This is a genomic window from Mesorhizobium sp. M1A.F.Ca.IN.020.04.1.1, from assembly GCF_003997315.1.
Taxonomy (GTDB): Bacteria; Pseudomonadota; Alphaproteobacteria; order Rhizobiales; family Rhizobiaceae; genus Mesorhizobium.
This window is the reverse complement of sequence record NZ_RZSN01000014.1, coordinates 1-56,833: the sequence shown is the minus strand read 5'-3', so window position 1 is coordinate 56,833 and position 56,833 is coordinate 1. Positions and strand designations below refer to the sequence as shown.

Sequence of the window (56,833 nt, the reverse complement as noted above, 5' to 3'; positions counted from 1 at the left end):
CGAGGGAGCGATGCGGCGTCAGCAGGGCCTGGAAGAATGGCTTGTCGGCTTCGAACGAGGCGTTTGTGTCGCTCATAGGGAAATATTATAGGAAGGGAATGGCGCCGCCCAAGTCCAAAAAATCCTTCCCCGTCAAAAAGCCGTCGGCCTCCGCCTCAGGCGGCAGTGCAAAAGCAAAGACGCCCTCCCGGAAGGGCGGGCTGCGCTCGCTTTACACGCCCGCCGAGGTGCATGAGATCTTCCGGCGTTTTTCCGTGCAGCGGCCCGAGCCGAAGGGCGAGCTCGACTATGTCAATCCCTTCACGCTGCTGATCGCGGTGGTGCTGTCGGCGCAGGCGACCGATGCCGGCGTCAACAAGGCAACGAAGCCGCTGTTTTCGGTCGCCGATACACCGCAGAAGATGCTGGCGCTCGGTGAGGCCAAGGTCGGCGACTACATCCGCACCATAGGCCTGTGGCGCAACAAGGCAAAGAACGTGGTCGCGCTCTCGAAGGCACTGATCGACGACTATGCCGGCAACGTGCCCGAAGATCGGGACGAGCTGGTCAAGCTGCCGGGCGTGGGACGCAAGACCGCCAATGTCGTGCTCAACGTCGCCTTCGGCCAGCACACGATGGCGGTGGACACGCATATCTTTCGCATCGGCAATCGTATTGGATTGGCGCCCGGCAAAACGCCCGAACAGGTTGAGCAGGGGCTCTTAAAAGTCATCCCCGCCGAATACATGCGGCACGCCCATCACTGGCTGATCCTGCATGGCCGCTATGTCTGCAAGGCGCGCAAGCCCGACTGCCCGGTCTGTGTCATCGCCGATATCTGCAAGTCAAAGGAAAAGACCACCGACCTGCCGGCGCCGCTGATCGAGCTCGCGCCGCTCGACGAAACTGAGGACCGAGCTATTGGTGTCAGCTAGGCAGAGTGTAGCGGATAGCGCCAGCCGACGGCGCCTCGGCCCAAACGCCGAATTAGTTCTCCTCCACAAACACCTCTTCACGCTTCTTCTTGACCGCGGGCAGGAAGACGATGACGAGCACGGCGAGCGCGATGAAGAGCAGGCTGGCGCTGATCGGTCTCGTCACGAAGGTGCTCGGGTCGCCGCGCGACAGAATCATGGCGCGACGCAAGTTTTCCTCAAGCAACGGGCCGAGCACGAAGCCGAGCAGCAGTGGCGCGGGTTCGCAGCGCAGCTTGGTCAGGAGGTAGCCGAGCAATCCAAAGAAGGCGACGGCGTAGAGGTCGTAAACATTGGTGTTGACGCTGTAGACGCCGATCGAGCAGAACGCCATGATGATCGGAAACAGCACGTAATAGGGGATCGTAAGGAGCTTCACCCAAAGCCCTATCAGCGGCAGGTTGAGGATGATCAGCATCAGGTTGCCGATCCACATTGAGGCGATGATGCCCCAAAACAGCTCCGGCTGTTCGGTCGCGACATTGGGGCCGGGCACGATGCCCTGGATGATCATCGCGCCGATCATCAGCGCCATTACCGGATTGGCCGGAATGCCAAGCGTCAGCATGGGAATGAAGGAGGTCTGCGCGCCGGCATTGTTGGCCGATTCCGGCCCGGCGACCCCTTCGATGGCGCCCTTGCCGAACTCCCCCGGGTTTTTCGATACGCGCTTTTCGACCGTGTAGGAGGCAAAGGCTGCAAGGATCGCGCCGCCTCCCGGCAGGATGCCGAGCGCCGAACCAATGATCGTTCCGCGCATGATAGGCGCGGCCATGCGCCGAAAATCCTCGCCGGTGGGCATGAGGCCGGAGACTCTTCGGATCAGCACGGAGCGCTCATGCTCGTTCTCGAGGTTGCGCAGGATCTCGGCGACGCCGAAGACGCCGACCGCTACCGCGACGAAATTCAGCCCGTCGGCATATTGCGTGATGCCGAGCGTGAAGCGCGGCGTGCCGGTATAGATGTCGGTTCCGACAATGCCGAGCAGCAGGCCGAGCACAACCATGGCTAGCGCCTTGACTATCGAGCCGTGGGCGAGCGCGACGGACGAGACGAGGCCGACGACCATCAGCGAAAAGTACTCGGCCGCGCCGAATTCCAGCGCCATCGCCGTCAGCGGCGGAGCAAAGATGGCGACCAGGAAGGTCGACACCGTGCCGGCAAAGAACGAGCCTATCGCCGCGATCGCGAGTGCCGCCCCGGCGCGGCCGTTCTTGGCCATCTGGTAGCCGTCGATTGCGGTGACGGCTGACGAGGATTCGCCGGGCATATTGATGAGAATGGCGGTGGTGGAGCCGCCATATTGCGCGCCGTAATAGATGCCGGCGAGCATGATGAGAGAGGAAACCGGGTCGCCTATCTGGAACGTAATCGGCAAGAGCATGGCGATGGTTGCGGTGGCGCCGATGCCGGGCAGGACGCCGATCAGCGTGCCGAGAAGGACGCCGATCAGACAGAAACCGAGATTTGTCAGCGATGTCGCCGTCGAAAAGCCGAGCACCAAGTTGGCGAGGAGCTCCATGGTCGTCTCCTCACAATGGCAGCCACGGGCCAAAGCGTCGGAACGGCAGGCCGAGTGCGTAGCTGAAGACGAGTGAGGCAAACAGCGTCAGGCCGGCCGATAACACGAGCGCGGTCAGCGGTTTCATGCGGGCGCTGGCAAAGGATGCGATCAGCGCCGTCAGGAAGATCGACGGGATGAAGCCGAGGCCGCGCACCGTCAGGCCGAAGAAGATCGGAGCGGGGAGGATGAGCAGCATGCCGCGCCACGCAATGTGGCCGATCGCCTCGCTCTCGAAGCGCACTGCCTGGACGAGGATGATAACGCCGAGCAGGAGCAGCACAATCGCCAGGACCAGCGGGAAATAGCCCGGTCCCATGCGGAAGGCGGTGCCGATTTCGAGGCCGAGCGACTGCAGCGCGAAAAATGCGCCGAAGGCGATGAACAGCGCGGCGCATATGCCGTTGGTCGTGTCGATTGCGAAGGGCTTCATCACGTTCCTCTCAGGTGCGCACCCCGGGCGCGCCGTTGCAACGCAAAACGGGCCGAAGCAAAAACGGGGCGCCGATCGCGCCCCGTCCAAAACCTCAGTCGGCGTACTGGCCGGCGGCTTCGATGATCGGCTTCCAGCGCCCGATCTCGCTTTCAAGCTTGGCCTTCAGCGCCGCCGGTGTCGCGTCGGCTTCGGGCGACGGCTTGGTGCCGAGTTCGGCGAAGCGGGCGGCGACGTTCTGATCCTTCAGCGCGACCTGCAGCGATTTCGACAGGCGTCCGGTGATCTCGGCCGGCGTACCCTTTGGTGCGTAGAGGCCGTGCCAGATGCTGACCTGCACCTCGGGAAGGCCGCCTTCCGTCGTCGTCGGGACGTCCGGCAGCACATCGAGGCGTTCCGGCGAGGTGACGGCATAGGCCTTGATCGTGCCGCCCTGGATCTGCTTGGTGGTGTTGGTCGTCTGGTCGCACATCATGTCGACCTGGCCGCCAAGAAGATCGGTCATGGCCGGGCCGGTGCCCTTGTAGGGCACGGTGACCAGCGGCGTACCGATGGCGCTCATGAACAGCATGCCGCACAAATGCGAGGCCGCACCGATCCCGGCATTGGCGACGGTGACAGTGTCCTTGTTGGCCTTGGCGTACTCGACCAGTCCCTTCAGATCGGTCGGCTCAAGGTCCTTGCGGCCGACGACGGTCATTGGCACCTCGGTGACGAGGCCGACATATTCGAAGGCGTTGAGCGTGTCGTATGCGAGCTTTCTGTACAGCGTCGCGCTGGTCGCCATGCCGATGTGGTGGAGGAGCAGCGTATAACCGTCCGGGTCAGCCTTCGCGACGCGCCCCGCGCCCAGTGTGCCGCCGGCACCGCCGACATTTTCGACGATGACCTGCTGGCCGAGATCCTTCGACATGGCTTCGGCGATGAGGCGTGTGACCGTGTCGGTCGGGCCGCCGGCCGCAAACGGCACCACAACGGTGATGGTGCGTTCCGGATAGGTCTGCGCGCCCGCGGCGAACGGATAAAGCGTGACGGCCGCTGCGGCAGCCAGAGCGGCAACAAATTTTCTCATTGTGACTTCCTCCCAGAGTATGAACCTCCAGCCACCGCGCGAAATTCCTCTCGGCGACGGCTGTGGATGCAATAGCAACTAGTGCAGGCTAGCAGATTGCAATCGGACTCAAACGGCAAACCGCGATTATCTACAAATCACCCGCAAGATGGATGGAAAAGATCTGGGTCGGATGATGGATCGCGGGATGTCGACATCTGACGACGGTACGTTGGCGGATGCCGGTTGCTGCCCGATCCCTGCTCTTCCTCGGTTCTATTCTAATAACCGTAGCCGCGCGCCATCGCCGCCGCAAAGACCGGGATGAGCAGGAAGATGAAGCCCTCGGCGCGGACATAGTTCTTCACCGAGGCGAGCTCCGCCGCCGGAACCGAGAAGGATGGATTGCCGCTCGCCTGCCTGCTCCAGGAGATGAAGCGCACGGTCGGGATGATCGACAGCAGGCCGATGATGATGAAGGCCATCATCTTTGCCCAGAACACCCAGTTGAAGACGTAGAACTCCCAGCCTTTCAGGCCGAAGAACACCCGGCAGATGCCGATGATGACGATCAGCGCGGCGATGATGCCGTAGTGGCGGTCGATGCCGACAACGCGCTTGAGCGTCGTCGCCCCCAACTCGCCGCGCACCAGCACGAACTCGGCGCCAATGATGCCGGCCAGCGAGAACACCAGAAGATGATGGGCGATCGCCAGCAGAAGGTCGGTGGTGTCCATTATCTTTCCTCGTTTTCAGACGGCGCCGCGATATCGCTGAATCAGCTTCGTCCCAAGACTAGCATCGCCTGTCGAGAATCCCACACGCCGAAATGTCAGCCGGTCAATGACCGCGCTCATCTACTTGCGTCGCTGGAGGATGCCCCGGGCGATCCTGGCCCTTGTTCGAACGTGCAGGTTTGCTAAGCGCTGCCGCTCAAAGGAGAGGACTGCGATGAGCGTTGCAAGGGAAGCCGGGGTGCCGATCCTCGAGACGGCGCGGACCATCCTGCGGCCGCACCGGCTCGACGATTTCGAGACCTATGTCGCGATGTGGGCGGACCCGGGGGTCACCCGCTTCATCGGCGGCAAGCCGCGCACCCGCGAGGAAAGCTGGATGCGTTTCCTGCGCCATGCCGGGCTGTGGTCGCTGCTTGGCTATGGGTTCTGGGCGATCGAGGACAAGGCGACTGGCCGCTTCCTCGGCGAGGCCGGCTTCCATGATCTGAAGCGCGAGATCGAGCCCTCGATCGAAGGCGTGCCGGAAGCCGGCTGGGCTTTAGCTTCGGGTGCGCATGGCCAGGGGCTTGCAAGCGAAGTCGTCGGGCGCATCGTCGCCTGGGGTGACGAGGCGTTCGGGCGAGCCAGAACCGTCTGCATCATCGATCCCGAAAATGGCGCCTCGCTCAAGGTCGCAGATAAGAACGGCTATCGCGAAATCCTGCGGACCACCTATCACGACAAGCCGACGATCCTGCTGGAGCGGTGGGCCGGAGAGGCAACAGCCTAGAGGGCAATGCCGGGTTCGTCCGCCTCCGGTGCTGACGCGCTTCTGGGATCAGCGTTTGGCCTTGGACCTGTTCAGGGCCACCGCTGCTCGCACGAGAGCCTTGAACGCTTCCTGGTCGATCTCCTCGCCTTCGCGAAAATCGATGGCGCGCCTTGTGTTGCCTTCGAGGCTGGAGTTGAAGAGACGTGAGGGATCCGGCAGCGCCGCGCCCTTGGGGAAGGTCAGCTTGACGACGGCCTTGTAGGTCTCGCCGGTACAGATCATTCCGGCGTCCTCCCAGACCGGCACGCCGCGCCACTTCCATTCCTCGGTGACGTCCGGATCGGCATCCCTAATCAGGGCGCGCAGCCGGCCGAGCATTTCGCCCCGCCAATCGCCCAATTCCGCGATACGGCCATCGATCAGCTCGGAAGGAGACTTGCTTTCCTGCACGCCGATTTTCTCCATATGTGTCCTCCTTCAACACCCGCTAGACGGATCGCCATGATGCCTCGTCGGGCGGACCGTGAGTGACCGATAATGCGCTTACATTCGTTCGCCAGGCAATTGACTTGCCTGTTTCACCCAGGAGACGAATTGCGCTTCGTCGAGCTGGTCGTCCTCATGGATGTGAAAATAGCGCGTGTCCTTGCTCTTGGATTCGCCGGGCGGCACCGGCTTCAGCGACATGCCGCGAAAGAAGGCCACTTTGACGTATCTGGTGAAACAGTGAATGCCGAGAAACCAGCCTTCGCCGTCCATGCCGTAAAACGGCGAGTTCCATTTGACGGCCTTCTGCACGTCGGGGACGGCATGCATGATAAGTTGGTCGAGCCGGCGGCCTACCTCGCTCTTCCAGCCCGGCATCGCCGCGATATAGGCCTGCACGGGAGCGTCACCATACCCCTTGGCGATCTGCGGGTTGCCGCCCGAAAGCAGGACGGGTTTTTCCCCCGACGGCCTGGCTGCAACCTTTGCCGATTTCGCTTTTGCCATCAGGCCGGTCCGGCGCGCTCGCGCGCCGGCCCACCGCGCCACCTTGCGGCATAGGGCAGCACGAACATGTAGAGGCCGCTGAACAACAGCAGGAAAAGCGGCAGGAGCGGCGAATAGACCACCCAGGCCGGCGCCTCGCCCAATGCCATGGCGATGAAGTTGGCGATGACGGTCACGGTAAAGATGATCGACAGCCAGCGATGCAACTGCCTGATCCACTTGCTCCAGTCCAATGCTTCCTCCTCTGAAAGATCCAATGAACGCTGGGCTTACCAGCGCGCCAGGCTGCGTCATCTGGATGAGATTGCCGCCCTCACTCGATCCGCGAAAGCACCTGCTCCAAGGCCGAAAAGAACCTCGGCCAGCCAACAGTGGCACCTCGGAAATACGGCTCCTGGTCAGTCCGGAAGCCCGTCTGCTCCATGCGCAGGCGAGTGCCGGCGCTGGTCGGGGTGAGCGTCCATGTGACGACGCTCTCTAGATCCTTGGTGTCCCATGTGTAGGAAAGCGTTTTGTTTGGCTCGACTGTCTGGACCTGGCACTCGACACCGCCCCAGTCCGCGCTCAGTTCGAAACGGTGGTCTACGACCGGCTTGAAGTTGTTCTTCATCAGCCACTCCTCGATGAGATGCGGCTGGGTCAGTGCCCGCCAGATCTTTTCCGGCGGATAGGGAATCTCGCGCTCGACGACAACGGAGCGCGTTCCGGCCGGCATATCGTTCATTGATCCATCCTCTGCAGCAGATCCTCGAGATCGTCGAACCGGCTCTCCCAGAATCCGGCCATATCGCGAGTCCAATCCATTAGCGGCGCCAGCGCGCCAAGCTGTGCGCTGTAATGGGTCTGGCGACCCTCGTGGCGGTCGCGCACCAGTCCGGCTTGCTTGAGCAGGCCGAGATGTTTCGACACCGCCGGCTGCGAGACACCGGCCTCAGCCGTCAGCGCGCCGACCGTCTGCTCGCCTTGCCGGCACAGACGCTCGAAGATGGCGCGCCTTGTCGGATCGGCAAGCGTCCGGAACAGCATATCGTGTGCGTTCGTCATCTGGATCGATAACTCAATGGCTATTGATTGACGTATAACCAGTGAGATATGTGTGAGTCAAGCAGAGCCTAGAGGGCGGAAGCTTAGGGCGGACTGGGTCACCCTATCCTTGCGGACCCGTCCCCAACATCCGCTTCCGCGTCAGCGCTTCCAGAACTCGCGGTGTGGTGCGAGCAGCTCGTCCGCGACTTCGGGAAAGGGGCCAAACACCTCGATCTTTTTCTGCCCGGAGTCGAGGACGGCGCGCGAAGAAAGGCTCATAGTCGGATTCGCCGCGTGATCGCCGGTGAGCGCGAGAAGCTTGGTCTCCTCGAAGCCGTAAACCAGCCGGCCGATATTGGCCCAGTAGACCGTTCCGGTGCACATCGCGCAGGGCTCGCCGGTTGAGACCAGGGTGCAGGTCCAGAGAAACTCCGGCGAATAGGCAGCCGCCGCGCGTCGCGCAAGTTCGGTTTCGGCGTGATGGACGGTGTCGATATTGCCTTGGCGCATGAGGATGGCGTCGTCGGGGCCGACCAGCACCGCACCGAATGGATGATGACCGTGCGCCGCCGCCTCGCGCGCCGCGGCGTCGGCGGATCGGAGGTGGGCGAGCATCTGATCGCGGGTCATGGCAAAAACCCTATCGCGCCGCCATCCACCCGATGGGCGGCCCTTTGAGCCGAGATTGGTGCCAAGGGACGCGATTGGCAAGTGCTAACCGTCGCGTGAGCGTCCACCTGCCCGAAGCTCGGCGACATTGGCCTGTTGCGTGCCGGAAACTCGAATTTGATGCTCGCCAAAACCCGGATCCGTTGTGCGCTCCGGCGGCGTGTCGAGGCTTGCCGCATCCAGCATGGATGCATCTTCGCCAAAAGCGCGGGTGGCGCGGGCGGCAGCTTCGAGGAGCGGCCGCTTCATACGGGTGAGGAAGGCCGCGTCGACCCGCGTGTTCGGACCGGCGAGCGTGAGCACGCCGAGCAGTGTCCGTCCCGGCCCGAAGACAGGGGCGGAGATGCCGGCAGTCTGCGGGTCGCGGTCACCGATTGAAATGTAACTATAGGTTTTCCGGATCGTCTCGTAAGGCTCGCCCTGCTCTCCCGAGAACGCGGCCAGCACCCGGCCGCCGGAACCAACCAGCAAGGGCAGCACGTCACCTTCCCGTATCGTGTAACGGATCGGGTGCTTCGACTCGACCCGGTAGAGACAGGTGCGCACGTCGCCCGAGCGGACATAGAAGGCGACGCTTTCCCAGCTCCGCTCGGAGAGATCGCGCATGATCGGCAACAGGATATCCATCGCCACGAGCGAGCGCTGGTAAAGCGCGCCAAGCCTGAAGGTCGCCGGTCCGATGCGATAGCGTCCGTCCTCCAGGCGCTCCAGCAATTGCCCGCGCATCAGCGAGTTGGCCAATCTGAGGATCGTGCTCTTGTAGAGACCGGTTCGGGCCGCGATTTCGGCGAGGCCGAGCGACCGGTCGGCAATGGTGAACGCGTCGAGGATGGCGATTGCCCGGTCGAGCGCGGCAACGCCGTCGGCCGGAGCCTGGCTTGGAGGGAGCTCTGTCATTGCGGTGACGATTTCATCGTGGTCGCCCATCCGGGAATGACCCTGGACATGCGGATTTAGTCCGATCCTATGCGTTCTGTCCAGCAGAATGGCATTCCCGTTGACAGAACGCGGTAACAAATGCTTGAACTCGAATGCGGGTCTTAATTCAGGCCACGTCTTGGCAGGCACCGGAGGAGGTGTCGTGATTTGGAGGAATCCCATGCTGAACAGACGCAGATTCTTGTCGACCACCGCCGCCGGCTTCGCGGCTTTGCATTTCGGACCCGCCTTTGCGCAGGACGCCCCGCAAATCCAAATTTTCGTGCCGGCGGCCCCCGGCGGCGGCTGGGACCAGACCGCGCGCACGATCGATCAGGTGCTGCGCTCCGAAAAGCTGATCTCCGGCTCGCAGATCACCAATGTCGGCGGCGCCGGCGGCACGGTCGGCCTGCCGCAATTCGTCAACCAGTGGAAGGGCAAGGGCAACGCGCTGATGGTTGCCGGCATGGTCATGGTTGGCGCCATCATCGCCAACAAGGCCGCCAACAATCTCACCGAAGTGACGCCGATCGCGCGCCTCACCGGCGAGTTCGAGGCGCTGGTGGTGCCGGCAGCCTCGCCGTTCAAGACGGCTAATGATTTCGTCGCGGCGCTGAAGGCGGATCCGACGAAGGTTCCGGTGGCCGGCGGTTCGGCCGGCGGTTCCGACCACATCCTTTTCGGCCTGATCGCCAAGACGGCCGGCGTGCCTGCCGCCAACCTGTCCTATGTGCCGTTCGCCGGCGGCGGCGAGGCGCTGTCGGCGCTGCTCGGCAACCAGGTCGCGGCCGGCATTTCCGGCTATGGCGAATTCTCCGAGCAGGTCAAGGCGGGCGCGCTCCGGTTGCTGGCGATCTCGTCGGACAAGCGCCAGGAAGGCATCGACGCGCCGACATTGAAAGAGGCCGGCATCGACGTCGAATTGTTCAACTGGCGCGGCGTCTTTGCACCCCCCGGCGTTTCCGACGAAGACAAGGCGGCGATGATCAAGATGGTCGAGACCATGGCGAAGAGCGAGGCCTGGGCGACCGAGTGCAAGAACCGCAACTGGACGCCGATTCTGCTGACCGGCGACGATTATGCCAAGTTCGTCGCCGAGGACACGACACGCATCGGCGCGATCCTCAAGGATCTCGGCCTCGCCTGATCGCCTCCTGCCTGATCTCGAAGGAGGCTGCATCGCCTTCTTCGAGACAGCGGACATGCGACGGTTCAATGAAACTGCGGCGAAGCCGGCAGTGGAAGGCCGGCTTCCGGGGAGGAGATCATGAGCACCAGCGACCAGCAGGCGTCACCGCCGCGCCTTGCCATACCCGAATTGCTGATCGGCGTCGGGCTTCTTGCCTGCGCCGGGGCCGTTGCCTGGCAGACCCTGGCGATCCCGGTTTCGCCGCTCTATTCCAAGGTCGGCCCGAAGGTCTTCCCCTACATGACCATGGCCGGCATGGTGATCCTGTCACTGCTGCTCATCGTCGCCGCCCTGCGTGGCGGCTGGCAGCCGGACGAGGAAAAGGAGACGCCGACCGACTGGAAGGCGATGGGTTTCGTAGTCGCGGGGCTCGTTGCCAATCTCGTGCTGATCCAGCCGCTCGGCTTCACAGCCGCCTCGGTGATCATGTTCGTGCTGGTCTGCTTCGGCTTCGGCAGCCGGCATCCGCTGCGCGATGCGCTGCTCGGCCTGATGTTGGCGCTGGCGGCCTATTTCGGATTCGCCAGAGCGCTCGGCGTCAACATCGGGGCCGGCCTGATCGAGAACCAGCTCAACGCGTTGATCAGCGCCTTCGTCGGCATGGGAAGGGGCTGAGGACGATGGACACGCTCGGTTATCTCGCGCACGGATTTGCGGTCGCCTTCACGCCGACCAATCTCTTGTGGTGCCTGCTCGGCACGACGCTCGGAACCGCGATCGGCGTGCTGCCCGGGCTCGGGCCGGCGCTGACCATCGCGCTGCTTTTGCCGATCACCTACCAGGTGGCGCCGGAAGCTTCCTTCATCCTGTTTGCCGGCATCTATTACGGGGCCATGTATGGCGGCTCGACGACGTCGATCCTGCTCAATACACCGGGCGAAAGCGCCACCATCGTCACCGCGCTCGAGGGCAACCGGATGGCGCGTTCGGGCCGCGGCGGCGCGGCGCTCGCGACTTCCGCGATCGGCTCGTTCGTCGCCGGGACCCTCGGCACGCTGGGCGTCGCCTTCCTGGCGCCGATCGTGGTCAAGCTGGCGCTGGCTTTCGGGCCGGCGGAATATTTCTCGCTGATGGTGCTCGCCTTCATCACCGTTTCGGCGGTGCTCGGCTCGTCCTCTGTGCGTGGACTTACCAGCCTGTTCGTCGGCTTCGTCATCGGCATGATCGGCGTCGACCTGCAGACCGGGCAGCCGCGCTTCACCTTCGGCATGGGCGAGTTGCTCGACGGCGTCGACGTCATCATCGTCGCGGTCGGCCTCTTTGCGGTCGGCGAGACTCTCTACGTGGCCTCGCGCCGCTATGCCGGGAAGGACGAGATCGTGCCGCTGAGGGGCTCGCTCTACATGACTGCTTCCGAATGGGCGCGCTCGTGGAAGCCGTGGCTCAGGGGCGCGGCAATCGGCTTCCCGATCGGCGCCCTGCCCGCCGGCGGGGCCGAGATCCCGACCTTCCTGTCCTATGCCATCGAAAAGAAGCTTTCCAAGCACAAGGAGGAGTTCGGCACGGTCGGCGCCATCGAAGGCGTCGCCGGGCCGGAGGCTGCCAACAACGCGTCGGCTGCCGGCGTGCTGGTGCCGATGCTGACGCTTGGCCTCCCGACCTCGGCAACGGCGGCGATCATGCTGTCGGCCTTCCAGAGCTACGGCATCAATCCCGGACCGCTGCTGTTGACGACGCAGGCCAATCTCGTCTGGGGCCTCATCGCCAGTCTCTTCATCGCCAACGTCATCCTCGTCATCCTCAACCTGCCGCTGATCGGCCTGTGGGTACGATTGCTCAAGATCCCGGCGCCGCAGCTCTATGCCGGCATTCTGGTGTTCGCCACCGTCGGCACCTACGGCATCTCGCAGTCGCCGATCGATCTCATCATCCTCTATCTGCTGGGCGCGGCGGGCTTCCTGATGCGCCGCTTCGATTTTCCGACGGCGCCGGTCATCATCGGCATGATCCTCGGGCCGCTCGCCGAGACGCAGTTCCGCCGGGCGATGACGATCGCCAATGGCGACTGGACGGTGTTCTACCGGCACCCGCTCTCGCTGACGCTTTTAACGCTCGCCTTCATCGGTCTGGTCGGCCCGCATATCTGGGCCTGGATCGAACGCCGGCGCACGCGCGGACCAGAGCATGTGCCGGGCGATGCCTGACCGATCTGGAGCATCATGACAGACCTGCTTTCAGGCATACGCGTCCTCGACCTCACCAATGTGCTGGCAGGTCCTTACTGCGCCTACCAGCTGGCGCTGCTCGGCGCCGACGTCATCAAGGTCGAGGCGCCGCCGGGCGGCGATCTCGCGCGCCAGCTTGGCGCCTCGCCGGAGCTCAACAAAGCCGGCATGGGTGCATCCTTCCTGGCGCAGAACGCCGGCAAACGATCGGTGGTGCTCGACCTGAAGCAGGAGGCCGACCGCGAGCGCTTCCTCGACCTGGTCGCAACGGCGGACGCATTGGTCGAGAATTTCCGGCCGGGCGTGATGGATCGGCTCGGCCTCGGCCACGAGAAGCTGAAGGAGGTTAGGCCAAGCCTCGTCTATTGCGCGATATCGGGTTTCGGCCAGACCGGCCCGATGCGTGGCAACCCAGCCTATGATCAGATCATCCAGGGGCTGTCCGGGATCATGAGCATCACCGGCACGCCGGAAACGGCGCCCCTGCGCGTCGGCTATCCGGTCGCCGACACGCTGGGCGGACTGGTCGGGGCCTTCGCCATCGCTGCGGCGCTGGTGCGGCAGAAGACCAGCGGCGAAGGCGCCTTCCTCGACGTGTCGATGCTCGAATGCACGCTGTCGGCCTTGGGATGGCCGGTGTCGAACTATCTGACGGCGGGCGTCCAGCCTCAAGCCATGGGCAACGAGAACATGACGGCCGCGCCCTCCGGCGCGTTCCGCACCGGCGAGGGCCTGCTCAACATCGCCGCCAACAAGCAGGAGCAGTTCGTGATCCTTTGCGGCTTGATCGGCCGCCCAGACTTGGCTTCGGATCCGCGCTTCGCCGAACGCGAGACGCGCAAAGGGAACCGGGCAGCGCTGAAGCCGCTCATCGAGGACGCGCTTGCCGGCGCTCCTGCGGCGGTCTGGGAAGAAAAGCTCAACCGCGCCGGCGTGCCGGCCGGGCGGGTGCTGACGATCCCGCAAGTGCTGCAGGAACGCCAGGTCATCGAGCGCCGCATGACGACGCGCTTCCAGGAGATACCGGGAATGGACAACCCGCTCACGGTGGTGCGCGGCGGCTTTATGGTCGACGGTGCGGCTCCCGTGCCAGCCGGCCCTCCGCCACGTCTTGGCGCGCATATGGACGACGTGTTCGCCAGCTTGCCGGCGCGCGGCAAGGGGAGGGCGCGGGCATGAGCGCGGACAAAAAGACCGGCCGCGACCGCGGCGAGGAGTGGTGGCGGACCGGCATCATCGAGATGCAGCCCGGCGTGATCCGGCTGCGCGGCTACCAGATCCAGGATCTGATCGGCCGGGTCAGCTTTCCGGCGATGATCTGGCTTATGCTGCGCGGCGAATTGCCGGGCGACGATCAGGCGGCGCTGCTCGGCATCGCGCTCGGGGCCGCCGTCGACCACGGCCCGCAGGCGCCGTCGATCGCGATCGCGCGCATGGCGGCGACCTGCGGCGTCGGCATCAACAACGCCATGGCCTCCGCCATCAATGTGCTGGGGGACGTGCATGGCGGGGCCGGCGAGCAGGCGCTTTCCTTCTATGGCAACATCGCCGCCGCAATCGATGGTGGCGCGAGCCTCGCCGAAGCGGTGAGTGCGCGGCTCGACCGGTTCTTCGCCGAGGAAAAGGGCTACGTGCCCGGCCTCGGGCATCGCTTCCACCCGATCGATCCGCGGGCGCCACGCCTCATCGAACTGACGCGCGACTTCGCCGGTCGCGGCGTCGTCAGCGGGCGCTTTGCCGACATTGCCAAGGCGATCGAGGCGGAGGTGGCGACACGCAAGGGCAAGACGATCCCGCTCAACATCGATGGCGCCACGGCCGTCATCTATGGCGAGCTTGGCTTCCCGCCGCCACTGACGCGCGGCCTCTTCGTGCTGTCGCGCTCGGTAGGCATACTGGCGCATGCCTGGGAGCAATCACAGGAGAGCGACCGCAACAAGGGACCTCTGCCCAAAGAATGGCTGTGGGCTTATAGCGGCACCCCGGCACGGCCGTTTCCTGGCGACTCCGATTAGAGCGTTTCACCGTTCCACGGAAAACGGCGAACCATTCCATCCATTTTGTTGTGACGGAATTCCTGACGGACAGCCGTGTCACGCTTTCGTGGAATTGCGCCAGGCCATCGTCTTACGCCGGATCGGTCGCCAAGGCCGTCAAATCCCTCAGCAGCGTGGAAAGCTCCGGCTCGTCGATCAGCAGGGCCGCATCGGCCGCCGGCAGCCAGGCCCGCTGACGGTTCACGGCCTCCCGCCAGTCGGCCATCTCCTCGCTGACCTCGAGCAGGTAGACGACCACGTCGACACGGACGAAACGGCTGGCCATGCGCTTCCAATAGGAGTAGCCGCCGGCAGGCTGCTTCAGCGCCTTGCCCAGCACGCCCGCCTCTTCCTGGGCCTCGATCGCGGCCGCCTTGCGCCCGCTCTTGCCCTTCATCGGCCAGCCCTTGGGCACAATGAAACGTTTGGTCGTGCGCGAGGTGACCAGCAAGACTTCAAGCTGGCCGTCGCCGCGTAGGCGAAAGGGGATGGCCGCCACCTGGCGGATCCGCTCTCCCTTCTTTGCCCTGCGTACTGCTTTCTTCTTGGCTGCTGCCATCCCAAAATCCGATCAAAGCGCATTCCTGCCGTACGCTATCCGCACGGCAAAACCTCGCTCCTGCAAATCCCAAAACCGCCGCCCACGCAAGCCGGACGCCGCCGACAGTAAGTCGGCTAAGTAAACCGGAAAAAGAAAAATGTCAGCGGCAGACGCGCGAAATCGTGGTGCCGATCACCTGAGACTGGCAATTCTGCTTGACGATCGGCACTTCAGGGCGAGCCTTCGGAACGATCTGCCGGTCCTGCTCGCGGTAAAGCTGCTGCTGTTGCTGGAACTGTCGTCGCTGCAGCTGGTTCCGGAGCGCCTGCAGCTCGTTATGTTGGATCAGGGCGTTGCGGTCTGTGGGGATGACGACCTGCGCGGAGGCATGTGAAGGCGCGCCCAAAAGGGCGGCAGTCGACAAAGCCGCGGCAATCAAAGCCGCCGATAGCCGAGGACGCGACATCGCTTCCTTCCCGAACGAAAACAGAAACCTTGCCGTAATATAGGGTGTTTGTGCGGATCTACCATGGTCCAAGCGACCGATCTCGCGGCACAGCCTCGATGGGTTGGATGATGCCCGCCGCTCGGATCCTTCAATCGACCTCGCGCAAACGGTAGCCGACGCCGGTCTCGGTGATGATGTAGCGCGGCTGGTCCGGTGTCTTCTCGATCTTCTGCCTCAATTGGCGGACATAGACCCTGAGATATTGCACGTCCGTCGACTCGTTCCAGATCTGCTTCAGCAGGAACTGATGGGTCAGAACCTTGCCGGCATACTGCACGAGCATGCGCAGGATATCGTATTCCTTCGGCGACAGTTTTACTTCCTTGCCCTCGACCTTGACGATGCGCTTCACCAGGTCGACCGAGAGGTCGCCGGCCTGGAACACCGGCTTCTCGCCCTGCTGCTGGAGCTTGTGGCGCAGCGCCACGCGGACGCGGGCGACGAGCTCGTTCATGCCGAAGGGTTTCGCCACATAGTCGTCGGCGCCGATCTCGAGCGCCTGGACGATGCCGGCCTCGTCGGTGCGGCTCGACAGGATGACGACCGGAATGTCGAGGCCGTCGTCACGCCATTTGCCGAGCAGTTCGAGGCCCGTCATCCCCGGGAGGCCGAGATCGAGCAGGATCAGGTCGGGCCGCTGCGCCTGCATGAGCTCGATCGCTGCCTTGGCGTTCGGTGCCTCCGATACGGCATAGCCCTGGCTGCCGAGGCCGACCCGAAGCAGCTTGCGGATCGGCGGCTCGTCGTCGACGACCAGGATGCTGACGTTCTGACCGGTCATGCGGCGTCATCCGTTTTGGCCACGGCAAGTTCCGGAATTTCCTGCGGCACCGGCATGCGGATGGTGAAGATCGCGCCGGGCCGGTCGGTGCGGTTCGTCGCCGAGATCGTGCCGCCCATGGCCTCGACGAAACCGCGGCTGATCGACAGGCCGAGACCCGTGCCGGCGCGGACCTGGTCGCGCTTGCGCACCCGATAGAAGGTGTCGAAGATCCGTTCGAGGTCGTTCGGCGGGATGCCTGGTCCCTCGTCCATGACCTGCAGGATGACGGAGCCGTTGTCGACCCAGCCTTTGAGGCGGATGGTTGAGCCGGGCGCGGAATATTTGGCGGCATTGTCGAGGAGGTTGAACAGCGCCTGCTCGAACAGCACCGGGTCGAGGCGCAGCATCGGCAAGTCCGGCGGAGTGTCGGTGTCGATGCGGTGCTCGCCGGTGATCTTGCGAGCGCGATCGAGCGCCGAGCCGACGATATCGCCGACATAATGGAGGGCGTAGTTCGGCTCCATGGCGCCGGACTCGATCTTGGTCATGTCGAGCAGATTGGCGATGAAGCGGTTGAGCCGCTCCGATTCGTCGACCACCGTCGACAGGAGTTCCGCGCGGTCCTCTTCGGGAAGGGCGGCCGCGTATTCCCGCAGCGTGCCGGCGGCACCCATGATGGCGGCCAGCGGCGTCTTCAGGTCATGCGAGATCGAGGTAAGCAGCGCCGTGCGCAGCCGGTCCGCTTCCGCCGCCAGCCTGGCGCGGTCGACATCGGCGACAAGCTGGATGCGCTCGATGGCGACCGCCGCCTGATCGGCAAGCGCGTCGAGAAGGCGCTGCTGCTCGGGGGTCAGCAAAGGGCCCTGTTTGTCGTTGTCGAGGCCGACGACGCCGACCGCTGTCCGGCCTGTTCGCAAGGGCAGATAGAGGCGCTTCGCGCCGGGCAGCGTATCGGCGCCGCGGCCGGCGGGGCGATCATGTTCCCAGGCCCAGCGGGCCGCCGCGATGTCGGCCTCGGCGAGCGTATCGTCCGGCGGATAGCCGGCCTTGACGGTGATCGTTCCATTCTCGGGCAGAAGCAGCACCACGCGCACTTTCAGCATCGAGGCGATCTGGAAGGCGGTGGCCCACAGCACGTCGTCAAGCGTGCCGGCGCCGGCGAGCTTCTTCGAGAACGAGTAGATGTCCTGCGTGGCTCGCGCGCGTGAGCGGGCGGCGACCGCCTGGCGCTGGACGCGCGCCGTCAGATTGCTGGCGATGACTGCGACAACGAGAAAGACCACGAAGGCAACGATGCTCTCCGGATCCCTGATCGTGAACGTATAGCGCGGCTCGAGAAAGAAATAGTTGAAGGCAAGCGCGCTCAGGAAACAAGCGTAGAGCGCCGGCCAGAGTCCGAACGTCACCGCAGAAGTCAGCACCGCCAGCAGCAGGACGCTGGCCAGATTGCGGACATCGAGGAACTGATCGAGAATCGAGCTGACGGCCACCGCGCCGGCGACATAGGCCGTCGAGAACAGATAGGGCCAGATCTGGAAGGGCTTCTGCTCGGACGCGGCCTTCACACGTGCCGACGGCATGTCGGCATCGCGCTCCTTGCCCGAAATGACATGGACGCTGATGTCGCCGGCATTGCGGATCAGGTCATAGGTGAGCGAGCCCTCGATCAGTTCCCGCCAGCGCGAGCGGGTCGGCCTGCCGATGACGATATGGGTGAAGTTGTTCGCCGTCGCATGGCGCACGATGTCCTGGGCGACGTTCTGGCCCGGGATGGTCGCGACCTCGGCGCCGAGCTGTTCGGCAAGGCGCAGGTTTGTCGCCAGCCGGTCCTTGTCCTCTTCGGACATGCCGGCCAGGCGAGGCGTGTCGACATGCAGCGCCGTCCATGGCGCCCGCAGGCGATCGGCGAGCCGGCGCGCGTAGCGGATACGAGCGCTCCCGTCCGGACGCGAGTCGACGCAGACAAGGACCCGCTCGCCGGCCGCCCACGGTCCCGGAATGGCGTGGGACTGCATATGGCTGAGGAGCTGTTCATCGACGCGCTGCGCGGTGCGTCGCAGCGCCAACTCGCGAAGCGCCGTCAGATTGCCAGGCGAAAAATAGTTCTCGATCGCGCGCTGAGCGGTTTGCGGGAAATAGACCTTGCCTTCATGCAGCCGCTTGATCAGGTCGTCCGGGGTGAGGTCGATGACCTCGATGTCGTCGGCCTCGTCGATGATGGAATCCGGAACGGTTTCACGCACCCTGACGCGGGTGATCTGCGCCACGACGTCATTCAGGCTTTCGACATGCTGGATGTTGAGCGTGGTGTAGACGTCGATGCCCTGCGACAGGATTTCCTGAACATCGAGATAGCGCTTGGGATGACGGCTGCCGGGCCCGTTGGTGTGCGCGAGCTCGTCGATCAGAACCAGCTCCGGCCGCCGTTTCAGGATGGCGTCGATGTCCATCTCGTCAAGGACCCGGCCCCTGTATTCGACCTCGCGGCGCGGGATCACCTCATAGCCTTCGACCAGCGCCTGGGTTTCCTTGCGGCCATGCGTTTCAACGACGCCGATCGCGACGTCGATGCCGTCGGCGCGCCGGGCGCGGCCTGCCAACAGCATCTCGTAGGTCTTGCCGACGCCGGGCGCCGCGCCAAGGAAGATGCGCAGACGGCCGCGGCCCTCCCGCTCCGCGTGCTCGAGCAGCGCGTCGGGAGAAGGTCTGTTCTCGAAGTTGGTCCTGTCGTCCGGCATCAAGTCCAATCATGGATTGCACCGGGGATCGTGTCGATCCCCGCTGCGAGTGCTGATTATTTGAGATCGTCGAGCCCCATGTTGAGGGCCAGCACATTGACCACCGGCTCACCCATGAAGCCCAGCTCGCGATCCTCGACATGGCCGTCGACAAGCGATTTCACCTTGGCTTCATCGATGCCCCTGGCCTTGGCAATCCGCGGCACCTGGAAATAGGCCGCCTCCGGGCTGATGTCGGGATCGAGGCCGCTGCCAGACGTGGTGACGAGATCCATCGGAACCGGTGCGTTCGGGTTCTCAGCCTTCAGCCTGTCGGCGTCGGCCTTGATACGTTCGATCAGCTTCGCATTGGTCGGCCCGAGATTCGAGCCGCCGGAGGAGGCGGCGTTGTAGCCGTCGCCGGCTGCCGAGGGCCGCCCGTGGAAATAGCGGTCGCTGGCGAAGGCCTGGCCGATCAGTTCGGAGCCGATAACCTTACCATCCTTTTCGATCAGGCTGCCATTGGCCTGCCTGGGAAACAGCGCCTGCGCGATGCCGGTCATGCCGATCGGATAGATAAGGCCGGTCAGCACCGTGAAGAACACGATCATGACGATCGCGGGTCTGAGTTGCTTGAACATCGGAATGGGTCCCTATGCCAGGCCAAGAGCCGTGACGATCAGGTCGATCGCCTTGATGCCGGCGAACGGCACGATGATGCCGCCAAGGCCGTAGAGGAGAAGATTGCGGGTGAGCAGCGCGCCGGCGCCGATGGCGCGGTATTTCACCCCCTTCAGCGACAGCGGGATCAGCGCGACGATGATCAGCGCGTTGAAGATGATCGCCGACAGAATGGCGCTCTGCGGCGTCGCCAAATGCATAATGTTGAGCGCCTGCAGCGGGCCTGCCGACTGGCCGGGCGCGACGTAGAACACGGCGAACATGGCCGGGATGATGGCGAAATACTTGGCGACGTCGTTGGCGATCGAGAAGGTGGTCAGCGAACCGCGCGTCATCAGCAGCGCCTTGCCGATCTCGACGATCTCGATCAGCTTGGTCGGATCGCTGTCGAGGTCGACCATGTTGCCGGCCTCGCGCGCGGCGACCGTGCCGGTGTTCATGGCGACGCCGACATCGGCCTGGGCGAGCGCCGGCGCATCGTTGGTGCCGTCGCCGCACATCGCGACAAGCTTGCCCTTGGCCTGTTCCTCGCGGATCAGCGACAGCTTGTTTTCAGGCGTCGCCTGGGCGAGGAAGTCGTCGACGCCGGCTTCGGCCGCGATGGCCGCTGCGGTCAGCGGATTGTCGCCGGTGATCATCACCGTGCGGATGCCCATCTTGCGAAGCTCGGCGAAACGCTCGCGAATGCCGCCCTTGACGATGTCCTTGAGGTGGACGACGCCGAGCAGGCGCCCGTCGCGCTCGACCGCCAGCGGCGTGCCGCCGGCCTTGGCGATCTCGTCGGCCCTGGCCTGCAGGTCGCGCATGGTGTCGCTTGTCGGACGCGTGCCATGGCTTGCCACCGTTGCTTGATTGACATGGGCTAGCACGGCATCGACCGCGCCTTTGCGCACCGACGAGCCGTCGATGTCGACGCCGCTCATCCGGGTCTGCGCGGTGAAGGGCACGAAAGTGGCATGCAAGGTCGCCATATCGCGGGCGCGGATGCCGTATTTTTCCTTCGCCAGCACCACGATCGAGCGGCCTTCCGGCGTCTCGTCAGCCAGCGAGGCCAATTGAGCAGCATCGGCCAGCTCCTGTTCGGTCACCCCCTTCACCGGATGGAACTCGGTCGCCTGGCGATTGCCGAGCGTAATGGTGCCGGTCTTGTCGAGGAGCAAGGTGTCCACGTCGCCGGCAGCCTCGACGGCGCGGCCGGACATGGCAAGCACGTTGAAACGCACCAGGCGATCCATGCCGGCAATGCCGATGGCCGAAAGCAGCGCGCCGATCGTGGTCGGGATCAGTGTCACGAACAAAGCGACGAGGATCGTTACCGGGATATAGCCGCCGGAATAAGAGGCGAAGCTCGGGATGGTCGCGGTGGCCAGGACAAAGATCAGCGTCATGCCTACAAGCAAGATGTTAAGCGCGATCTCGTTCGGGGTCTTCTGGCGCTCCGCACCTTCGACCAGCGAGATCATGCGGTCGAGGAAGGTCTGGCCGGAGGCGGCGGAAATGCGCACGCGGATCCAATCGGACAGCACCTGCGTGCCGCCGGTGACGGCCGAGCGGTCGCCGCCGGATTCGCGGATGACAGGCGCGGATTCGCCGGTGATTGCCGCCTCGTTGACGGAAGCCACGCCTTCGATCACCTCGCCGTCGGAAGGGATGATGTCGCCGGCTTCGACCAGCACGATGTCGCCGACCTTCAGGCTGGTGCCAGGCACCAACTTGAACTTGCCGCGATCCTCGGCGTTGACGAGCAGCTTGGCCTGGGTCTCGGTGCGCGCCATGCGCAGCGAGTCCGCCTGCGCCTTGCCGCGCCCCTCGGCCACGGCCTCGGCAAAGTTGGCGAACAGCACGGTGAACCACAGCCAGATGATGATCTGCAAGGTGAAGCCGAGATCGCCGCCGCCGGTGATGACATCCTTGACGAACAGCACGGTGGTGAGTGCTGAGACCATGGCAACGACGAACATCACCGGGTTCTTGATCAGCGTGCGCGGATCGAGCTTGCGGAAAGCGCCGCCAATGGCGGGCATCAGGATGCTGGCATCCAGAATGCTCGCAGATTTGGACTGGCTCATTTTAAGGCTCCAGGATCGGTGATGTTGGATGGCGCCGGGTGTTCGGTCTTCGGCAACAGATGCGGAAGGCCCGAGGCCAGCAGCCACAGCACGAACAGCACGGCCGCCATGCCGAGGAAGGTGGAGAGCGTCGGGAAAGGACGAGGTTTCTCGTCCCCTCCGTCATCGGGCGTTCCGTCACCGGATTGGTGACGATCGTGCCGAGGTAGATTGTTGAACCAAGGCATGGTCATCTCAGAAAGTCTGTCCGCGGATCATCGCCAGATGCTCGACGATCGGACCGACGGCGAGCGACGGGAAGAAGGTGAGGCCGCCGACGATGACGATCACGCCGACCAGGAGGCCGACGAACAGCATGCCGTCGGTCGGGAAGGTGCCGGCGGAAGCAGGCACGGTCTTCTTTGCGGCCAGCGAGCCGGCGATGGCCAAAGCCGGGATGATGACCAGGAAGCGGCCCATCAGCATGCCGATCGCGATGGTGATGTTGTACCAGGGCGTGTTGCCGGTCAGTCCGCCAAAGGCCGAGCCGTTGTTCGCGGCCGCCGACGTATAGGCATAGAGCACCTCGGTGAAGCCGTGCGGGCCGCCATTGGCCATCGAGGCCACCGCGCTCGGCAGGACCACGGCGATAGCCGTGAAGATCAGCATCGCCAGCGGCAGGCAGAGGATGGCAAGCATCGCCATCTTGACCTCCTTGGCCTCGATCTTCTTGCCGAGATATTCCGGTGTGCGGCCGACCATCAGGCCGGCGACGAAGACGGCGATGACGACAAACATCAGGATGCCGTAGAAGCCGGCGCCGACGCCGCCGACGATGACCTCGCCAAGCTGCATGTTGATCAGCGGGATCATGCCGCCAAGCGCGGTGAACGAATCGTGCATGGCATTCACGGCGCCGCACGAGGCGGCCGTGGTGATGACCGCGAACAGCGCCGACAACGCAATTCCGAAGCGCGTCTCCTTGCCTTCCATGTTGCCGCCGTCGATGCCGAGCGCATGCACCAGCGGACTGCCGGCGGCCTCGGCCCAGTAGCAGACGATGACGCCGACGAGAAACAGCACGCCCATCGAGGCAAGGATGGCCCAACCCTGGCGCTCACTGCCGACCATCCGCCCAAAGACGTTGGTGAGACCGGCGCCGAGCGCGAAGATCGACAGCATCTGGATCAGGTTCGAGATGGCGTCCGGATTCTCAAAAGGATGCGCGGCATTGGCGTTGAAGAAGCCGCCGCCATTGGTGCCAAGCATCTTGATGGCGACCTGAGAGGCGACTGGGCCGAGCGCGATCGTCTGCTTGGCGCCTTCCAGCGTGGTGGCGTCGACATAGGGTCCAAGCGTCTGCGGGATGCCGAGCCACACATAGACGAGCGTCAGCACGATGCAGGCCGGCAGGAGCACGTAAAGCGTGCAGCGGGTCAGGTCGACCCAGAAACTGCCGATCGATTTGCCCGAGGCACGGGCAAAGCCGCGGATCAGCGCGATCGCAATGGCAATGCCGGTGACGGCCGAAACAAAGTTCTGGACGGTGAGGCCAGCCATCTGCACGAGGTAGGACATCGTGCTTTCGCCGCCGTAGTTCTGCCAGTCAGTATTGGTGACGAAACTCGCCGCGGTGTTGAAGGCGAGCCCCGGCTCGACCGCCGCCATCCCGACGGGATTGTAGGGCAGCGCGCCCTGCAGCCGCTGCAGGGCATAAAGCACGAGGAAACCGACGAGGTTGAAAAACAGCATGCCGGTGGCGTAGGCGGCCCAGTGCTGTTCTTCCTTGTCGCTTGTCCCGGCGAGGCGATAGAGGCCGCGCTCGATCGGGACAAGCACGGGCGACAGCAACGTACGATCGCCTTTGAAGACGCGGTGCATGTAGCCGCCGAGCGGCTTCACGAGCAAAAGCAGGATCCCGCAATAGACGAGGATCTGTATCCAGCCGTTGAGTGTCATGAACTGACTTTCCGTATGCCGATCAGAAGCGCTCTGGGCGGATGAGGGCGTAGATGAGGTAGGCAAGCAGGAACAAGGTCACCGCGCCGCCGAGGACGTAGTCGAAAAGCATTGTAAGACCCTCAGATTCTGTCGCAGGCTTTGACGTACGCTAATGACAGGACGAAGAACAAAATCCCCATCCCGAGAACAACGAGGTCCATTGCAGGCATTCCTTGTTTCGGCTTGTTTTTGCACCCCGACACGGTCGAGTTCAAAATTGCACAGGACCGCCCGTCACCTTGGCGGCGATGGCGATGAAAGTGTTTTTCGAGGGGAATATGGACCCGACCGCCATAAAGGTTCGAGACGAGGCGGGGAGCAAAGAAATAGGAATCTTATAGGAAATTGACGCCACGGGATGAAGGCGGCGGCAACGTGCTGTTCCAAAGATCCGGAAGCTGGTTGGCCGGCCGCCGGTCCCTGCACGGCATCTCCTCTTCCAACTGCGTGGAGAGCGCTACATAGCGGCCCGACTGGCTGCATGCCGATCGGCACGCCGCCGGCGGACTGCCCAGCCGCGAAGCGGCTAGATGTGGGGTTGCGAGGCAGGCTGACCGGAAGCTTCAGGTCAGCTCGACGGTCCGCTTCTCCGCGATGCTCTGCTCGGCGGCTAAAACGATGCGCAGGCTGTTGACGGCGGCAGCCATTTGCTCGGTCAGATCGAGGTCCTCACGGATGGCGCGCAGGAAGAAGGCCTGCTCGCGGTCGCAAAGCTCCTGATGGCCGGGCTCGTCCTCCATGCTGACGATCTCGTCGGGCTTCGAGAAGTTCTTGTCGCCATCGACCTGCGCGTAGTGGATCTTCAGCGCGTCGGTCTTGGTGTGGCGGTCGATGTCGGCGGAATCCGATACCTCCTCGGCTTCCTTGGCGCTGCTTGCGGACTGGCCGGCGACGATCGAAACGGCGCCTTTCGGGCCGACCACATCCTTCACGAAATAGGCGGTCTCGCTCATCATCGGGCCCCAGCCGGCTTCATACCAGCCGACCGAGCCATCATCGAAAGTGACGTGCAGATGGCCATAGTTCTGCTTGTCGGCCTCGGCCCAGAGTTTGGCGCCGATGCCGTGCACGCGCACCGGCTTGGCGCCGGTCAGCTGGCACATGACGTCGACATAGTGCACGCCACAGTCGACGATCGGGATCAGCGAGTCGATCAGGTTCTTGTGCCAGTGCCAGGCGCTGCCGCTGCTCTGCTGGTTGAGGTTGAGGCGCATCACCAGGGGCTTGCCGAGCGTCTTGCCGACCTCGATGAATTTGATCCAGGACGGGTGGACGCGCAGGATGTAGCCCAGAACCAGCTTCCGGTTCTTGGCCCGCGCGGCGGCCACCACCTTCTCGGCGTCGGCGATGTTGGTGGCGAGGGGCTTTTCCATGAACACATGGCAGTTGGCGGCGATCGCCTTCAGCGCGTATTCGGCATGCGTGTTCGGCCAACTGTTGATCGAGACCGCGTCCGGCTTGGTCTCCTTCAGCGCCAAGTCGAAATCCTCATAGAGCGGATAGCCGGCGAGCTCCTTCGGGATCTTCTTGTTGCTCTTGATGGTGCGGCTCATGATGCCGACGATCTCGAAGCCGTCGGAGCGGTGATAGGCGCTCGCATGCGAAGCGCCCATATTGCCCAGACCAACCACCAGGATTTTTACTTTGTCGGCCATGTCAGCCTCCCCAATGCTCTTTGAACAGTAGCTCGGGCGGCATCAGGCGCCGCCCGATGGTCAATGCGCCCGCCTTACTTGACGGCGGAATCGAACAGGTGCGCCTTGATCTTCTCGACGTCGAGCGCGGCAAAGCCTTCCGACAGTTTCACGCCGTCGGCATCGGCCTTGACCTTCGCCTTGTCGAAGTCGTTGGCGGTCGGAATCAGGTCGTTGGTGCAGACGTCTTCGGCCTTCACCGGCGCGGTGATCTGGCCGATCTTCAGGATCTCGTCGAAAAAGCCCTGCCAGCTCGCCATGTCGTGCGAGCCCCAGCCACTGCGCTTGTCCATGTCACCGCGGAAGACGTTGATCTGCTGCAGGATCGAGGTGGTGCCGAGCTCAGGGCCAAGGTTCTTGGCCAAGGTCGGGAATTGCTCGAACACGGCTTCGACGGCCGCGCGCGGGTTCTGGTAGCCGAATTCGAGGCCCATCGCCCAGCCGCGCAGATATTTTTCGAGGAAGGCCTTCTTGTCGGGATCCTCGAGATCGGCGGCGCGCACGACGAAGGTGTTGGCCGGAAGCTTGGAATTCTGGACGCCGAGCCAATATTCGAAGTCGAGGTCCTTGGCGATCCATTCGGCGCGCAGACCTTCCCAGGAGAGTGCGGCATCGCCTTGGCCGCCGGCGAGCGCGGTGCCCCAGGTCGGCCACCCGGCCTCGACATATTTCACCTTCTTGATGTCGACACCCTGCGCGGCAAGCAGCGGATCGACGATCGCCTGCCAAGCGGCGGAGCCGAGCAGGATCGTCTTGCCTTCGAGGTCCTTCAGGTTCTTGGTGCCCTGGCCCTTGCGGAAGGCGATGCTGAAGGTGTCGCGCGCGCCCATGTGGAACACCGACTTCAGCTTCATGCCGTTCTGGATGGCGAAGGAGAAGACGCCGGGCGAGGGGAAGCCCATGTCGGCCTGGCCGACATCGACGAACTTGACCGTCGCGGTGCCGTCAGACGGACCCGGCTGCATGTCGGTGGCGAGGTCGCCGAAATAGCCGGCCTTCTTGGCCGACCAGTAGGGATAGTCGTCCAGCACTTCGAGCGTGCCGCGCGGCGAAATCCAGGTGAATTTTTCATAAGCCGCCGCGCTGGCTTTCAGACCCGATGCGCCGAGCGCGGTGGCGGTCACGACGCCGGCGGCCGTCACTTGCAGGAAGTAGCGGCGGCTGATGCCCGCTCTTGTCGCCGTACTGAATAAGCTTTCGTTGGTCATGGCATTCCCCTTTTGTTGATTGCCCTTATCGATCGCTTGCCCTTGCCTTCGCCCGTCTCCCGGGCGATCTCATCCGTCCGCGCTCATGCCTCCCAGCTCGCCCATTTCTTGCCGATCAGGAAGAAGAGCACGTAGATCAGGATGCCGAGCGTCGACAGGATCAGCACCACCGCGAAGAATTGCGGCATCTGGATCATCGACGAATACGAGGTAAGCCGGTTGCCGAGGCCGAAGCCGCCGCCGACCATCTCGGCACCTACCGCAGTGAGGAGCCCGAAGATCGCGCCGATCATCAGCCCGACCAGGATCATCGGCAGCGCCATCGGCGCGCGGATCTTCCAAAAGATCTGCAAGGTGCTCGCGCCATAGGAGCGAGCGAGCGCGATCTTGGCGCTGTCCACGCGCCGGAACCCGGTCGCGGCATTGATCATCACCATCGGTCCGGCGGCTAAAGCTACCGCGATAATGCGCGGCGTGTAGCCGAAGCCGAAGCGCAGGATGAGAAGCGGCACCAGCGCCAGCATCGGCGTGGTGACGAGGATCAAGATGTAAGGCGCGACGATCTTCTCGGCGAAGGGAAACTGCGTGATCACCGCCGCCATCACCAGCCCGACGACGGCGCCGATGGCAAAGCCGGAGAAGAGCTCGACCAACGTGTAGCCGAGATGCGGCGCGATCAGCGGGAACTCGTCGAATAAAGCGTAAACGATCGCACTCGGCGGCGGCATGATGTATTGCGGCACGTGGAAGATGCGCAGCGCCAGCTCGATGCCGCCGATGATCACCACCGCGACGACGAGAATCGCGGCCACCTCGGCGCCGGACTTGATGCCTGGGCCGCCGGCGAAGGCGGAGAGGTTGGTGAGGCTGACATCCTGGCCGTCACCGGACTTGGCTTTGGAGAATTCCGGAATGGCGTCGCCCCCGCTCACGGTCTGATCCTCACGATTTCAGCGCTCTTGTGTTGCAGCTGCTCCTGCGCCTTCGGCCGGCGCTCGCCAACGATGTCCATCTTGATGCGGTTGGTGAGGTCGAAGACCTCCTTGGTGGCCATGATCTCCAGCGAGCGCGGGCGCGGGAACGGCACGTCGTAGACCTTGGCGACGCGTCCCGGCCGCGCGGTCAGCACCACGACCCGGTCGGAGAGGAAGATCGCTTCCTCGATGCTGTGGGTAATGAAAACGATGGTCGTCTTGGTATCGAGCCAGATCTCCTCGACGAGGCGGTTCATCTCCTCGCGGGTGAAGCTGTCCAACGCACCGAAGGGCTCATCCATCAAGAGCACGGAAGGCTTCAGCGCCAGCGCGCGGACGATCGCCGCGCGCTGCTGCATGCCGCCGGAAAGCTCGCGCGGGAACTTGCCGCCGAAGCCGTCGAGCCCGACGCGATGAAGCAGATGCGCGATCCAGGCGCGATCGGGCTTCTCGCCTTTGATCTCGAACGGGAAGTTTATGTTGGCGTCGAGATTGCGCCAGGGCAGAAGGTTCGCTTCCTGGAAGACGATACCGATCTCGGGACGCGGGCCGGTGACCTCCTTGCCGTCAAGCAATATCGCGCCGCTGGTCAGACGATGCAGACCCGACATCGACCACAACAGCGTGGTCTTGCCGCAGCCGGAGGGGCCGACGATGGAGACGATCTCGTTGGCGTGCACGTCGAGGCTGCAGCGGTCTAGGGCGAGAAGATCGCCGGAGGCCGTGGTATAAACCTTGCTCGCTGCCTGCACGCCGAGCTTCGGCGTTCTTGCGCTGCCGGTATTCATGCTCCCCTCGGAGACTGCGTGATTGGGTTGCCGGAGCCCCCTCTGTCCGCGAAATCAGTCTGTAACTATCCTACTTTACTGTCAAGCGGTGGCAAAGATCTGGCGCCATCAGATTCAACTAAAGCTTATCTAAGTGTCTGATTTCGCCTGTGTTTAGACGCGCTTGCAGTGTGTGTTACTTTCCTACATACTCACTTCGGCTGATTGCCCATGGCCAGCCGGCGGATAATCGCAAATATGGTGGTCCAGAAACGGCAGAGAAGGACGGCCAATGACCGAAGCTGACAGCCAGGCGCTGCGGATTTCCGACGGGGATGACGGCCGGCATGATCATGTCAGGCGCTTCCCCGACATCATTTCGCAGGTGAAGGACAGCTACACGGACTTGCGGCCGGCGGAGCGTCGCGTCGCCGACGTCGTGCTCGACGACGTCAAATATGCCGTCGATGCATCGAATGCCGCGCTGGCGCAGCGCGCCCAGGTCAGCGAGCCGACGGTCACCCGTTTCTGCCGCGCCATCGGATGCGACGGCGTGCGCGACTTCAAGCTGAAGCTGGCGCAGAGCCTCGTCGTCGGCGCGCTCTATCTTAGCACCAAGCCGCAACCCACGAACGGCGACAGCGGCATGCCGTTCTGGAACGCCGTCTTCGGCGAAGCGCGCCGCGCGCTGCAGGAGGCCGAACGGCAGATCGATCCAGGGCAGTTGCAGAAAGCGGCGGAGCTGATCGCCAAGGCCAGGCAAGTGACGGTATTCGGACTTGGCGGCAGCTCATCGGCGCTGGCGCAAGAGACGCAGTATCGCCTGTTTCGCTATGGCATCACCATCAGCGCGCAATGCGATCCGTATCTGATGCGCATGACGGCTTCGACGCTGAAGCCGGGCGATGTGGTGATCGCGATATCGGCGACCGGCCGTACCCGAGAGGTGATCGAGGCGGTGGAGCTTGCCAAGCACTATCGCGCCGACGCGATCTGCGTGACCGCGCCGGACACGGAGCTGACACGCGTCTGCGATGTCCAGCTGACGATGGCGGTTCCCGAATATCCCGACACGCTGAAGCCGACAGCTTCGCGCTACGCCTTCCTTGCGGCCATCGACCTGCTCGCGGTCGCGTCCGCCTACAAGCTCGACGGCCCGGCGCGCGAGACGGTGCGCCGCATCAAATATAACGCCCAGATCCATCGGACGGGGAAGGAGATGGAGCCGCTCGGCGACTGAGAACAGCCGCAACGCGGCTATGATCTGCGTATTCAGGGGAACGAACATCAATGCTCGACATCGCACCATCGCAACAGGCGGCAACCTGGCTCGGCACATTCGGCCGCGCGCTCGAGGCGGGTGACATCGAGGCGGCGACGAACCTTTTCGTGGACGATTGCTACTGGCGCGATCTGCTGACCTTCACATGGAACATCAAGACCGTGGACGGCCAACCGGCGGTCCGCGAGATGCTCAAGGCGACGCTTTCCTCGACGCAACCATCGCACTGGCGCCTGTCCGGGGAGTCAAGCGTCGCCGACGGCGTCATCGAGGCCTGGTTCAGCTTCGAGACGGCCGTGGCGCGAGGCGAGGGCATCCTGCGGCTCAAGGATGGCCGCTGCCGGACGCTGTTCACGGCGATGAGCGAGCTCAAGGGTTTCGAGGAGCAGAAGGGGCCTGCCCGGCCGCTCGGCATCCGCCACAAGGCCGATCCCGAACGCGAGACCTGGGCGGAAGCAAGAGCGCGCGAGGCGCGTGAGCTCGGCGTGCACGAGCAGCCCTATTGCCTGGTGATCGGCGGCGGCCAGAGCGGCATCATGCTCGGCGCCCGTCTGCGGCAGCTCGGTGTTCCCACCCTCATCGTCGAGAAGAACGCGCGCGCCGGCGATTCCTGGCGCAACCGCTACCGCTCGCTCGTGCTGCACGACCCGGTCTGGTACGACCATCTGCCTTACATTGCGTTCCCGGAAAACTGGCCGGTGTTCACGCCCAAGGACAAGATGGGCGATTGGCTGGAAATGTATGCCCGCGTCATGGAGCTGAACTACTGGGTCGCCACCAAATGCATCAGCGCGGCCTATGACGAGGCCGAAAAGGTCTGGACGGTGGTGGTCGACCGCGTCGGCCAGCGCATCACGCTGAAGCCGAAGCACATCGTCTTCGCCACCGGCGCCTACGGGCCGCCGCGGCAGATCGATCTGCCTGGCGCGGACAGCTTCAAAGGCGAGCTCTTGCATTCCAGCCAGTACTCGACCGGCGAGAAATTCCGCGGCAAGCGCGTCGCGGTGATCGGCGCGGCGAGCTCCGGCCACGATGTCAGCGTCGACCTCTGGGAAGCCGGCGCCAAGGTCACCATGGTGCAGCGCTCGCCGACGACGGTGGTGAAGTCGGACACGCTGATGGAGGTCGGCTTCGAGATCTTTTCGGAAAAGGCGCTGGCGCGGGGCATCACCACCGACAAGGCCGACATGATCGTGGCTTCGACACCCTTCGCGCTGGTCCCAAAAGGCCAGCGGGCGCTCTATGACGTCATCCGCGAGCGCGACGCGGATTTCTACAAGCGCCTCAGCGACAGCGGCTTTGCCATCGACTTCGGCGAGGACGAGACCGGACTGCTTATGAAAGCCTATCGCACCGGCTCCGGCTACTACATCGATGTCGGCGCCTGCGAGCTGATCCTGAACGGCGAGATCGCGGTGAAGAGCGGCGTCGGCATCAAATCGCTGACGCCGACCGGCATCCTGTTTGAGGACGGCAGCGAGCTGGCGGTCGACGCGATCGTCTCCTGCACCGGCTACCAGTCGATGAACGAGACCGTGGCAGGGATCGTTTCCCGGGAGGTCGCCGACAAGGTCGGGCCGTGCTGGGGCCTCGGCTCCGGCGTCAAGGGCGATCCCGGCCCGTGGCAGGGCGAGTTGCGCAACATGTGGAAGCCGACCGCCCAGGAGGCGCTATGGTTCCACGGCGGCAATCTCGCGCTGTCGCGCTTCTATTCGAAGTTCGTGGCGCTGCAGCTCAAGGCGCGGATGGAGGGGATTGCGACGCCGGTCTATGGCGAGCCGAGCAATTCGCGACGGTGAGCCAATCAGCGCCCGAAGTGCCTGGCCGCAACCTCGACATGCGTGTGGTGCGCATGGGCCTCGAAGCGCTCGGTCTCATTGTGGTCGGGCGTCTCGTTCCGCCACCATTTGCCGCCGATGACGATGCCATTCGAGACCAGCCGCTGGTCCGCAATAAGTGACGCACCGACCGCGTCGACAAAGGTGAAGCGGCCGGGCTGCAGCCTCAGCACCGCGACATCGCCGATGCCGCCGACTTTAAGCGCCCCGAGCTCGGGCCTGGCGATCGCATCGGCCGGGCGCTGCGTTGCCGCGCGCACGACCTCGACCAGCGGCATGCCGAGCGCCATGAGCTTCGACATGCAGACGAGAATATCGAAGGCAGGGCCGTCGACGCAGTAGAGATGCACATCGCTCGAGATGACGTCCGGCGCCAGCCCCTCCGCCAGCATCGCCTTCGCCACCTCGAAGTCGAAGGAGCCCATGCCGTGGCCGATGTCGAAGATGACGCCGCGCTCGCGCGCCTGCCGCATATCCGGCCGCACCGCGCCCGAAGCGAAGACCGGCGCATTGGGGAACGGCCGGAAGCAGTGAGTGAGGATGTCGCCGCGGCGGAGCCTGGGCAGCACTTCCGAGCGGCCGGGCGGCGGCTCGTCGATGTGCGCCATCAGCGGCAGGCCGGCTCGGTCTGCGGCTTCGAGCGCGAGGTCGACCGGCGCGATGCCGCTGGTGCCGCCGGCGTGCTTCCCGGAACGGACTTTTACGCCGACGACGACAGCGGCATGCTCGCGCACCGCGGCCACCGTCTCGCGCGGCTCGCAGAGCCTGAGATCGCTGCATTCGCCGACGGATACCGTCTCGGCGAAGCCGAATATGCCGGCAAACGAGATGTTGACGTAGGCAAGGATGCGGACCTTCGAACGCTCGATGACATGGCGGCGAAACCCCAGGAAATTGCCGGCGCCGGCGCTGCCGGCATCGATGAAGGTGGTGGTGCCGCTCTTGGCGGCGAGCCGGTCAGCGTCGACACCGAGCGAGGTGCCGCCCCAGTAGACGTGGCTGTGCAGATCGACGAGGCCGGGGGTGACGATGCAGCCGCTGGCGTCGACGACCTCACCGGCGGTCTCGCTATCGATGGCCGCTTCGATCGCGGCGATTCGGCCATCGGCGACGGCGATGTCGCGCGGCGCATCCAACCCGGAAGCCGGGTCGATCACACGGCCGCCCTTGATCAACAGATCGAACTGCATTCCGCGCCTCCGTTGCTGTCTGGCCGCGATCACACCGGCCGGTAGGCGACGGCCTCGATCTCGATCTTGATGTCGATCATCAGGCGCGACTCGACGGTGGTGCGCGCCGGTGGGTCGTTCGGGAAGTGCCTGGCATAAACCGTATTGAAGGCGCCGAAATCGCGGGCGTCCTCGAGCCAGACAGTGGTCTTCACCACGTCGTCCATGGTGCATCCGGCCAGCGCCAGCGCAGCCTTGACGTTTTGCAGCACCTGCTCGGCTTGGTCAGTTATGCCGCCCTTGACTACCAGGCCGTCGCTGCCCACCGGCACCTGGCCGGAGACATAGACGAAATCGCCGGCGCGGACGGCAGGCGAGAGCGGGACATGCGACTTTCCGAAGCACTGCTTGGGCAAATGAATCTCCTGTTGTCGAGCGCAAGGACCGTTCTTGCAAGCCGTCTACGCTTGTAGAGGTGATCCTCCAAGAGGCAATGTCGGAAAGCAACATTTTTTCGGAGATTCATGTTGCTTTATTACAAATCCTGAGCATCCTGCACCCCGAATCCTGAGATGCGACCGGTGGGTTGCTGATCGAACGCAAGGGGAAGAGCCAGCATGACCTTTGACAAGAATCCGTTTCCGGAAGGCGATGCCGATCGCCATGCGCTGTGGGAAATGCTGGTGCGGCGCGACATCGACGCCTTCCTTGGCCAGGACTGGTCGATGGTCGAGGACGACTTCATCGCCGAGAGCTTTTTCGGCATGCATGCGCATTTCCTGCCCAATGCCGATGCCTGGCGGCTGCAGTTTCCCAGGCTGGAAGTCTATCGCGACGAATGGCTGCGCCAGGCCAAGGAGACAGCCGCGACAGAATTCGCCGAGCCGCTGCGCGAGGCGATTTTCCGCGTCACCAATCTGCGCGACATCGACGTCGATGGCGATCGTGCTGTGCTGCACAAGAAGTTCGACGGCTCGGTCGCCAAGGCCGACGGCAGCGTCGACCGCCTGAAATGGCAGACGCTCTACTTCTGCCGCAAGGTCGGCGGGCGCTGGAAGATCGCCGGTTTCGTCGGTTATATGCCGCATCCGCTGGGAAGCTAATGCATGTCGCCCGGATGTGTGCGCGTTTGGGACACCGACATCCGCCAAACAAGGATTTGCAGCGCCTCGCCTGAATCCTTTTCAGAGTAACGAGGTTTAGGACAGGCGCGGCAACCGCTCGTCGGGCGAGCGGTGATCGAAGACGACGCCCATGGTCTTACCAACAGCGGCCATGACGATCAGTTCGACCAGATGGTCGTCGCTGTCTCCGCAGGCGGGGTCCGATTGGCGGATGGCATCGAGCATTGCCCGGGTCGAAACAGTGTCGCCGGCGCGAAATTTCGAAAGAGCAGACGAAACAATGTCTTGCACCGTCAGGTCTATGACGGGCACTTCCGCAGCGACGTTCATAAGCCTCCTCCTGCCATGAACCCCTCCCTCAAGGGATGATACGCTGATCGGGCGATTGCGCCAGCGAAATGGTGGTCGGACCAGTTCAGCTGTCGATGGCCTGCCGTTAGGTGTGGAACACCGCGCCGAGGCCCTGGGCCATGCTCGACGCACCGCACGCCGGTTGCTAAGTCCCTCCCGCGCAGGGAGACTATCCGAGTCGAGAATATGACGGTTGCGATCGACATGGGGCAGACGTCGGCAGGCGCGCCGGCGGCCCTCGACCTTGAGGAGCTGCTGGCGACCCGCCTGCTGGTGCAGGGCAATTCGGGCTCGGGCAAGTCGCATCTGCTGCGCCGGCTGCTGGAGCAGAGCGCGCCCTGGGTGCAGCAGACCATCATCGATCCCGAAGGCGACTTCGTCTCGCTCGGTGAGCGCTACGGCCATCTGGTGATCGACGCCGAGGATCATACCGAGCGCGGCCTGCAGGCGGCCGGCGAGCGAGCGCGCATCCACCGCGTCTCGACGGTGCTAAACCTCGAAGGGCTCGATGCCGAGAACCAAATGCGGCGCGCCGCAGCCTTCCTTGGCGGGCTGTTCGAGGTCGCGCGCGACCATTGGTATCCGATGCTGGTGGTGGTGGACGAGGCGCAGCTCTTCGCGCCGGCTGCTGCAGGCGAGGTCTCGGATGAGGCGCGCAAGCTTTCGCTCGGCGCCATGGCCAATCTGATGTGCCGCGGCCGCAAACGCGGGCTCGCCGGCATCATCGCCACGCAACGGCTGGCGAAGCTCGCCAAGAACGTCGCGGCGGAGGCCTCCAACTTCCTGATGGGCCGCACGTTTCTGGACATCGACATGGCGCGCGCCGCCGACCTGCTCGGCATGGAGCGGCGGCAGGCGGAAGCCTTCCGCGACCTTGAGCGCGGGCATTTCATGGCGCTCGGTCCGGCGCTGTCGCGCCGCCCGCTCAGCGTGCGGATCGGATCGACCGAAACGAGCCCGCGCAACGGCACGCCGCGGCTGATGCCACTGCCCGAAGCGACGCTCGAAGATGCGCGCGCCATCATCCTCGCGGCACCGCCGCCGGAGACGGTCCGCCCGCAGCGCCGGCCGTCGCCCGACCTGCTCGATCAATTGATGGCGGCCAAGGCCGCGCCGCTCGACATCCGCCCCGAGCCGGCCGAGCCGCAGCCGAGCGCCGAGGACCTTGCCGAGCGGCGCGGGCGGATGGACCGTATCCTGCGCGCTATCTTGGCTGAGCCCGATGCCGGATTCCGCGTCATCGGCGTGCTCTATCAGGAGTTCGTGGTCCGCTGCCGAATCGAAGGACTCGCTTCGGTGGTGCCCGACCTTTCGGAATTCCGACGCATGCTGACGCGCGCCCGCGCCGGCGTCGGCTCGGACATCGCCGAGGACGACGCGTGGCGCGACGTCTCCGTGCGCGCATCGCTTCTGCCGGAGGACATGCAGGGCGTGTTCATGATGATCGCGAGGGCGGCGAAGGAAGGCTGGCCTTGCCCAAGCGACGCGGCGATCGCCCGCGCGTATGGCTCGCATTCGCTGCGTCGCGCCCGGCGGCTGCTCGATTACATCGAGGAGCAGGGGCTCATCGTCTGCCAGATCGACGGTGTTGGCCGCCGCACGGTGACGCTGGTCGAGCTCGCCTGGGCAACGGCCCCGGGCGATCCGAATGCCGGAGAAGAAGAGCCGGGCAATTCGGCTGCATAAGAATCCGGCCTGAGCGTCTCTACGGCAAGCTTCGCCACATCTGATTAACCACCTGTTCAAACAGGCACGGAACCAAACAGGCCGCGATGCGTTCTGGCCCTCGGCTTAATATAGCTGTCGGGGCAGGCGCGGAGGGGAGTGTGGGCGTTTCTCGTTCGTCAAAGGAACAATTCGATTCCCGCCAGATTCTCAACGCCCTCAAAGCCTTTCGAAACGGTGACTTCTCCGTCCGCATCGAGAATTCTTATGAAGGGTTGAACGGCGAGATCGCCGACACATTCAATCAGATCGTCGAGTTGAACGACCAGATGGCGCGAGAATTTGCGCGGCTGAGCAGGGTCGTCGGCAAGGACGGCCGCATCGGCGAACGCGGCCATGTGAGGAACGCCAAAGGCAGCTGGGAATCGAGCGTCCGTTCGGTCAACGACCTGATCGAGGACATGGTGCAGCCCACCGCGGAAGTTGCCCGCGTCATCGGCGCGGTCGCCAAGGGCGATCTGTCCCAATCCATGATGGTGGAAATTGACGGCAGGCCGCTTCGTGGCGAATTCCTGCGCATCGGTAAAATCGTCAACACCATGGTTGAGCAGCTCGCGTCCTTCACGTCGGAGGTGACGCGTGTGGCGCGCGAGGTCGGCACCGAAGGCAAGCTGGGCGGTCAGGCACGCGTCAGGGGGGCGGCCGGCACTTGGAAGGACCTGACCGACAATGTCAACGCGATGGCGACCAACCTGACCAGCCAGGTGCGCAACATTGCGGAGGTGACCACGGCTGTCGCATCTGGCGACTTGTCGAAGAAGATCACCGTCGACGTGAAGGGCGAGATCCTCGAACTGAAGAACACCATCAACACGATGGTGGACCAGCTCAACTCCTTCGCCTCGGAGGTGACCCGCGTCGCGCGTGAGGTCGGCACCGAGGGCAAACTCGGAGGCCAAGCCCGTGTCGAGGGCGTTGGCGGTACTTGGAAAGACCTCACCGACAGCGTCAACCTAATGGCCGCCAACCTGACCGGCCAGGTGCGCAACATCGCCGATGTGACGACGGCGGTGGCTTTGGGCGACCTCTCCAAGAAGATTACCGTCGACGTGAAAGGCGAAATTCTGGAACTGAAATCGACCATCAACACCATGGTCGATCAGCTCAACTCATTTGCCGGCGAGGTGACGCGCGTGGCGCGCGAGGTCGGCACGGAAGGCAAGCTCGGCGGCCAAGCACAGGTGCGCGGTGTCGCCGGCACCTGGAAGGACCTGACCGACAACGTCAATTCCATGGCGGCGAATCTTACCGGTCAGGTGCGCAACATCGCCGAAGTGACTACCGCGGTGGCACTGGGTGACCTCTCGAAGAAAATCACCGTCGATGTGAAGGGCGAGATCCTGGAGCTGAAGAACACCATCAACACGATGGTGGACCAGCTGAACTCCTTCGCCTCGGAAGTCACCCGCGTGGCACGCGAGGTCGGCACCGAAGGAAAGCTGGGCGGCCAAGCTGAAGTCCGCGGAGTCGGCGGCACGTGGAAGGACCTGACGGACAACGTCAACCTGATGGCCGCCAATTTGACCGGGCAGGTGCGCAATATCGCCGATGTGACCACGGCCGTTGCCAGGGGCGACCTTTCGAAAAAGATCACCGTCGATGTGAAGGGCGAAATCCTCGAACTGAAGAACACCGTCAACACCATGGTGGACCAGCTCAATTCCTTCGCCTCGGAGGTCACGCGCGTGGCGCGCGAAGTGGGCTCGGAAGGCAAACTGGGAGGTCAGGCGCATGTCGAGGGCGTCGGCGGCACCTGGAAGGATCTGACCGACAATGTCAACGCGATGGCCGGCAATTTGACCGTGCAGTTGCGCGACGTCTCCAAGGTCGCGACCGCAATCGCCACCGGCGACCTGACCCAGAAGATCACCGTCGACGCCTTGGGGGAAATCCTGCAGATCAAGGACGTCATCAATACGATGGTGGATCAGTTGAACTCCTTCGCCTCGGAGGTGACGCGCGTCGCCCGCGAAGTGGGTTCCGACGGCAAGCTCGGCGGACAGGCGCAGGTGCGCGGTGTTGCCGGCACCTGGAAGGACCTCACCGACAACGTCAACGCCATGGCCGCCAATCTCACGGGCCAAGTGCGCAACATTGCGGAGGTGACGACCGCCGTCGCACTCGGCGATCTGTCGAAAAAGATCACGGTCGATGTGCGCGGTGAAATCCTGGAGCTCAAGGACACCATCAACACGATGGTGGACCAATTGAACTCCTTTGCCTCGGAAGTGACGCGCGTGGCGCGCGAGGTCGGCACCGAAGGCAAGCTCGGCGGTCAGGCACAAGTGCGCGGCGTCGCCGGCACCTGGAAGGACCTGACCGACAACGTCAACTCGATGGCCGAGAACCTCACCGGTCAGGTTCGCAACATCGCAGAAGTTACCACAGCGGTGGCGCGAGGCGACCTGTCCAAGAAGATCACCGTCGATGTCAAAGGCGAGATCCTGGAGCTGAAGTCGACCATCAACACCATGGTCGACCAGCTCAACTCGTTCGCCGGCGAGGTGACGCGCGTGGCGCGCGAAGTCGGCACCGAAGGCAAGCTCGGCGGTCAGGCTCGGGTGGAGGGTGTGGCCGGCACCTGGAAGGACTTGACCGACAACGTCAATCTGATGGCGACCAATTTGACCAACCAGGTGCGCGGCATTGCAGACGTCGTCACCGCCGTTGCCCAGGGCAATCTGAAGCGCAAGCTTGCGGTCGATGCCAAGGGCGAGATCGCTTCTCTGGCGGACACGATCAACGGCATGATCGAGACGCTGGCGACCTTCGCTGATCAGGTGACCAACGTGGCTCGCGAGGTCGGCATCGAGGGCAAGCTCGGCGGCCAGGCCAGGGTGCCGGGCGCCGCCGGCCTGTGGCGCGACCTGACCGACAACGTCAATCAGCTGGCGGCGAACCTGACGACCCAGGTCCGAGCCATCGCCGAAGTGTCGACCGCGGTGACCAAGGGCGACCTCACCCGCTCGATCAGCGTGCAGGCCTCCGGCGAGGTCGCGGCGCTGAAGGACAACATCAACGAGATGATCCGCAACCTCAAGGACCAGACCTTGAAGAATGCCGAGCAGGATTGGCTGAAGACCAATCTCGCCCGTTTCTCGCGCATGCTGCAGGGCGAGCGGGACCTTGCCACGGTTTCGCGGATGATCATTTCCGAGCTCGCGCCGCTGGTGAACGCGCAATACGGCCTGTTCTACGTCACCAATCGCGACGAGGAAGAATCCTATCTGGAACTAGCCGCGTCCTACGCCGCCGAAGGCAAGGCCACCGTCCGCCAACGGGTCGACTTCCGCGAAGGCCTGATCGGGCAGTGCGCCGCCGACAAACGGGCAATCATGCTCGATGACGTCCCATCGAGCTTCCTGCGCATCACCTCCGGCCTGGGCGAGGCCCCGCCGGCGAGCGCCATCGTCCTGCCGGCATTGTTCGAGGACGAGGTCAAGGCGGTTATCGAACTGGCTTCGTTCAGCCGGTTCAGCGATACGCACCGCCTTTTCCTGGAGCAGCTCATGGAATCGGTCGGTATCGTGCTCAACACGATCGCCGCGACCATGCGCACGGAAGGGCTTCTCAAGCAATCGCAGCTTTTGACGTCCGAACTGCAGTCGCGTCAGACCGAGCTCACCAAGAAGCAGGAAGAGCTTCACGCCACTAATGAGGAGCTGCAGGAAAAGGCGCAACTGCTCGAGAATGAGAAGAAGCAGGTGGAAAACAAGAATCTCGAGATCGAGATGGCCAGGCGGGCTCTGGAGGAGAAGGCCGAGCAGCTGGCGCTGACCTCCAAATACAAATCCGAATTCCTGGCGAACATGAGTCACGAGCTGAGGACGCCGCTAAATTCGCTTTTGATCCTGTCCAATCTGCTTGCGACAAACCAGCAGGGGAATCTGAACGACAAGCAGATCGATTTCGCGCGTACGATCAACTCGGCAGGTACCGACCTGCTCAGCCTCATCAACGACATACTGGATCTTTCCAAGATCGAGTCCGGCACGGTGTCGATCGAAATCAACGACATGCCGCTCGCACACCTGCGCCAGCATATGGAGCGGACTTTCAGACAGCTTGCGGCTGACAAGGGGCTCGGCTTCACCATCAAGATCGAGCAAGCCCTGCCTGAGACGATCCGCACGGACGAAAAGCGGCTGCAGCAGATCGTGCTCAATCTGCTGTCAAATGCCTTCAAATTCACTTCCAATGGCGAGGTGATCCTGAACATCCATGCCGAGAGAACCGGCCGCAAAAACGATGCGGCGCCGCCCCGGGCGCTGGCGATCGCCGTTACCGATACCGGGATCGGCATTCCGGAAGACAAGCAAAAGCTCATCTTCGAGGCGTTTCAGCAGGCCGACGGCACGACCAGCCGCAAATATGGCGGCACTGGCCTCGGCCTTTCCATCAGCCGGGAAATCGCCCGGTTGCTCGGCGGTGAGCTGCGCGTCGAAAGCGAGCCAGGCAAGGGATCGACCTTCACCCTGGTCATCCCCTTCGATGGCCCGCGCAGCAGCAGCCTGGCGGCGCCGATCGAGCTTTCGCCTGCCGACGTCATCGCGGCGGGCGTCCAGCCAGCAGACACTTCGGGTACCCCAGAACTTGCGGACGATCGTGACACAATCAACCCCTCGGACAGGGTGGTGCTTATTGTCGAGGACGACCCGACTTTTGGAGGGCTGCTGCTCGGTCTTGCTCGATCCGCCGGACTGAAGGGGGTGCTTTCAACGGCCGGTTCCGGCACGCTGGCACTGACCCGCAAGCTGATGCCCGATGCGATCACGCTCGATCTCGGCCTTTCAGACATCGACGGCTGGGTGCTTTTCGACCTTCTGCGGCATGACCAGAAGACCAGGAACATTCCGATCCATGTCATCTCCGGCGCCGAGGATCTCGAAGTGCTGACGCGCAGGGGCGCTGCAAGCGTTTCGAGCAAGCCGGTTTCGGCTGGTGAGCTCGCCCGCGTTTTCGAGGAAATCCATTCGCGAAACCTGAGGGTGCAGCGCAACGTGCTGATCGCCGATCCCGATCCCGAGCGCCGCCTGGCCCTGGTGGAAGCCATTCGAGATGGCATCACCTCGGTCACCGCGGTCGGTCGTGTCGCCGCCAACGCGGACGAGCCGGGCGCCGCCGCTTATGATGCGTTTGTTTTCGGGTTTGGGCGTTCGGCCAAGGACAACGCCCAGATGCTCGACGAAATCGTGTCTCAGTTCAGCGACGCTCTACCGCGCCTGCTGTTCTTCACGCCGCACCCGGACGCGTTTCTGCAGCAGGTCGCGCTGCATCCGGCACTCGGCGATGTCCCACGTGCCGACAACTTCGGCCAACTCGGGCTCCTGATCTCGGCGGCACTGCCAAGCGACACGCAGAGCGAACAGATCTTGGCCACCGAGCAGGTCGACAATGCCGATCTCGCCGGCGCCAAGGTTCTGATCGTCGACGACGACATTCGCAACATCTACTCGTTGACCAGCGTGCTGGAGACTTACGACATTGATGTGCAGCATGCCGAACGGGGCCGGGACGGCATCGCGTTGCTCGAAGAAACACCCGACGTCGATGTCGCCTTGATCGACATCATGATGCCGGAAATGGACGGCTACGAGACCATGCGTCGGATTCGGGCCATGCCGGCGATAGCCCACATCCCATTGATCGCGGTTACCGCCAAGGCGATGAAAGGCGACCGTCAGAAATGCCTGGACGCCGGCGCATCCGACTACATCGCCAAACCGGTCGACCTCGATCTGCTGCTTGCGTTGCTGCGGGTTTGGATCGGTCGCGCGCGAGCGCGGGCTGAGCCCTTCGCGCCGGCATTGATGACCGCCATCTGAAAGCGCTCCGGCAGGTAAAAGGAATGGCCGCGATCGAGGCAGAAAGAAGCGAACCGGTCGAAGGATTGCGGGCACGCGTTCTCGCGGTCGATGACGACGAACGCAATCTGCTTGCCATCGCGGAGGTGCTTGGCGAAGTCGGCGAGGTCGTCTGCGCCCAGTCGGGTGAGGAAGCGCTGCGCTTCCTGCTCAAGGAAGATTTCGCCGTCATCCTGCTCGACGTGCTCATGCCGAACCTCGACGGCTACGAGACGGCCACGCTGATCCGCCGGCGTGAACGATCGAAAAACACGCCGATCATCTTCCTTACCGCGATCAGCAAGGAAGAGGCGCATATGCTGCGCGGCTATGACGTCGGCGCTGTCGACTACCTGTTCAAGCCGTTCGACCCGGTGATGCTTCGCTCCAAGGTTATGGTCTTCGTCGATCTTCATGAGAAGACGCGCGAGATCGAGCGAAACGCGGCGCGGGAGCAGCGGCTGCTCGAACAGGCGCTGAAGGCCAAGTCGGACAAACTCGATGCCGAGCGGGCGCTGCGCCATTCGGAAGCAAGGCAGGAGGCTATTCTTGCCTCGCTTCCAATTTGTTTTCATGCCCGCTCGGCTGAGGCGCCTTTCGCCCCAAGCTACGTCTCGAAAGGCGTCGAGCGGCTGACAGGGTTCCCGCCGAGCCGTTTCCTGTCGCATCCGGATTTCGGGCTCAGCCGGGTTCACCCCGACGATCGCGAGGAGGTAACCAGGTCGCTTTCGGCGGCATGCGAGACGGGGTCCTATGGCTGCGAATTTCGCTGGCGGTGCGCCAATGATGAATATCGCATCTTCTTCGATCGGGGCGTGGTTTCCAAAGATGACGCTGGGCTCGAGTTGCTTGGCACCATGCAAGACATAACAGAGCAACGCCGCCTGGAGAGCCAACTGCTGCAGTCGCAGCGGCTCGATGCGATCGGCAAACTGACCGGCGGACTCGCCCATGACTTCAACAACCTCCTCGCGGCGATCCTTTCCGGCCTAAGCCTGCTCGAGCGACAGCTGACGCTGGACGGCAACGCTACCAAGATCCTCGACATGACACGCCGCTCCGCCGGGCAGGGCAGGGATCTCGTCCAACGCATGCTCGCTTTTTCGCGGCGCCAGGACCTGAAGCCCGTGGCAGTACCCTTGTCGAGCCTTGGGGATACGATGAACGGGTTGGTTGCCCCGGTCCTTGGAGGCCTCGTGCGCTTCAAGTGGCTGGTGAGTGACGACACATGGCCCGTGTATGTGGATGCGGCGCAGCTCGAGCTCGCCTTGATGAACCTCATCTTCAATGCGCGAGACGCAATGCCTTCGGGAGGCACGGTTCTCGTCCGGACGAGCAACCGCAGCGTCGGCCACGCGGGCGACGAACTGCCGGCCGGCGACTATGTGGTGGTCGCTGTCGAGGACACCGGGACCGGAATTGCCGGCGACATGATAAGCAAGGTGGTCGAGCCGTTTTTCACAACCAAGCCGATCGGGAAGGGCACGGGGCTGGGTCTCAGCACCGTCTATGGTTTCGCCAAGCAGTCGGGCGGCACGCTCAGGATAGAGAGCGAGGTGGACCGCGGCACCATCATAGAACTGTGGCTGCCCCGATCCAATCAGCCGCAGGATGTCACCGAGGCTATCGCTGTTGCCGGCGCAGAGGCTGTCGAGGCTGCCGACGCGGAGCGCGCCACAGCGGTTGGCGAACGATCACTGACCGTTCTGCTCATCGATGACAGCCACTCCTTGAGAGAAATGACGGCCATGTCGCTCAGGCAGTCCGGCTTCGAGGTCGTAGGGGCCTCCGGCGGAGCCGAAGCGCTTGCCGCCATTGAGAGAGAGCCGGATCGATTCGACGTGATCGTCACCGACTTTGCCATGCCCCTTATCTCGGGCATAGACGTGATCCGGTTTGCCCGCAATCTGCGTGCCGGCTGGCCCGCGGTTATGATCACCGGCTATGCGGATGCGGAGAAAATCGTGGAGCGCCCCCTCGATGTCGCGCTCGTCGGCAAGCCGTTCGACGAAAAAGACCTTGTTGTGGCCATACATGCCGCAGCGCGCGGCAAGCTAATCAACGCCTCGGCATAGCTTCCCCTGTTACCTGTCCTCGATGATCCTCAAATAGGCCGCGGTCACGAACAGCACGATGAAACCGAAGAGGATGCGGCGGCCGCCTTCGGGCATATGCAGGATGGTGAGCAGCGTCGTCAGCACGGTCAGGATCAGCGCGCCGACAATGGTTCCCATATAGCCGCCGCGGCCGCCGAAGATCGAGGTGCCGCCGATGACGGCGGCAGCCACCGAAGGTAGCACCAGCGGCTCGGCGAGCGACAGCGAGGGCGCCTTGATCAGGCCGATATAGAGCAGGCCGGTGATGCCGGCGAGCAGGCTGGAGATGACATAGAGCGCCGTGATCACCTGCCAGTAGCGGACGCCCGAAAGCCGTGCAGCGCGCTCATTGTCGCCGACGGCGTAGAGCAGGCGGCCGAAGCCTGTACGGTTCAAGGTGAAGACGATCAGCACCGCCACCGGCACGAACAGGAAGAGCGCGTTGGGGAAGCCGTAGGTGAGACCGGTGCCGAGCCAGTTGAGGAAATCCGGAATCTTGGCGCCGGAGGCGATCACGGTGCGCTGGTAGACCTGCAGGAAGCCGGTGCCGATCAGGCTGGTGCCGAGCGTCATGATCAGCGGATGGACGCGGAAGACGCCGACGCCGACGCCGTTGACGAGGCCGATTAGCACCGCCGGCAGCATGGCGAGGATGAAAGCCACCGTCGGATCCTGGTTGACGATTTGCGTCGCCATGATGAAGGCGCTCATCGTCGCCACCGTGCCGACCGAGAGGTCGATGCCGCCGGTGAGCATCGTCATGGTCTGACAACCGGCGAGGATTGCCAGCGGAATGGCGAACTTGGCGGTGTTGGCGATCCAGCGCTCGTTGACGATCCCGGGGCGAAGAACCTGCAGGATCAGCACCAGTATGACGAGCAGGATGATCAGGGGAATGAGCGGCCGGTCCGCCATGAAGCGCTTCAGGCGGCGGCCGAGCGAGACCGGCTGGGGCATGGTCGCGCTGTTCGTCATGGTGTTGCTCCTGCCGGGCGGCCCCGGATGGTGATGAAGGCGCCGAACATCACCACGGCGACCATGATCGCGCCCTCGATGATGGCCGTGACGTTGGGATCGATGGCCAGAAGCGTCAGGTCGGTGCGCACCAGCCTGAGCACGAAGACGGCGATGATCGGCCCGAGCAGCCCACCCTTGCCGCCACCGAGCGCGACGCCGCCCAGCACCACCGCCGCGACGCTGGCCAGCAGATAGGGACCGGGGATCGGCGCGCCGATGCCGGTGCTGATGGTGAGCGACAGCCCGCCAAGTGCTGCGAACAGGCCGGAGAGCGCGTAAGCGACGATCCTGGTGCGGGCCACCGGCACACCGCTGCGGAAGGCGGCGAGCTCGTTGCTGCCGATGGCGTAGATGGAGAGGCCAAGCCGCGAGCGCCTGAGCGGGATCCAGATGACGAAGAGGCAGACAAGCAGCAGCACCAGCGCCTTCGGGACCCAGGCATCGGCCCAATCCGGCAGGCCGGGGATCGGCATGGTGCCGACGACGGTGGCCTTCAGCCACTCGGCGGCTGCGCCGCCGGGCGCGTCAAGCACCAGAAGCGCCGCGCCTTGCAGAACGAAGAGCGTGGCTAAAGTAACCACGATATCCGGCACTCGGGTCACCACGATCAGGAGGCCGTTCAGCGCGCCGAGCACAAGGCCCATGGCCAGCACGAAGGGCACGACGAAGTACGCATATTCCTCGCTGGCGCCGTTCATCATCGAGGCGGCGGTGACGCTGGTCAGCGCCATCATGGCGGCAACCGAGAGGTCGATGCCGCCGGCGATGACCACCACAGTCTGCGCCGCGACGGCGAAGGCGTAGGGCAGAACCGCCCGCGCCAGCGAGCCGAAGTCGCCGCTGCCGTAGCCCGGCTGGATCAGCTTGGTGACGACGAACAGGAATACGAGCAGGGCGAGCAGGCCGGCGACCCAGCCCTGGCGGCGCAGGAAGCGCATCATGGCGCGGTCTCCGCGTCGGACGTTGGCCTGACATCGGCAAGGATGCCGACATCCGCCCTGGCGCCGCGCGGCAGGCCGTAGGCGGCCCGCATCAGAGCCGGCTCGTCGGCGAGCTCGACCGGGAAGGTGTCGACGACACGGCCGCCGAAGATGACGATGACGCGGTCGCAGACACGCTGCACTTCCTCCAGCTCGGATGTGTAGAAGAGGACCGATTTGCCGAGGCCGGCGAGCTCGCGCAGCAATTTGTAGATTTCCTGCTTGGTGCCGACATCGATGCCGCGCGTCGGGTCGAAGCAGAGGATGGTGCGGGCATCTGCCGCGATCCAGCGGGCAATCGTCACCTTCTGCTGGTTGCCGCCGGAAAGGCGCTGGACCTCGCCCTGCGCGCGGGTGTCGATCTGCAGCCGGGCGATGGCGCTTGAAACCACCATATGCTCCCGGCGCACCTTGATCGGTCCCCATTTGCGCAGCGCAGCGCTGAAAGGCAGCGCGACGTTCTCGCGCACCGAACGCTGCATGGCTAAAGCCTCTGTGCGGTCACCCGGCACGTAGGCGAGGCCGGCCTGGATGGCATCGCTTGGATGGAAGAACTTCACCGGCGCGCCATCGACGGCGATCGTGCCGCCGGCCGGGCGGATCGAGCCGGCAAGGGCGGCGAAGAGCTCGTCCTGGCCCTGGCCCTCGAGCGCGACGACGCCGGCCACCTCGCCATTGGCGAGATCGAAAGAGACGTCATGCAGCTTCGTGCCGAGCTGCAGGTTGCGGACCGAAAGCCGAGGGTGGCTGTCCTTCACGACCGGCGCTTCGCTTGCCGTGCGCGCCGCGGCGACGCTGGTCTTCTCGATACGGGCGCCAAGCATCATCTCGACGATCTTTTCCTCGACGCCGGGCTCGATGTCGATGACGCCGACGGTTGCGCCGTCGCGCAGCACTGTGGCTCGGTCGCACAGCGCCGAGATCTCGACGAAACGGTGCGAGATGAAGATGACCGAGCGGCCGCTGTCGCCCTGGCGGCGCACGACTTCCAGCACTTTTTCGGCAAGGTTGGCGGGCAGCGCGGCCGTCATCTCGTCGAGCAGCAGAACGTCGGGCTCGGCGGCGAGCGCGCGCGCTAGGTCGAGCACACGCAGGACGGCCAGCGGAATGTCGCGCGCGGTCTCGCGTATGTCGAGGTTCGGAATGCCGAGCTCGCGCACCCAGGCGCGGAACGGCTCGACCGGCGTGCCAGTGAGCCTGAGATTGGAAAGCACATCGAGGTCAGGGATCAGCGCCGGTTCCTGGTAGACCGGCAGCAGGCCGGCGCGACGCGCGGCGGCCGGAGAGCGGACATCGCGAGCTTCGCCGCGGATCAGGATGCGGCCGGCATCCGCCGGGATCGCACCGGTCAGGATCTTAACAAGGGTCGACTTGCCGGCGCCGTTGGCGCCCATCAGCGCATGCACTTCGCCCGGCAGCACCGATAATGATGCGTCACGCAGCGCCGAAACCGCGCCGTAATTCTTCGCCACGCCGGTGGCGTCCAGCAATGTATTGTTCGGCAATTCGTTCGTCGTCAAAACCAGCGTTCTCGCATCAAGCACCGAGGACGGCAGGTTCGCACCTGCCGTCCCAGCGACCTTATCTGCCGCAGTTCCTTATCGCAAAAACCGTAGGATGCTTTTGCGAAATCTGCGAAGTTGAAGTCGGTCGGGCGATTATTCGCCCGGACCCTTGCAGGCGACGATCTGCTCCTTGGTGTAGGTGGTCCAGTCCGGGATAGAGATCGAGACCGGCCATTCGGGGCTGAGCGACGGGTCGGCGGCCGCCTTCAGCTTGGCCTTGCCTTCCTCCGTGACATTTTCCCAGAGCTGCGGCTCGACCAGAACGGTTTGCTGCGCCGGCTTCTTGCCGTCGAGGATCTGCAGTGCGAGCGTAACGCCGGCGCCGCCGATCGAGCCGGGATTGGTGACGGCAGCGCCGACCAGACCCTTAACCGTGTTCAACTGACCGACGAAGCCGGCATTGTCGGCGCCGACAACCGGCACCATCGGCGCCTGCTGCTCGACCAGAGCGTCGACGATGACGTTGTCGATGCCGGAGGTCCAAATGCCGTTGATCGGCGTTCCGGTGGCGAGGAAGGACAGGATCTGCTGCTTGGCCTGGTCCTGCTGCCAGCCGGTGAAGACTTCCTGCGCGACCTTCACGTCGGGGAATTCGGCCAGCGCCTTCTTGAAGCCCTTGTCGCGGTCGCTGTCGGCGGAAGCACCGGCGGCGCCGCGCATGTACAGCACCTCGCCCTTGCCGCCCATCTGCTGGAACAGCCACTTGGCGCCGAGATAAGCATACTGTTCCTGGTTGTTGGAGATGATGTATGCGGACGGCTCGGTCACCGCCTGGTCGACAGCAACGACGACGATACCGGCCTTGGTGGCTTCCTCCAGACCGGCCTTGATGCCGGCCGGATCGGCCGGGTTGACGACGATGGCGTTTACCTTGGCGCTGATCAGATTGCGGATGTCCTCGAGCTGGCCGGCGGCGTCGGTGTTGCGGTGGGCGATGTTGAGCTTCGCCACTTCGCCGGAGGCGAGCGCCTGGGCCTTCATGGCGCAGATCATTTCCTCACGCCAGCCATTGCCCTGCACGGTGTTGGAGATGCCGATCGTGTATTTGCCTTCGGCGGACGACACGCCCACCGAGCCAAGCAAGGCAGCGCCGGCAAGCAGTGGGGCCATGGTCAAGTATTTCTTCATTTCAGTACTCCTCCACATTGATTTCAGTTCCTGGGCTCCGAAGCGATCGAAGCCTAGCCGTTTGTCACCTCATTTGACGAAGGGGCGCAGCACGTCGCGAGCCAGCAGAAAACCGCGCTTGACCTTCTCGTCGCTTCCCTCGAACCGGCGGTCCTCATGCTCGATGACCACCGGCCCGTCATATCCAGCCCGGTAAAGGCCCGAAAAGATGCTGCTCCAGTTGATGTCGCCAAGCCCCGGCATGCGTGGCACCTGCCAGCCTATGCCTGCGGAAAGGATCCCGCGCTCATACAAACCATCATGATCGATCATCAGGTCCTTGGCATGCACATGCAGCATGTGCGGGCCGAACTCGCGGATGAAGCGTTCCTTGTCGATCATCTGCCAGACGAGATGCGAGGGGTCGAAATTCATGCCGACGTCGCCGCCCCAGGCCTCGAGAATCCGGCGCCAGACATAGGGCGAATAGGCGATGTTGTGTCCGCCCGGCCATTCGTCATAGCTGAAGATCATCGGGCAGTTCTCGAAGGCGAGCTTGACGCCGTGCTCGCGCGCGTGGGCGATGATCGCGGGCCAGATTTTCTGCGCGGCCTGCCAGTTGTCGTCGACAGTCTTCGAGGCGTCGCCGCCGCAGAAGGTGTTGACGAGCGAGACACCGATTCGGCTTGCCAGCACGATCACCTTCTTCAGGTGATCGATCACCGCATCGCGATGCGCCTGATCGGGATGCAACGGATTGGGATAGAAACCGAGACCGGAGATCGTCAGGCCCTTGCCGGCGAGCTCGGCCGCAATGTCCTTGGCTTGCGCGGGGGAGGTGCCGGCGGCGTCGATATGGCTGGTGCCTGCATAGCGGCGGCTGGCGCCCGAAGTCTTCGGCCAGCAGGCGATCTCGAGCGCTTCGAAGCCGGCCGAGTTCGCCCAGTCGGCGACATCGCCGAGGGCAATATCCGGAAATGGTGCCGTGAGCAGTCCAAGCTTCATGATGCCTCCCGCTTCGTACTATGCAGATCGTGCCGGTCGCTTCAACCGTCCGTCTGTCGGGTCAGCGCACACATGTCTGACAAAGGCCATCGGATCATCTGACAGCAAACCATCGAGGCTGGTGACGACATTTGCATGGAACATGTCGCTGGCGGCAAGTGACGGATGAAAGATGGCTTCGATGGCAAGGATTGCATTGGCAAGGGCCTTGCTGTCCGAACCAACGCGGTCGGCGATGGCCGCAATCTTTTCGGCAAAAGGATCGGACACCTGCCAGGCGCGGCCGAAGCGCGACGATGCCTTGATCAGATAGGCCATCCAGCCCGCGATCGGAACCGACAGCAGCGCGCTGCTTTGGCCCTTAGCCAGGCGATCACTGACCGGGTTGAGCAGGCGCTGGACGATCTTCTGCGAGCCGTCGGTAGCAATCTGGTGATTGCGGTGGCGGATCGCCGTGTTGGCGAGGCGCGAAAGGCTTTGCTCGACATAGGCCGACGGCGAGATGCCGGGCACGGGCATCAGCGTCGGCAGCGTCTCTTCCGTCAGCATGCGGCGGACGAAGGTGGCAAGCAACGGGTCGGCCATGGCGTCCGATGTGTGCTCGAAGCTGCCCAAAACGCCAAGATAGCTGAGCGTCGTCTGGGCGCCGTTCAGCACCCGCATCTTGAGATGCTCGAACGGCGTGACGTCGTCTACGAAAGCGGCGCCGATGCGGTCCCAGCGCGGCACGCGGCCGGCGAAGCGGTTCTCGATCACCCATTGCCGAAAGCGCTCGCCGACGACGACGGCGCTGTCGCGATAGCCGAAGCGCTGCTCGACCGTCTCGATATCGTCCTCGGTCGTTGCCGGCGCGATGCGGTCGACCATAGCCGAGGGGAAGGCGACATTGGCGGCGATCCAGTCCGCCAAGCCGTTGCCGCACCGCTCGGCGAATGTCCGCACGACATTGCCGAGGATAGTGCCGTTGGCCGGGATATTGTCGCAGGAAAGCAGCGTCACCGGGCGGCCATGCGAGCCCATGCGCAGCTCAAGCGCTCGTGCCAGGATGCCGGGCACGCTGCGCGGGGCCTCGGGGTTGGCGAGGTCGCGGACAATGTCGGGATGGTCTAGGTCGAGCGCGCCGCTCGACGGGATGTGGCAATAGCCCTTTTCGGTCACCGTCATCGTGACCATCTCGATATCGGGCGAGGCGAGCACCTCGAGTGCGGGCGCGGCGCTGTGCTGGCTGTCGACCACACGGGCGATGCTGCCGATGACGCGGGCCTCGACCTCGTTGTTCTGACGGATGAGCCGCGTATAGAGGCCGTCCTGCCGGCCGAGCGTCGCGGCAAGCACGGGAGGCCGGATGTTGATGCCGACCAGTCCCCAGCGGTCGAAATCATCCGCCAGGAGGTCATCGGTGTATTCGGCCTGGTGGCAGCGGTGAAAGGCGCCGACGCCGATATGGGCAATGCCCGGCCGCAGCGCCGAGCGAGCGTAAGCCGGTTTGCGGACTTCAGGCGGCAGGCCGCCGAGCAGGGCGGGGCCGAGATTGGCGGAGGGTGAGATGCTCACCGGTTCGCTCCGATCACCCATTGCTCCTGGTCGATCAGCGCGCCGGTCATCGGCCCGGCCGCATCGGAGAGCAGGAAGACGGCGAGGTTCGCTACGTCGGTAACGGAGAGTAGCCGGCCGAAGGGCTGCGCGGCATTGGCCGCGTCTAGCCAGCCCGGGCCGTGGCCGAGCGTTTCGGCCTGCATGACGCGTTCGGCGGGCGTGTCGGTCCAGCCGACATTGATGCCGTTGACGCGGATGCGATCGAAGCGGTGCGCGTTGGCGGCATTCTTGGTCAGCGTCGCCAGAGCGCCCTTGGTGGCGGAATAGACGGCGAGGTCCGGCGCGCCGCAATGCGCATTGATCGACAGGATGTTGACGATGGCGCCGCCTTGTCCGCGTGTTTTCATGTCGGCGATCGCCGCCTGCATCAGGAAGAACGGCGCACGCGCATTGACGGCGAACAATGATGTCCAGTCGTCGAGGCCGGCATCGACGAAGGAGGCCCGGTCGGTCAGAGCCCCTGCATTGACCAGCCCGTCGATGCGGCCGAAGCGCTCGGTGCATGCGGCGGCGAGCAGGGCCGGAGTGTTCGAGTCGCCGAGGTCCGCTGCCAGGAAAGCGGACGGCGCCCCGATCGCCGACAGTTCCGCCGCGACCGCGTCGCCGCGCTGCCGGTTGCGGCCGGTGATCAGCAAAGCTTCGGCGCCGGACCGGGCGGCCGTCCAGGCAATCGCGCGGCCGATGCCTTGCGTCGAACCGGTGATCAACAAGACCTTGCCCTCGAGCCGAACCTCCATTCCTCCTCCCGGAACAAAGTTTCTATTTCCTCGAATATGGAACGGCAGTTCCTTGCAGTCAACTGCGCCGATCAGCCTGTCCGCCGCGCGACGACGCCCTGGACCAAAGCCATGCCGACGGCGAGCGAAGCGGCGAGCGAGCGGAAGCCTGCGAAGTCCTGTTCCACCACTTCCAGCCAGGTGTCGGAGAGTTTCACCAGCGGTGAGAAGGTGCTGTCGGTGATGGCGACGATGCGTGCTCCGCGATCATGGGCGAGGGCGACCAGGTCTGGCGTAATCGAGTTGTAAGGGCTGAAGGAAACGGCGAGCACCGCGTCGCGCTGGCTTATGCAGCCGACCTGATCGAGCGCGGTCGAGCCGACATTGTCGACCAACACGTTGCGCACGCCCTGTTGCGACAGCGTCAGCGACAGATAGGTGGTGACCGGGAAAGCGCGCTTGCTGCCGATGACATAGATCAGCTCGGCTCCCGCCAGCAGGTCGGCCATCTTGTCGAAGCTGTCGGTGTCGAAACCATTGCCGATGCGGTTGAGAGAAGCCTGCGAGGCGCCGACCATGCCGTTGAGGAAATGCAAGTCGGCGTGGGGTTCGGCTGCTGCCGGTTCCTTGTTGTCGCGCGTGCGTCCTTCCGGCCAGGAGCCTTTCAAATGGTCCTTGAACAGGCCCTGGAAGTCGGAAAAGCCGGCATAGCCGAAGATCTGCGCGAAGCGCACCAGCGTCGAGGGCTGCACGCCTGCCTGCGCCGCCACCTGGGCGATGGTGCCAAGCGCAACGTCGCTCGGATGCTGCCATAGGAAGATGGCGACCTGGCGCATCCTTTTCGGGAAATGCACGGTGCCGGAAGAGAGCACCGCGCGCAGCTCCTCATAGGTTTGTGGTTTCGTGTGGCCAAGTGCCGCCAGCGAACGGCCGCGTTTGCGGGGAACGCGCTCGCCGGGTGAGGTTCGTGCGCCGCTCATCAGATGGGCCGGATTCGAGCTGTTGTACCTGAGGCGCCCCGAACTTGCGGTGAAGATCGCCAATTGTCGACGTTTGGAGAAAGGGGAGAATTCAAAACCTGAAGCGATTGTCTTGCTTCCATCGCCTGGACAAGCCGGCAGGTAGCCATGCGACGCTTCACCATTCGAACCCTCCTCCACCGGTCTCGCATAAGGCTAGTGCGGCACGATCGTTTTACAAAACAAAATTTGGAAAGGCTGTTCGAAATTGGCGAGGCGCCTCCTATAGTCCCTGTGCTGGACGGCATCCGGGAGGACTCGAACCATGGTCGACGCAACCGCTGACGGAACCTTCCGCAGGCGCCTGACGGTCGGCATGATCGGCGGCGGTCGCAACGCCTTCATCGGCGCGGTTCATCGGTTGGCCATGCGGCTCGACGACCAGATCCTGCTGGTAGCGGGTGCGCTGTCCTCGGATGCCGAGAACGCTGCGGCATCCGCCGCTGAGATCGGCATCGCGCCGGAGCGCAGCTATGACGACTACCATGCGATGGCAAAGGCCGAAGCGGCGCGGACGGACGGCATCGAGGCGGTGGTCATCGTCACGCCCAACCATATGCATGCGCCGATCGCCACTGCTTTCCTAGAAGCCGGCATCGACGTCATCTGCGACAAGCCGCTGTCGACGACGCTTGCCGAAGCTGAGGCGTTGGTGGCGCTCACCAAGGCGAAGAAGCGCCGCTTCCTCGTCACATTGAACAACACCGGTTACGCCATGGCGCGGCAGGCGCGCGAAATGGTGGCAGCGGGCGAACTCGGCCGCATCCTGTCCGTGCACGGTGCCTACATCCAGGACTGGCTGACGCAGCCGATCGACGCGCAAGGCCAGAAGCAGGCCGAATGGCGCACCGACCCTGCGCGCGCCGGGCAATCGGCGGTGCTTGCCGACATCGGCGTGCACGCCTTCAACCTGGCGAGCTTCATCTCCGGCTTCGAGGCTGACGCCGTATCGGCGGACCTTTTCACCGCCGTGCCAGGTCGTCGCCTCGACGACAACGCGCATGTCCTGGTGCGCTGGACCGGCGGGGCGCGCGGCACCATCCTCGCCAGCCAGACTTCGCCCGGCCACTACAACGATCTCTCGGTGCGCATCTATGGCGACCGGGCCGGGCTCGAATGGTCGGGCACGCGGCCGGAGGAACTGCGCTTCGCGCCGTATGGCGAGGAGGCACGCACGCTGGTGCGCGGCGGCCACGGCTCGACGACGGAAGCCCGGCGCGCCTCGCGCATGCCGGCGGCGCATCCCGAGGGCTATATCGAGGCCTTCGCCAATTTCTACCGCGATGCCGCCGACATCATCCGCGCGCATCGAGCGGGCGCTGCGGTCGATGTTGCGCGCGCGGCGCAGGTGCCGGACGTCGTCGACGGCGCTCGTGGTGTGAAGTTCCTGGCGGCGGCAGTGGAGTCGAACGCGGCCGGAGGAGCCTGGACGCCGGCGCGGTTTGAATAGACGCCGGCTTGGTGCTTTGAATCGTTCAATCCGCTTTACAATGCGGGGCGGCGCGACCGGCCGACGTGTGGCCAATCAGCCGAGCGGCCGAGGTCGGCCTCATCGATGATGTCCCGCACCGATATGGCCTCGTGGCCCTGCACCGAGCGCACCCGAGTGCTTGGGAGGCACGTCGTTCTCATCCGGATTGGGAACGGGTTCCTCGTCCGGCAGCCTCTCCGGATCCGGTTCGCGCATCGGTTTTGGGTCGGGAAACGGCGGCGGCGTGGGGACCGGCGTTGGCGTGGGGTCGGGAGTGGGGAGAATAGCCATAAGGTGGTCCCTCGTTGCGCTGGCGGAGCAGTCCGCGAGATGCGGTTTGGGCAACCGGTATCTGCCCGACCAGAACATGATGGGTAGAGCCGCCTCATCCGACGCTTCATCGACACCTGATCACCGGCGGCTGACGCATGGCAGAACGGCCTCGACCGGGGATGGTTCCACAGCGATCCCGCCGCGCTTCGGCGGGGTCGGACACGAATGACGATCAAATGATTTCCCGTCGCCCATTTCGCCCTTGCCGGCGCCATGCAGCGCCTTAGTTCCGTTTGCGGGGCGGGTGATCATCTGCCGACATAGGAGGCGGCCTTGAAGCACCAAACCGTAGACCAACTCAATGCCGTTGCCGACGTTCATGCTGAAGCAGCGGTTCTCATCGCCAGTCGTGGCCAACGCCTCGAACGCTGGGCGCAACTTCTGGAGCAGGATCCCGGCCGGCGCCTTATGGCGCTTGCGGGCACCGAATACGCCACACCCGACGTGCGCGAAAAGATGCGTTCCACCGGATCGCCGATTACTGTCGCCTTCGAAGACCCGATCTTTCGTGCTCAGGGCCTGAAGGACGACACCTACGGCGAAGCAAAGCGCTTCTTCGAACTCAGCGACTGGCAACTGCACGAGGTCGTCTGCCATTGCCATGTCGGCGCCAATCTGCCGGCACGCTGGGCGGCGTCCCGCGTTCGCGCGGCCATCTCTCCAGGCTCGGGAATTCTTGCCTGGCTGAGATCGGTGTTCATGCACTAAGACGACTGCCGCGGTTCGAAGAACCGCGGCAAGTTCAATCCTTATCGGAGACGGAGGGGAGTTGTCCCCAGCCGTCGGTAGCTAGAGCGATTCACCGTTTGCGAGAACGTCGAACCGCTCTATCTTTTTGCTTTCGCTCATTCTGCTGTTGATGCAATTCCCCGCGCGAAGTTTGGGACTATGTCTGGAATTTGCTCTTAGGGCTGCCCGCGCCGCACCTCCACTCAGCGATCGATCTCTCCGAACACGATATCCAGCGATCCGATGATGGCCGCGACATCGGCGATCATGTGCCCGCGCGACAGGAAGTCCATCGCCTGAAGGTGGGCGAAAGACGGCGCACGTATCTTGCAGCGGTACGGAACATTGCTGCCGTCAGAGACAAGATAGACGCCGAATTCGCCTTTGGGCGCCTCCACCGCGGCGTAGACCTCGCCCTGCGGCACATGATGGCCTTCGGTGTAGAGCTTGAAATGGTGGATCGTCGCCTCCATGGAACGCTTCATGGTGGCGCGCGGCGGCGGCGTGATCTTCTGGTTCGGTACGGCGACCGGGCCGTGCCCGTCGGGCAAGCGCAGCTTCTCCAGACATTGCCTCATGATCCTAACCGACTGCCGCATCTCCTCCATGCGCACGAGATAGCGGTCGTAGCAGTCGCCGTGCTTGCCGACCGGAATGTCGAAATTCATTTCGGGATAGCATTCATAGGGTTGCGCCTTGCGCAAATCCCAGGCCGCGCCCGAGCCGCGCACCATCGGGCCGGAGAAACCCCATGCCCAAGCATCGTCCTGTCCGATCACGCCGACGTCGACATTGCGCTGCTTGAAGATACGGTTTTCGGTCAGGAGTTCATCGAGATTGCTCAAAGTTCCCAGGAACGGATCACAGAAATTCCAGATGTCGTCGAGCAACTCTCCCGGCAGATCCTGATGCACGCCGCCGACCCTGAAATAGTTGGCATGCATGCGCGCGCCCGACGCGCGCTCATAAAAGACCATCAGCTTCTCCCGCTCGGCGAAGCCCCAGAGCGGCGGCGTCAGCGCGCCAATATCCATCGCCTGCGTGGTGACGTTGAGCAGGTGCGACAACAGCCGGCCGATCTCGCAAAACAGGACGCGGATAAGCTGTCCGCGCCGGGGAACCGATATTTCGAGCAGCTTCTCGGCGGCGAGGCAGAAGGCATGCTCCTGGTTCATCGGCGCCACATAGTCGAGCCGGTCGAAATAGGGCAGGGCCTGCAGATAGTTCTTGTATTCGATCAGCTTCTCGGTGCCGCGGTGGAGCAGGCCGATATGCGGATCGGCGCGGTCGACGATCTCGCCGTCGAGTTCCAGCACCAGCCTGAGCACACCATGCGCCGACGGGTGCTGCGGTCCGAAGTTGAGCGTGAAGTTGCGAATTGCGGTTTCGGCCATGGCGGCCTCTTCGCGGACTCTCATTTTGTTTGGCCGCTGCAGTCGGGTCAACCGCCCGCGGCGCCGCTGATCATGTCGTGGTCTGGATG

52 protein-coding genes (1 of these 52 cut by a window edge) are annotated in these 56,833 nt (G+C 63.9%); 16 read left to right on the top strand and 36 right to left on the bottom strand.

Annotated elements, in window-relative coordinates:
- On the bottom strand, positions 1-76 hold the beginning of the coding sequence (locus EOA49_RS05545; RefSeq protein WP_095800560.1) for a DUF2244 domain-containing protein. Its footprint begins 419 nt before the window's first position; the window shows 76 of its 495 coding nt (coding positions 1-76); its start codon is at positions 74-76; its stop codon lies off the left edge, out of view.
- 22 nt (positions 77-98) lie between these two features.
- On the opposite strand from EOA49_RS05545, the gene nth reads away from it, so the two are divergent.
- Positions 99-914: an endonuclease III gene (nth, locus tag EOA49_RS05540; RefSeq protein ID WP_127239703.1), complete on the top strand. Its 816-nt coding sequence runs from the start codon at positions 99-101 to the stop codon at positions 912-914.
- 52 nt (positions 915-966) lie between these two features.
- Here the strand turns inward: nth and EOA49_RS05535 are convergent, their stop codons facing one another.
- From EOA49_RS05535 to EOA49_RS05520, 4 genes are all read right to left on the bottom strand, one after another.
- Positions 967-2,475, bottom strand: coding sequence for a tripartite tricarboxylate transporter permease (locus tag EOA49_RS05535; RefSeq protein ID WP_127239704.1), 1,509 nt, complete (start codon positions 2,473-2,475; stop codon positions 967-969).
- A gap of 10 nt (positions 2,476-2,485) precedes the next feature.
- Positions 2,486-2,947: a tripartite tricarboxylate transporter TctB family protein gene (locus EOA49_RS05530; protein ID WP_067004012.1), complete on the bottom strand. Its 462-nt coding sequence runs from the start codon at positions 2,945-2,947 to the stop codon at positions 2,486-2,488.
- 94 nt (positions 2,948-3,041) lie between these two features.
- Entirely contained in the window at positions 3,042-4,019 is a 978-nt protein-coding gene (locus EOA49_RS05525; protein WP_095778744.1) for a tripartite tricarboxylate transporter substrate-binding protein, read from the bottom strand.
- Between the two features lie 260 nt (positions 4,020-4,279).
- Positions 4,280-4,735, bottom strand: a complete 456-nt coding sequence (locus EOA49_RS05520; protein WP_127239705.1) for a DUF2214 family protein — start codon at positions 4,733-4,735, stop codon at positions 4,280-4,282.
- A 214-nt stretch (positions 4,736-4,949) separates the two neighbouring features.
- On the opposite strand from EOA49_RS05520, the gene EOA49_RS05515 reads away from it, so the two are divergent.
- Positions 4,950-5,504 (top strand): GNAT family N-acetyltransferase, encoded by a 555-nt coding sequence (locus EOA49_RS05515; RefSeq protein ID WP_127239706.1) that lies wholly within the window; start codon positions 4,950-4,952, stop codon positions 5,502-5,504.
- Between the two features lie 48 nt (positions 5,505-5,552).
- On the opposite strand, the gene EOA49_RS05510 is transcribed toward EOA49_RS05515, so the two are convergent.
- From EOA49_RS05510 to EOA49_RS05480, 7 genes are all read right to left on the bottom strand, one after another.
- Positions 5,553-5,951, bottom strand: coding sequence for a DUF1801 domain-containing protein (locus EOA49_RS05510; RefSeq protein WP_127239707.1), 399 nt, complete (start codon positions 5,949-5,951; stop codon positions 5,553-5,555).
- Between the two features lie 78 nt (positions 5,952-6,029).
- Entirely contained in the window at positions 6,030-6,479 is a 450-nt protein-coding gene (locus tag EOA49_RS05505) for a DUF1801 domain-containing protein (protein ID WP_095800656.1), read from the bottom strand.
- Positions 6,479-6,712, bottom strand: coding sequence for a hypothetical protein (locus EOA49_RS05500; protein WP_127239708.1), 234 nt, complete (start codon positions 6,710-6,712; stop codon positions 6,479-6,481). Before EOA49_RS05500 ends, EOA49_RS05505 begins: the two co-directional genes overlap by 1 nt.
- A gap of 80 nt (positions 6,713-6,792) precedes the next feature.
- Positions 6,793-7,203 carry an SRPBCC domain-containing protein gene (locus EOA49_RS05495; RefSeq protein ID WP_127239709.1) on the bottom strand — a complete coding sequence of 137 codons (411 nt, stop codon included), beginning with the start codon at positions 7,201-7,203 and terminating at the stop codon, positions 6,793-6,795.
- Positions 7,200-7,523 (bottom strand): metalloregulator ArsR/SmtB family transcription factor, encoded by a 324-nt coding sequence (locus EOA49_RS05490; RefSeq protein WP_067003998.1) that lies wholly within the window; start codon positions 7,521-7,523, stop codon positions 7,200-7,202. The genes EOA49_RS05495 and EOA49_RS05490 overlap by 4 nt, the downstream gene beginning before the upstream one ends.
- 141 nt (positions 7,524-7,664) lie before the next feature.
- Complete coding sequence (locus EOA49_RS05485) at positions 7,665-8,135, bottom strand: nucleoside deaminase (RefSeq protein WP_095800554.1); 471 nt, start codon at positions 8,133-8,135, stop codon at positions 7,665-7,667.
- A gap of 84 nt (positions 8,136-8,219) precedes the next feature.
- Positions 8,220-9,071 carry an IclR family transcriptional regulator gene (locus EOA49_RS05480; RefSeq protein WP_127239712.1) on the bottom strand — a complete coding sequence of 284 codons (852 nt, stop codon included), beginning with the start codon at positions 9,069-9,071 and terminating at the stop codon, positions 8,220-8,222.
- Between the two features lie 202 nt (positions 9,072-9,273).
- Here EOA49_RS05480 and EOA49_RS05475 point away from each other — a divergent pair, with 202 nt between their 5' ends.
- The 5 genes from EOA49_RS05475 (at position 9,274) to EOA49_RS05455 (ending at position 14,461) form a co-directional block, all read left to right on the top strand.
- Positions 9,274-10,239, top strand: a complete 966-nt coding sequence (locus tag EOA49_RS05475) for a tripartite tricarboxylate transporter substrate-binding protein (protein WP_067318842.1) — start codon at positions 9,274-9,276, stop codon at positions 10,237-10,239.
- Between the two features lie 120 nt (positions 10,240-10,359).
- Entirely contained in the window at positions 10,360-10,896 is a 537-nt protein-coding gene (locus tag EOA49_RS05470; RefSeq protein WP_095826777.1) for a tripartite tricarboxylate transporter TctB family protein, read from the top strand.
- 5 nt (positions 10,897-10,901) lie between these two features.
- Positions 10,902-12,425 (top strand): tripartite tricarboxylate transporter permease, encoded by a 1,524-nt coding sequence (locus EOA49_RS05465; RefSeq protein WP_067318840.1) that lies wholly within the window; start codon positions 10,902-10,904, stop codon positions 12,423-12,425.
- Positions 12,426-12,440: 15 nt separating this feature from the next.
- Positions 12,441-13,625, top strand: a complete 1,185-nt coding sequence (locus EOA49_RS05460; RefSeq protein ID WP_067318839.1) for a CoA transferase — start codon at positions 12,441-12,443, stop codon at positions 13,623-13,625.
- Positions 13,622-14,461: a citryl-CoA lyase gene (locus EOA49_RS05455; RefSeq protein WP_127239710.1), complete on the top strand. Its 840-nt coding sequence runs from the start codon at positions 13,622-13,624 to the stop codon at positions 14,459-14,461. Before EOA49_RS05460 ends, EOA49_RS05455 begins: the two co-directional genes overlap by 4 nt.
- 112 nt (positions 14,462-14,573) lie before the next feature.
- On the opposite strand, the gene EOA49_RS05450 is transcribed toward EOA49_RS05455, so the two are convergent.
- The gene (locus EOA49_RS05450) at positions 14,574-15,041 is read right to left on the bottom strand and encodes an NUDIX hydrolase (protein ID WP_067318836.1); all 468 of its coding nucleotides are present in this window, start codon (positions 15,039-15,041) and stop codon (positions 14,574-14,576) included.
- A gap of 139 nt (positions 15,042-15,180) precedes the next feature.
- Between EOA49_RS05450 and EOA49_RS32545 the strand changes: the two genes are divergently transcribed.
- Positions 15,181-15,417 carry a hypothetical protein gene (locus tag EOA49_RS32545; RefSeq protein ID WP_164746662.1) on the top strand — a complete coding sequence of 79 codons (237 nt, stop codon included), beginning with the start codon at positions 15,181-15,183 and terminating at the stop codon, positions 15,415-15,417.
- Positions 15,418-15,619: 202 nt separating this feature from the next.
- Here the strand turns inward: EOA49_RS32545 and EOA49_RS05440 are convergent, their stop codons facing one another.
- From EOA49_RS05440 to EOA49_RS05390, 11 genes are all read right to left on the bottom strand, one after another.
- Positions 15,620-16,312: a response regulator transcription factor gene (locus EOA49_RS05440; RefSeq protein ID WP_127239711.1), complete on the bottom strand. Its 693-nt coding sequence runs from the start codon at positions 16,310-16,312 to the stop codon at positions 15,620-15,622.
- Complete coding sequence (locus tag EOA49_RS05435) at positions 16,309-19,032, bottom strand: sensor histidine kinase KdpD (RefSeq protein ID WP_127243084.1); 2,724 nt, start codon at positions 19,030-19,032, stop codon at positions 16,309-16,311. Before EOA49_RS05435 ends, EOA49_RS05440 begins: the two co-directional genes overlap by 4 nt.
- Positions 19,033-19,088: 56 nt before the next feature.
- Positions 19,089-19,652 carry a potassium-transporting ATPase subunit KdpC gene (gene kdpC / locus EOA49_RS05430; RefSeq protein WP_095800548.1) on the bottom strand — a complete coding sequence of 188 codons (564 nt, stop codon included), beginning with the start codon at positions 19,650-19,652 and terminating at the stop codon, positions 19,089-19,091.
- 12 nt (positions 19,653-19,664) lie between these two features.
- Positions 19,665-21,761 (bottom strand): potassium-transporting ATPase subunit KdpB, encoded by a 2,097-nt coding sequence (gene kdpB / locus EOA49_RS05425; RefSeq protein ID WP_127239556.1) that lies wholly within the window; start codon positions 21,759-21,761, stop codon positions 19,665-19,667.
- Complete coding sequence (locus EOA49_RS05420; protein WP_245460546.1) at positions 21,758-21,994, bottom strand: hypothetical protein; 237 nt, start codon at positions 21,992-21,994, stop codon at positions 21,758-21,760. The genes kdpB and EOA49_RS05420 overlap by 4 nt, the downstream gene beginning before the upstream one ends.
- Position 21,995: 1 nt before the next feature.
- Positions 21,996-23,699: a potassium-transporting ATPase subunit KdpA gene (gene kdpA / locus EOA49_RS05415; protein ID WP_127239555.1), complete on the bottom strand. Its 1,704-nt coding sequence runs from the start codon at positions 23,697-23,699 to the stop codon at positions 21,996-21,998.
- A gap of 22 nt (positions 23,700-23,721) precedes the next feature.
- Positions 23,722-23,811, bottom strand: a complete 90-nt coding sequence (gene kdpF / locus EOA49_RS05410; protein ID WP_067318826.1) for a K(+)-transporting ATPase subunit F — start codon at positions 23,809-23,811, stop codon at positions 23,722-23,724.
- Positions 23,812-24,304: 493 nt separating this feature from the next.
- Positions 24,305-25,396 (bottom strand): Gfo/Idh/MocA family oxidoreductase, encoded by a 1,092-nt coding sequence (locus tag EOA49_RS05405; protein ID WP_127239554.1) that lies wholly within the window; start codon positions 25,394-25,396, stop codon positions 24,305-24,307.
- A 74-nt stretch (positions 25,397-25,470) separates the two neighbouring features.
- Positions 25,471-26,643: an ABC transporter substrate-binding protein gene (locus tag EOA49_RS05400; RefSeq protein WP_067318823.1), complete on the bottom strand. Its 1,173-nt coding sequence runs from the start codon at positions 26,641-26,643 to the stop codon at positions 25,471-25,473.
- Positions 26,644-26,726: 83 nt separating this feature from the next.
- On the bottom strand, positions 26,727-27,575 hold the full coding sequence (locus tag EOA49_RS05395; RefSeq protein ID WP_067318822.1) for an ABC transporter permease: 849 nt from the start codon (positions 27,573-27,575) through the stop codon (positions 26,727-26,729).
- Positions 27,572-28,405, bottom strand: a complete 834-nt coding sequence (locus EOA49_RS05390) for an ABC transporter ATP-binding protein (RefSeq protein ID WP_067318820.1) — start codon at positions 28,403-28,405, stop codon at positions 27,572-27,574. Before EOA49_RS05390 ends, EOA49_RS05395 begins: the two co-directional genes overlap by 4 nt.
- Before the next feature lie 271 nt (positions 28,406-28,676).
- On the opposite strand from EOA49_RS05390, the gene EOA49_RS05385 reads away from it, so the two are divergent.
- Together EOA49_RS05385 and EOA49_RS05380 are read left to right on the top strand one after the other, a co-directional pair.
- The gene (locus EOA49_RS05385; RefSeq protein ID WP_067318818.1) at positions 28,677-29,624 is read left to right on the top strand and encodes a MurR/RpiR family transcriptional regulator; all 948 of its coding nucleotides are present in this window, start codon (positions 28,677-28,679) and stop codon (positions 29,622-29,624) included.
- A gap of 50 nt (positions 29,625-29,674) precedes the next feature.
- The gene (locus EOA49_RS05380; protein ID WP_127239553.1) at positions 29,675-31,465 is read left to right on the top strand and encodes an NAD(P)/FAD-dependent oxidoreductase; all 1,791 of its coding nucleotides are present in this window, start codon (positions 29,675-29,677) and stop codon (positions 31,463-31,465) included.
- A 5-nt stretch (positions 31,466-31,470) separates the two neighbouring features.
- Here the strand turns inward: EOA49_RS05380 and EOA49_RS05375 are convergent, their stop codons facing one another.
- On the bottom strand, positions 31,471-32,694 hold the full coding sequence (locus EOA49_RS05375) for an amidohydrolase/deacetylase family metallohydrolase (protein ID WP_127239552.1): 1,224 nt from the start codon (positions 32,692-32,694) through the stop codon (positions 31,471-31,473).
- Positions 32,695-32,723: 29 nt separating this feature from the next.
- On the bottom strand, positions 32,724-33,089 hold the full coding sequence (locus tag EOA49_RS05370) for a RidA family protein (protein WP_067318812.1): 366 nt from the start codon (positions 33,087-33,089) through the stop codon (positions 32,724-32,726).
- Between the two features lie 201 nt (positions 33,090-33,290).
- Here EOA49_RS05370 and EOA49_RS05365 point away from each other — a divergent pair, with 201 nt between their 5' ends.
- A complete protein-coding gene (locus tag EOA49_RS05365) occupies positions 33,291-33,776 on the top strand; it encodes a hypothetical protein (RefSeq protein ID WP_127239551.1) in 486 nt (161 codons plus the stop codon).
- Positions 33,777-33,872: 96 nt separating this feature from the next.
- Here the strand turns inward: EOA49_RS05365 and EOA49_RS05360 are convergent, their stop codons facing one another.
- Positions 33,873-34,127 carry a hypothetical protein gene (locus EOA49_RS05360; RefSeq protein ID WP_067318808.1) on the bottom strand — a complete coding sequence of 85 codons (255 nt, stop codon included), beginning with the start codon at positions 34,125-34,127 and terminating at the stop codon, positions 33,873-33,875.
- Between the two features lie 207 nt (positions 34,128-34,334).
- Between EOA49_RS05360 and EOA49_RS05355 the strand changes: the two genes are divergently transcribed.
- From EOA49_RS05355 to EOA49_RS05345, 3 genes are all read left to right on the top strand, one after another.
- Positions 34,335-35,834, top strand: coding sequence for an ATP-binding protein (locus EOA49_RS05355; protein ID WP_127239550.1), 1,500 nt, complete (start codon positions 34,335-34,337; stop codon positions 35,832-35,834).
- A gap of 140 nt (positions 35,835-35,974) precedes the next feature.
- Positions 35,975-41,698 carry a HAMP domain-containing protein gene (locus EOA49_RS05350; RefSeq protein ID WP_245460544.1) on the top strand — a complete coding sequence of 1,908 codons (5,724 nt, stop codon included), beginning with the start codon at positions 35,975-35,977 and terminating at the stop codon, positions 41,696-41,698.
- A gap of 23 nt (positions 41,699-41,721) precedes the next feature.
- Entirely contained in the window at positions 41,722-43,791 is a 2,070-nt protein-coding gene (locus EOA49_RS05345) for a response regulator (protein WP_095800538.1), read from the top strand.
- Between the two features lie 9 nt (positions 43,792-43,800).
- On the opposite strand, the gene EOA49_RS05340 is transcribed toward EOA49_RS05345, so the two are convergent.
- The 8 genes from EOA49_RS05340 to EOA49_RS05305 all read right to left on the bottom strand — a co-directional run bounded on the left by EOA49_RS05340 (position 43,801) and on the right by EOA49_RS05305 (position 52,778).
- Positions 43,801-44,787: an ABC transporter permease gene (locus EOA49_RS05340; RefSeq protein WP_067003946.1), complete on the bottom strand. Its 987-nt coding sequence runs from the start codon at positions 44,785-44,787 to the stop codon at positions 43,801-43,803.
- Positions 44,784-45,770, bottom strand: coding sequence for an ABC transporter permease (locus tag EOA49_RS05335; RefSeq protein WP_067003944.1), 987 nt, complete (start codon positions 45,768-45,770; stop codon positions 44,784-44,786). The genes EOA49_RS05340 and EOA49_RS05335 overlap by 4 nt, the downstream gene beginning before the upstream one ends.
- On the bottom strand, positions 45,767-47,314 hold the full coding sequence (locus tag EOA49_RS05330; protein ID WP_127239548.1) for a sugar ABC transporter ATP-binding protein: 1,548 nt from the start codon (positions 47,312-47,314) through the stop codon (positions 45,767-45,769). The genes EOA49_RS05335 and EOA49_RS05330 overlap by 4 nt, the downstream gene beginning before the upstream one ends.
- A gap of 153 nt (positions 47,315-47,467) precedes the next feature.
- The gene (locus tag EOA49_RS05325; RefSeq protein WP_095800537.1) at positions 47,468-48,502 is read right to left on the bottom strand and encodes an ABC transporter substrate-binding protein; all 1,035 of its coding nucleotides are present in this window, start codon (positions 48,500-48,502) and stop codon (positions 47,468-47,470) included.
- Positions 48,503-48,571: 69 nt separating this feature from the next.
- Entirely contained in the window at positions 48,572-49,486 is a 915-nt protein-coding gene (locus EOA49_RS05320; RefSeq protein WP_095783498.1) for a sugar phosphate isomerase/epimerase, read from the bottom strand.
- 18 nt (positions 49,487-49,504) lie between these two features.
- Positions 49,505-51,040, bottom strand: coding sequence for a mannitol dehydrogenase family protein (locus EOA49_RS05315; protein ID WP_245460542.1), 1,536 nt, complete (start codon positions 51,038-51,040; stop codon positions 49,505-49,507).
- Positions 51,037-51,819, bottom strand: a complete 783-nt coding sequence (locus EOA49_RS05310) for an SDR family oxidoreductase (protein WP_127239546.1) — start codon at positions 51,817-51,819, stop codon at positions 51,037-51,039. Before EOA49_RS05310 ends, EOA49_RS05315 begins: the two co-directional genes overlap by 4 nt.
- Positions 51,820-51,890: 71 nt before the next feature.
- On the bottom strand, positions 51,891-52,778 hold the full coding sequence (locus tag EOA49_RS05305; protein WP_127239545.1) for a MurR/RpiR family transcriptional regulator: 888 nt from the start codon (positions 52,776-52,778) through the stop codon (positions 51,891-51,893).
- 304 nt (positions 52,779-53,082) lie between these two features.
- On the opposite strand from EOA49_RS05305, the gene EOA49_RS05300 reads away from it, so the two are divergent.
- Both EOA49_RS05300 and EOA49_RS05290 read left to right on the top strand, forming a co-directional pair.
- A complete protein-coding gene (locus tag EOA49_RS05300) occupies positions 53,083-54,267 on the top strand; it encodes a Gfo/Idh/MocA family oxidoreductase (RefSeq protein WP_127239544.1) in 1,185 nt (394 codons plus the stop codon).
- 627 nt (positions 54,268-54,894) lie between these two features.
- A complete protein-coding gene (locus EOA49_RS05290) occupies positions 54,895-55,329 on the top strand; it encodes a hypothetical protein (RefSeq protein ID WP_067003930.1) in 435 nt (144 codons plus the stop codon).
- A gap of 224 nt (positions 55,330-55,553) precedes the next feature.
- Here EOA49_RS05290 and EOA49_RS05285 read toward each other — a convergent pair whose 3' ends face one another.
- Positions 55,554-56,744, bottom strand: coding sequence for an NADH-quinone oxidoreductase subunit D (locus EOA49_RS05285; RefSeq protein WP_127242088.1), 1,191 nt, complete (start codon positions 56,742-56,744; stop codon positions 55,554-55,556).
- Positions 56,745-56,833 lie beyond the last annotated feature (89 nt).

What these genes read in the sequence shown, in the direction of transcription:
- nth (WP_127239703.1), top strand. Translation starts at nt 99, where the DNA reads ATGGCGCCGCCCAAGTCCAAAAAATCCTTCCCCGTCAAAAAGCCGTCG.
- EOA49_RS05535 (WP_127239704.1), bottom strand. Translation starts at nt 2,475, where the DNA reads ATGGAGCTCCTCGCCAACTTGGTGCTCGGCTTTTCGACGGCGACATCG.
- EOA49_RS05530 (WP_067004012.1), bottom strand. Translation starts at nt 2,947, where the DNA reads ATGAAGCCCTTCGCAATCGACACGACCAACGGCATATGCGCCGCGCTG.
- EOA49_RS05525 (WP_095778744.1), bottom strand. Translation starts at nt 4,019, where the DNA reads ATGAGAAAATTTGTTGCCGCTCTGGCTGCCGCAGCGGCCGTCACGCTT.
- EOA49_RS05520 (WP_127239705.1), bottom strand. Translation starts at nt 4,735, where the DNA reads ATGGACACCACCGACCTTCTGCTGGCGATCGCCCATCATCTTCTGGTG.
- EOA49_RS05515 (WP_127239706.1), top strand. Translation starts at nt 4,950, where the DNA reads ATGAGCGTTGCAAGGGAAGCCGGGGTGCCGATCCTCGAGACGGCGCGG.
- EOA49_RS05510 (WP_127239707.1), bottom strand. Translation starts at nt 5,951, where the DNA reads ATGGAGAAAATCGGCGTGCAGGAAAGCAAGTCTCCTTCCGAGCTGATC.
- EOA49_RS05505 (WP_095800656.1), bottom strand. Translation starts at nt 6,479, where the DNA reads ATGGCAAAAGCGAAATCGGCAAAGGTTGCAGCCAGGCCGTCGGGGGAA.
- EOA49_RS05495 (WP_127239709.1), bottom strand. Translation starts at nt 7,203, where the DNA reads ATGAACGATATGCCGGCCGGAACGCGCTCCGTTGTCGTCGAGCGCGAG.
- EOA49_RS05490 (WP_067003998.1), bottom strand. Translation starts at nt 7,523, where the DNA reads ATGACGAACGCACACGATATGCTGTTCCGGACGCTTGCCGATCCGACA.
- EOA49_RS05485 (WP_095800554.1), bottom strand. Translation starts at nt 8,135, where the DNA reads ATGACCCGCGATCAGATGCTCGCCCACCTCCGATCCGCCGACGCCGCG.
- EOA49_RS05480 (WP_127239712.1), bottom strand. Translation starts at nt 9,071, where the DNA reads ATGACAGAGCTCCCTCCAAGCCAGGCTCCGGCCGACGGCGTTGCCGCG.
- EOA49_RS05475 (WP_067318842.1), top strand. Translation starts at nt 9,274, where the DNA reads ATGCTGAACAGACGCAGATTCTTGTCGACCACCGCCGCCGGCTTCGCG.
- EOA49_RS05470 (WP_095826777.1), top strand. Translation starts at nt 10,360, where the DNA reads ATGAGCACCAGCGACCAGCAGGCGTCACCGCCGCGCCTTGCCATACCC.
- EOA49_RS05465 (WP_067318840.1), top strand. Translation starts at nt 10,902, where the DNA reads ATGGACACGCTCGGTTATCTCGCGCACGGATTTGCGGTCGCCTTCACG.
- EOA49_RS05460 (WP_067318839.1), top strand. Translation starts at nt 12,441, where the DNA reads ATGACAGACCTGCTTTCAGGCATACGCGTCCTCGACCTCACCAATGTG.
- EOA49_RS05455 (WP_127239710.1), top strand. Translation starts at nt 13,622, where the DNA reads ATGAGCGCGGACAAAAAGACCGGCCGCGACCGCGGCGAGGAGTGGTGG.
- EOA49_RS05450 (WP_067318836.1), bottom strand. Translation starts at nt 15,041, where the DNA reads ATGGCAGCAGCCAAGAAGAAAGCAGTACGCAGGGCAAAGAAGGGAGAG.
- EOA49_RS32545 (WP_164746662.1), top strand. Translation starts at nt 15,181, where the DNA reads ATGTCAGCGGCAGACGCGCGAAATCGTGGTGCCGATCACCTGAGACTG.
- EOA49_RS05440 (WP_127239711.1), bottom strand. Translation starts at nt 16,312, where the DNA reads ATGACCGGTCAGAACGTCAGCATCCTGGTCGTCGACGACGAGCCGCCG.
- EOA49_RS05435 (WP_127243084.1), bottom strand. Translation starts at nt 19,032, where the DNA reads ATGCCGGACGACAGGACCAACTTCGAGAACAGACCTTCTCCCGACGCG.
- kdpC (WP_095800548.1), bottom strand. Translation starts at nt 19,652, where the DNA reads ATGTTCAAGCAACTCAGACCCGCGATCGTCATGATCGTGTTCTTCACG.
- kdpB (WP_127239556.1), bottom strand. Translation starts at nt 21,761, where the DNA reads ATGAGCCAGTCCAAATCTGCGAGCATTCTGGATGCCAGCATCCTGATG.
- EOA49_RS05420 (WP_245460546.1), bottom strand. Translation starts at nt 21,994, where the DNA reads ATGACCATGCCTTGGTTCAACAATCTACCTCGGCACGATCGTCACCAA.
- kdpA (WP_127239555.1), bottom strand. Translation starts at nt 23,699, where the DNA reads ATGACACTCAACGGCTGGATACAGATCCTCGTCTATTGCGGGATCCTG.
- kdpF (WP_067318826.1), bottom strand. Translation starts at nt 23,811, where the DNA reads ATGCTTTTCGACTACGTCCTCGGCGGCGCGGTGACCTTGTTCCTGCTT.
- EOA49_RS05405 (WP_127239554.1), bottom strand. Translation starts at nt 25,396, where the DNA reads ATGGCCGACAAAGTAAAAATCCTGGTGGTTGGTCTGGGCAATATGGGC.
- EOA49_RS05400 (WP_067318823.1), bottom strand. Translation starts at nt 26,643, where the DNA reads ATGACCAACGAAAGCTTATTCAGTACGGCGACAAGAGCGGGCATCAGC.
- EOA49_RS05390 (WP_067318820.1), bottom strand. Translation starts at nt 28,405, where the DNA reads ATGAATACCGGCAGCGCAAGAACGCCGAAGCTCGGCGTGCAGGCAGCG.
- EOA49_RS05385 (WP_067318818.1), top strand. Translation starts at nt 28,677, where the DNA reads ATGACCGAAGCTGACAGCCAGGCGCTGCGGATTTCCGACGGGGATGAC.
- EOA49_RS05380 (WP_127239553.1), top strand. Translation starts at nt 29,675, where the DNA reads ATGCTCGACATCGCACCATCGCAACAGGCGGCAACCTGGCTCGGCACA.
- EOA49_RS05375 (WP_127239552.1), bottom strand. Translation starts at nt 32,694, where the DNA reads ATGCAGTTCGATCTGTTGATCAAGGGCGGCCGTGTGATCGACCCGGCT.
- EOA49_RS05365 (WP_127239551.1), top strand. Translation starts at nt 33,291, where the DNA reads ATGACCTTTGACAAGAATCCGTTTCCGGAAGGCGATGCCGATCGCCAT.
- EOA49_RS05360 (WP_067318808.1), bottom strand. Translation starts at nt 34,127, where the DNA reads ATGAACGTCGCTGCGGAAGTGCCCGTCATAGACCTGACGGTGCAAGAC.
- EOA49_RS05355 (WP_127239550.1), top strand. Translation starts at nt 34,335, where the DNA reads ATGACGGTTGCGATCGACATGGGGCAGACGTCGGCAGGCGCGCCGGCG.
- EOA49_RS05345 (WP_095800538.1), top strand. Translation starts at nt 41,722, where the DNA reads ATGGCCGCGATCGAGGCAGAAAGAAGCGAACCGGTCGAAGGATTGCGG.
- EOA49_RS05340 (WP_067003946.1), bottom strand. Translation starts at nt 44,787, where the DNA reads ATGACGAACAGCGCGACCATGCCCCAGCCGGTCTCGCTCGGCCGCCGC.
- EOA49_RS05335 (WP_067003944.1), bottom strand. Translation starts at nt 45,770, where the DNA reads ATGATGCGCTTCCTGCGCCGCCAGGGCTGGGTCGCCGGCCTGCTCGCC.
- EOA49_RS05325 (WP_095800537.1), bottom strand. Translation starts at nt 48,502, where the DNA reads ATGAAGAAATACTTGACCATGGCCCCACTGCTTGCCGGCGCTGCCTTG.
- EOA49_RS05320 (WP_095783498.1), bottom strand. Translation starts at nt 49,486, where the DNA reads ATGAAGCTTGGACTGCTCACGGCACCATTTCCGGATATTGCCCTCGGC.
- EOA49_RS05310 (WP_127239546.1), bottom strand. Translation starts at nt 51,819, where the DNA reads ATGGAGGTTCGGCTCGAGGGCAAGGTCTTGTTGATCACCGGTTCGACG.
- EOA49_RS05305 (WP_127239545.1), bottom strand. Translation starts at nt 52,778, where the DNA reads ATGAGCGGCGCACGAACCTCACCCGGCGAGCGCGTTCCCCGCAAACGC.
- EOA49_RS05300 (WP_127239544.1), top strand. Translation starts at nt 53,083, where the DNA reads ATGGTCGACGCAACCGCTGACGGAACCTTCCGCAGGCGCCTGACGGTC.
- EOA49_RS05285 (WP_127242088.1), bottom strand. Translation starts at nt 56,744, where the DNA reads ATGGCCGAAACCGCAATTCGCAACTTCACGCTCAACTTCGGACCGCAG.